This is a genomic window from Streptomyces doebereineriae (genome assembly GCF_031845645.1).
In the GTDB taxonomy this organism is placed as follows: Bacteria; Actinomycetota; Actinomycetes; order Streptomycetales; family Streptomycetaceae; genus Streptomyces; species Streptomyces canus.
Window position 1 is genome coordinate 510074 of the sequence record NZ_JAVREZ010000003.1, and the last position, 55602, is coordinate 565675.

The following is a 55602-nucleotide window of genomic DNA, read 5'->3' on the forward strand; positions in this document are numbered from 1 at the left end:
GCGCCGCCGCCCTCGCCGTCGCCGCCCGTCCGTCCCGGTCCGGTGAGCAGATACGCCGTCAGCCCGAGAGCCACCACGCCGATCGTGGCGGTCGCCGCCCACAGCGGGCGCAGCCGACCTCGGCGGCCCGGCGACGTGGCCGACCTCGGGTCCGGGGTCCCGGTGCCGGAAGGGTCCGGCAGGTCCCCGCGCAGTGTCACCGTCTGGGGGCCGTCCATCGCCTCCTCGGGCAGCACCCTCGCGAGTTCCCGGGCCACGTCGTCCAGTCCGGGCCGGTCGGCGGCCTTCTTGGCCAGACAGCTCTGCAGGACCGTCCGCAGCTGCGGTCGTACGCCGTCCAGGACGGGTTCGTCGTGCACCACCTGATACGCCGTGAGGTAGGGGCTGTCCGCGTCGAACGGACCCCGGCCCGTGAGGGTGTACACCAGCAGCGCGCCGAGCGCGAAGACGTCGGAGGCCGGGCCGACCGTGCGGGCGTCGGTGAGCTGTTCCGGGGACATGAAGGGCGGGGTGCCGATCATCTGGCCGGTCTCGGTGAGGGGGTTGTTCTCCGCCGCCCGGGAGATGCCGAAGTCGATGACGCGGGGACCGTCCTCGGCCATCAGGACGTTGGCGGGCTTGAGGTCGCGGTGCACGACGCCGGCGCGGTGGATGTCCCGCAGGGCCTCCACCAACCCCAGCGCCAGGCGCGGCAGTTCGGTCTCCCGCAGCGGGCCGCGCTCGGAGATCCGGTCGGCGAGCGAGCGGCCGGGGACGTACTGGGTCGCCATCCACGGCCGCGCCGCCTCCGGATCGGCGTCCACCACCGGTGCGGTGAAGGCGCCGCTCACCTTGCGTACGGCCTCTATTTCCTGGCGGAAGCGGGTGCGGAAGACCGGATCCTCGGCGTACTGGGCGTGCACCACCTTCACCGCGACCTCGCGCCCGGAGCGGGATCTGCCCCGGTAGACAATGCCCATTCCCCCGGACCCGAGCCGGTCGACCAGCTTGTACCCGCCGACCGATTTCGGGTCGTCCTTGTTCAGCGGCACGCCCGCATCCCCTTCCCCCGTGCGGCACTGCGAGCACCCAGCATAGGTAACGGGGTGTCCGGCCCCGCCTCATGAAGGTCCCGGGCCGCCCCGTCAGTGCCGCGTACGGGAGTTGAGCCCGGCCGCCCGGCGGGTCAGGTAGTCGCGTTCGGCGAGGTTGGGGGCCTTGCGGGCGGCCTCGGCGTACAGGCGGGCCGCGGTCGTCAGGTCGCCGGCGCGTTCGTGGAGATAGGCCGTGGCCGCGGTGTGGCGGGGCAGCGAGTCCTCGATCGCGGCCAGAGCGGCCAGGCCCGCGCGGGGGCCGTCCGCCTCACCCACGGCGACCGCCCGGTTGAGGCGGACGACGGGGCTGTCGGTGAGGCGGGCGAGTTCGTCGTACCACTCGACGATCTGCACCCAGTCGGTCTCCCCGGCGGTGGGTGCGTCCGCGTGCAGGGCGGCGATCGCGGCCTGGGCCTGGAACTCGCCCAGCCGGTCGCGGGCGAGGGCGGCCTGCAGGATCCGGACGCCCTCGGCGATCGCCGCGGTGTCCCAGCGGGTGCGGTCCTGTTCGGCGAGCGGCACCAGACTGCCGTCGGGGGCGGTGCGGGAGGCGCGGCGGGCGTGGTGGAGCAGCATGAGGGCGAGCAGCCCCGCGACCTCGGGGTGGTCGATGGCGGCGGCGAGCTGCCGGGTGAGCCGGACGGCCTCGGCGGCGAGGTCGACGTCGCCGGAGTAGCCCTCGTTGAAGACCAGGTAGAGGACGCGCAGCACGGTGGCCACGTCGCCGGGCTGGTCGAAGCGGACCCCGGAGACGGTGCGCTTGGCCCGGCTGATGCGCTGCGCCATGGTCGCCTCGGGCACGAGGTAGGCCTGGGCGATCTGGCGGGTGGTGAGTCCGCCGACGGCACGCAGGGTGAGCGCGACCGCGGAGGACGGGGTGAGCGAGGGGTGGGCGCACAGGAAGTAGAGCTGGAGCGTGTCGTCCACGGCGGGTGTGGGTCCGGGCGCCGGTTCCTCCTCGATACGGTCCTCACGCCGGCGGCGAGCGGTGTCCGAGCGGGTCGCGTCGAGGAACTTGCGCCAGGCCACGGTGACCAGCCAGCCCTTCGCGTCCCGCGGCGGGTCGGCCGGCCAGACCCGGACCGCCTCGACGAGCGCGTCCTGGACGGCGTCCTCGGCCGCCGCGAAGTCGGCTCCGCGGCGGACAAGGACGGTGAGCACGCTCGGCGTGAGGCTTCTGAGCAGCGCCTCATCCACCGGGGTGGCACTCCGGGTCGGTGGGCGACGCCGCGTAGAACGGGCGCAGCTCCAGCCACTCGTGGATCGGCTTCCCGCCGGCGCCGGGGGCAGCCGACAGTTCCCCGGCCAGTTCGAGGGCCCGCTCGTAGCTGTCGACGTCGATCACCATCCAGCCGGCGATGAGGTCCTTGGTCTCGGCGAACGGCCCGTCGGTGACGGGCGGGCGCCCCTCGCCGTCGTACCGCACCCACGTCCCCTCGGGAGCGAGCGCCTGCCCGTCGACGTACTCCCCGGTCTTCACCAGCTGGTCCGCGAAGTCCCGCATGTACTGCACGTGCGCCGAGATCTCCTCAGGCGTCCACTGCTCCATGGGCACGTCGTTGGCCGGAGCCGGAGCGCCACGGTAGTGCTTCAGCAGCAGGTACTTGGCCATGGTGTCTCTCCTCGGTCCCGATGCGACCCATTCTGGTCGCTCTCATCACGGGGACGGAGCGGGGCACGGGTTCTCGACATCACCGCGGGAATTGTTTTTTGCGGCCCACTCGACGGCCCTCGTCGGGTCATTCCACCCTCGGCCGTACCAGCCCCGACTCGTACGCGATCACCACGAGCTGGGCCCGGTCCCGGGCGCCCAGCTTGGCCATGGCCCGGTTGACGTGGGTCTTGACGGTGAGCGGGCTGACCTCGAGGCGCTCGGCGATCTCGTCGTTGGAGTGACCACCGGCGACCTGGACGAGGACCTCACGCTCGCGGACGGTGAGGGCTGCGAGGCGTTCGGAGCGCACCGGGTCGTTGTCGTCCCCGTCGCCCTGGGCGAGGAAGCGGGCGATCAGACCCTTGGTGGCGGCCGGGGAGAGCAGGGCCTCGCCGCCGGCCGCGACCCGGATGGCGCTGAGGAGTTCCTCGGGTTCGCTGCCCTTGCCGAGGAAACCGGAGGCACCGGCCCGCAGGGACTGCACGACGTAGTCGTCGACCTCGAAAGTGGTCAGGATGACCACGCGGACATGGGCGAGGGTGGGGTCCTCGCTGATCATGCGGGTGGCCGCGAGGCCGTCCGTGCCGGGCATCCGGATGTCCATGAGGACGACGTCGGCACGCTCCTGCCTGGTCAGCCGGACCGCCTCGGCGCCGTCGGACGCCTCGCCGACCACCTCCATGTCCGGCTCCGAGTCGACGAGCACACGGAACGCGCTGCGCAGCAGTGCCTGGTCGTCGGCGAGCAGGACACGGATCGTCATACGGGCTCTCCCGTGGCAGGGGTGGTGGTCATACGGTGCCGCCCGCGGCCGGGGTGCGGGTCTTGACCGGCAGGATCGCATGGACGCGGAAACCGCCGCCGTAGCGGGGACCGGTGGTGAGGGTGCCGCGCAGGGCGGTGACCCGCTCACGCATGCCGAGGAGTCCGTGGCCGCCGCCGCTGTCGGGGTCGTCGTCCTCGCCGGCGCCGTTGTCGAGGACGGTGATCTCCACGTTGGGGCCGACGCGTACGACGCTGACCTCGGCCTTGGCCTCCGTGCCGGCGTGCTTCTGGACGTTGGTGAGGGCTTCCTGGATGACCCGGTAGGCGGCCAGGTCGACGGCGGCAGGGAGGTTGGTGCCGTGGTCGGCGCGGGCGACCTCGACGTGGAGGCCCGCGCTGCGGAAGGTGCCGACGAGTTCGTCGAGGCGGGCGAGTCCGGGGGCGGGTTCGGTGGGGGCCTCGGGGTCGCCGGACTGTCTCAGCAGGCCGACGGTGGCGCGGAGTTCGTTGAGCGCGGAGCGGCTGGCCTCGCGGACGTGGGCGAGGGCTTCCTTGGCCTGGTCGGGGCGCTTGTCCATGACGTGCGCGGCGACTCCGGCCTGGACGTTGACCAGGGCGATGTGGTGGGCGACGACGTCGTGCAGGTCGCGGGCGATGCGCAGGCGTTCCTCGGCGACGCGGCGGCGGGCCTCCTCCTCGCGGGTGCGCTCGGCCTTCTCCGCGCGCTCTCTTATGGCCTGGACGAAGGCGCGGCGGCTGCGGACGGCGTCGCCCGCGGTGGCGCCGATACCGGTCCAGGCGAAGATGCCGAGATTCTCCTGGGCGTACCAGGGCAGCGGGCCTGCGAGCATCGCGGCGCCGGTGAGCACGGTCATGGTGAGCAGGCCGGCCCGCAAGGTGGTGGGGCGGTCGGTGGTGGAGGCGACCGTGAACAGGGCGATGACGGCGGCCATCGCGACAGGGGCCCGGGGATCGCCGGTGACGCACTCGATGATGGCGGCGGTGCCGGTGAGGGCGAGGACCGTGAGCGGGGCCCGGCGGCGGAAAACCAGGGCCAGAGCTGCGAGGACCATGAGCACGAGGCTGAGGGGGGCCGGGGTGCGCAGGCTCCAGCTGACGGCGTCCTTCTCATGGGGCTCCACGAAGGAGCCGGCCATCATGCAGCCGAGGACGCCCGCCGCGAGGACGGCGTCCAGGGCCAGGGGATGCGCCTTGAACTGCTGTCTGGCGCGCTGGAGAGTGCTCACGTCCGCAACGGTACGGGTGCCCTGGCAGGGGCGGAACGGAGGCTACCGGTACGTCCCCGGTGGCCGGGCCGGAGACGCGGTGACAGTCGTCCCCGGGAGCGCACCGTGCGCCCGGTCATCCCGGGATGAGGCCGTCGTCGCTGAGCAGGTCCCGGACCTCCTCCAGGGTGGCGTCCGGGGACGGGAGGATCAGTTCCGAGGGTTCCAGGGAGTCGTCCGGGAGCGGCTCGCCCAGTTCGCGGACCCTGGTGAGGAGGGCTTGGAGGGTGCGTCGGAAACCCGGGCCGTCGCCGTTCTCCATCTCGGTGAGCAGCTCGTCGTCCAGCTTGTTCAGGTCGGCGAGGTGGCTCTCGGCCAGCCTCACCTGACCCTCCCCCATGATCCGTACGATCATGTCGCCCTCCTCGGCGTGGGCCCTACTGCTTGTCGAAGCGTGGGGTGTCCTGCGGCTGCTGCTGGGACTGCGACTGGCCGGTGCCGCCCTCGATGGCCTGCTGCGACGACGAACCTCCCGCCAGCTCCGCCTTCATGCGCTGCAGTTCCAGCTCTACATCCGTACCACCGGAGAGCCGGTCCAGCTCGGCCTGGATGTCGTCCTTGTGCATGCCGGACTGGTCGTCCAGGACGCCGGAGGCGAGCAGTTCGTCGATCGCGCCGGCCCGGGCCTGGAGCTGTGCCGTCTTGTCCTCGGCCCGCTGAATCGCCAGGCCGACGTCGCCCATCTCCTCGGAGATGCCGGAGAACGCCTCACCGATACGGGTCTGGGCCTGGGCCGCGGTGTACGTCGCCTTGATGGTCTCCTTCTTGGTCCGGAAGGCGTCCACCTTGGCCTGGAGGCGCTGGGCCGCAAGGGTGAGCTTCTCCTCCTCGCCCTGGAGCGTGGAGTGCTGGGTCTCGAGGTCGGTCACCTGCTGCTGGAGGGCGGCCCGGCGCGAGAGCGCCTCGCGGGCCAGGTCCTCACGGCCCAGTGCGAGGGCCTTGCGGCCCTGGTCCTCCAGCTTGCCCGACTGGGACTGCAGCTGGTTGAGCTGGAGTTCCAGGCGCTTGCGGGAGGTGGCCACGTCGGCCACGCCCCGGCGCACCTTCTGGAGCAGCTCCAGCTGCTTCTGATACGAGTAATCGAGGGTTTCGCGCGGGTCCTCGGCCCGGTCAAGGGCCTTGTTCGCCTTCGCGCGGAAGATCATCCCCATACGCTTCATGACACCGCTCATGGGCTTCGCGCGCCCCCTTCTGACGGACTTCCAGCTCCAGCTCTGCGACAGAACCCACAGTACGGGCCCTGCATCCATTGACGCACTGTTCCGGGACGGATGCGCTCATCCCCAAGGACGACTGACCAATCCCCTGCTCCGGCGTAAGGAGTAGGTGACCTTCAGGGTGAGCAACCGATCACCGGACGTCCCCTCTGTCCCCCTACATGACGACTGGTGTTGCCGGATCGTTCCCCACCGGGCTGGGGTCCAACCCCGGACACCCCTTACCCTTGGGTTTTGTGTTCCGTAGCCGTGCCACCAAGGAAGAGAAGGCCGCCGTCGCCGACAAGGCGCAGCTGACCGACTCCAAGCAACCCCGCGACCCGCAGGCCCCCAAGGGCCGGCCCACGCCGAAGCGCAGTGAGGCCCAGTCCCAGCGCCGCAGCGTCGCCAATACGTCGCTGACGCGCAAGGACGCCTCCAAGCGCCAGCGCGAGGAGCGCCGCAGCGCGCTGGAGAGGCAGCGCCAGGCGCTGGCCGGCGGCGACGAGCGGTACCTGCCCGCCCGGGACAAGGGCCCGGTGCGCAAGTTCGCCCGCGACACCATCGACGCGCGGTTCAACGTGGCGGAGTTCTTCCTGCCGATGGCCGTGGTCATCCTCGTGCTGAGCCTGGTGCGGGTGGGTGCGCTGCAGAGCATCGCGCTGCTGCTGTGGCTCGTCGTGATCGTGCTCATCGTGCTCGACTCGATCCTCACCGGTTTCCGTCTGAAGAAGCGGCTCGCCGAGCGCTTCCCGGACCAGAACCGCAAGGGCGCGGTCGCCTACGCCCTGATGCGCTCCCTCCAGATGCGTCGCCTCCGGCTGCCGAAGCCGCAGGTCAAGCGCGGAGAGCGGCCCTGAGTACGACGTCTTTCTCCGGGGGCGCGGCGGATGCCTGGCTGAACAAGCTGGGCGGGCTGCGGAATGTCGTACGACAGGAGCTGGTGGCCCGGCAGCTCGACGAGCAGATAGTCGGGCGGTACCCCGTCGGGCAGCGGCTGCGGGTGCTCGACGTGGGCATGGGCCAGGGCACCCAGGCGCTGCGGCTGGCCCGGGCCGGGCATCAGGTGACCGGGCTCGAACAGGACTCCACGATGGTCGCGGCGGCCCGGGAGGCCCTGTCCGCCGAGCCCGAGGGCATCCGGGAGCGGATGCGGATCATAGAGGGCGACGGCCGGGACACCGGGGTGCACTTCCTGCCGGGCAGCTTCGACGTGGTGCTGTGCCACGGTGTGCTCATGTACGTCGAGGAGCCGGATCCGCTCCTCGCGGGGCTGGCGCGGATGCTGGCACCGGGCGGGCTGCTGTCGTTGCTCGTGCGCAACGGTGACGCGCTGGCGATGCGGCCGGGGCTCGCCGGGGACTGGGCCGGTGCGCTGGGTGCCTTCGACACCACCGCCTACCGCAACCGTCTCGGGCTCGATGTGCGGGCCGACCGGCTGAGCACGCTGACCGCGACGCTCGCCGGCATCGGGGCACCGCTCCAGGCCTGGTACGGGGTGCGGGTATTCACGGACACCGCGTCGGACGGCACCGAGGCGCCGGCCGATGTGGAGGCGCTGCTGGCCTGCGAGGAGCGGGCCGGGCGGACGGATCCGTATCGGGGCGTCGCCGCGCTGCTGCACCTGTGCGGAGTGCGGGGCTGAGCGCTCCGTCGCTTTGCGGAGGCGGGCGAGGGGGCCATGGCACCCTCGCCCGTCAGGGTCAGGCCTCCTCGGCCGCGCGCAGGCTCATCGGACCGTAGATCTCCGTGGCGTCCTCGAAAAGCCGTACCTGTTCCGCGCCGCCCGCGAGCAGGTCCTTCCAGTACTCGCCGAGCCAGGACTCGGCGTCTCCCTGGGTGGTGAACTCCTCCGGCTCCACGGCGGGCTGGGTCTCAGCGCCGTCGGCCTTCTCGAATCGCCAGGTCCATGTCGCCATGCGAGCCTCCCGTGTTTGATCCGTTACGAAGAGCACCCTAAGCGGTAGTTCGACGGCTGCGGGCCCGCGGGGGTTGCTCGCGCAAGATCAACGGGGACCGGCGAGAATCGTTTTCGTGGAACTCACTCTGCTCGGTACCGGTGCCCCCAACGGCCTTCCCCGCCCCGGCTGTCCCTGTGCCGCCTGTGCGGTCGCCGTCGGGGCGGACGCACGGGGAGCCACCGCCGTCCTCGTCGACGAGACCCTGCTGCTCGATCTCACCCCCGGTGCCGCCTTCGCGGCCGCCCGCGCCGGGCACTCGCTCGGTGGCGTACGGCAGGTTCTGCTGTCGCACCCCCACGACGGACCCCCCGTCGAGGTGCCCGCCGGGCTTCCGCAGCCGGGGCGGGTGCCGGACGGGCGGGAGTTGACGTTGCTGACGGGCCATCGGGTGCGGGCGGTGGCGATGGACGCGCCGGGGACCGGGTACGCCGTCACCGGGCCCGATGGGCAGCGGGCGCTGTATCTGCCGCCGGGGGGTTCGCCCGCCGGGCTGGAGGAGGGGGCCGTCGAGTCGTACGACATGGTGCTCGTCGATGTCGTACGGCGGCCGGACGCGCTGGCCCGGCTGCGGGCCGTGGGTGCTGTCGGGCCCACGACGGATGTCGTCGCCGTGCATATCGATCACGACGTGCCGCCGGGGGCCGAGTTGCGGCGGCGGCTGGCCGCGGCGGGGGCGCGGGCCGTGCCCGACGGGACGACTCTGGCCGTCGGGGTCTACGAGGACGTACCGGATGTGCCGCGGCGGACGCTGGTGCTGGGCGGGGCGCGGTCCGGGAAGTCGGTGGAGGCCGAGCGGCGGCTGGAGGCCTTCCCCGAGGTGCTGTACGTGGCGACGGGCGGCTCGCGGAACGGGGACACCGAGTGGGCCTCCCGGGTCTTTGCGCATCGGGAGCGGCGGCCCGGGTCGTGGCGTACAACCGAGACGTGCGATCTGGTGCCGCTGCTGAAGGACGACGGGGCGCCGCTGCTGATCGACTGTCTGTCGCTGTGGCTGACGGACGCGATGGACGCCGTGGGAGCGTGGGACGACGCGGAGTGGGCCGACGGCGGGGAGCGCGAACTGCGGGCGCGGGTGCGGGAGTTGACGGAGGCGATGCGGGGTGCGCGGCGGACCGTGGTGGCCGTGTCCAATGAGGTGGGGTCGGGGATCGTGCCCGCCACCGCGTCCGGGCGCCGGTACCGGGACGAGCTGGGGCGGCTGAACGCGGCGTTCGCGGGCGAGTGCGAGCAGGTGGTGCTGGTGGTGGCGGGGCAGGCGATGGTGCTACGGGGCTGAGGTGTCCGCGTGCTTGCGGGCGATCACCCGGTACGCCTTCGCGAAGCGGGTGCCGGAGAGGAGGAGGGCCAGGGTGTGGTCCAGCGCTCTCGCGGCGGAGGCCAGCGGTCCGGTCGCCCTCGGGGGCAGGCGGGTCGTCACGCGGCCCGGGATGTGCGCGGATCTGCGGGCCGTGGTGACGATCGTGCAGCCCTGGGACTCCAACTCGGCGCGGGGGTCGTCCGGGCATTCCACGAGGAGGTGGCCGCCGGGGCGCAGGACGGCGAGGGCGGCCTGGAAATCCCTGGTGCGGGGCCGCTGGTTCAGCAGGCTGACCACGTCGTAGCGGGCGCGGAGACGGGCGGTGATCTGCGGGTCCGTCAGCCGGCCGAGGTGGCCTTCCTCCAGGCGTTCGGCCGCCTGGGCCTGCAGGACGCGGTGGCTGAGGTCCAGACCGTCGAAGGCCGTGTAGGGGAAGAACGTTCTCGCCGCCTCCGGGAAGTCCGCGTCCCCCGTCTCCACGTCCAGCCAGCTCTCCGGTTCGGGGAAGGGCAGCATCGCGCGGGCGGTGGAGCGAAGACGCCGTACGGAAGGGGCGGTTGGTGCGAGCATGAGGCCTCCCGGGGACGTACGGCAATTCCCTGCAAATCGGAACGTATGGGATCACGATCTCGGGTGCAATGACGTCATGGCCACGTGGCGCCGCCGTGTTCGATCAGGGCCGGTACTGTTCGGCGAATGAGCTCGCTTAATCTCGACGACTTCACCGATCTGATCGAACGCCCCGACGGCGGGGTGCGTCGCGACGCCGAGGCGCGCCGGGAGCGTCAGATCGTGCCGCCCGGCGCGCTGGGCCGCCTCGACGCCCTGGGTGAGTGGCTGGCCGCGGCGCAGTCGGCGGTACCGGTACGGCCGGTCGAACGGCCGCGGGTCGTGCTGTTCGCCGGTGACCACGGGGTCGCCGAACTGGGCGTCTCGGGGCGGGCCGCGGGCAGCGCCTCGGAGTTGGTGCGGGAGGTCCTGGAGGGCGGCCGTCCGGTGTCGATCCTCGCGCGCCGGCTGGGTGTGCCGGTGCGGGTCGTCGACATGGCGCTGGACTGCGATCCGGCCGAGTTGCCGGAGGATGTCGTACGGCATCGGGTGCGGCGCGGGAGCGGTCGTATCGATGTCGAGGACGCGTTGACCCTCGAGGAGGCGGAGGCCGCCTTCCGGGCCGGGGTCGCGGTGGCGGACGAAGAGGCCGACTCCGGTACGGATCTCGTGGTGCTCGGCGATGTGAGCGTGGGCGGGACCACGGCGGCCGGGGTGCTGGTCGCGGCGCTGTGCGGGACCGACGCGTCCGTCGTGACCGGGCGGGGCGGGACCGGGATCGACGACCTGGCCTGGATGCGCAAGTGCGCGGCGATCCGGGACGCGCTGCGGCGGGCGCGGCCGGTCCTCGGGGACCAGTTGCAGTTGCTGGCGACCGTCGGCGGGGCCGACCTCGCCGCGATCACGGGCTTCCTCCTCCAGAGCGCGGTGCGCAAACTGCCCGTCGTGCTGGACGGGGTGGTCGTGGCCGCCTGTGCGCTGGTGGGTCAGCGGATCGCGTTCCGGGCGCCGGACTGGTGGCTGGCCGGGCAGAACAGCGGTGAGCCGGGACAGACGAAGGCGCTGGACCGGATGGCCCTGGAACCGCTGCTCGACCATGGCGTGACGGTCGGGGAGGGTGCGGGCGGACTGCTGGCGCTGCCGCTGGTGCAGGCCGCGGCGGCGCTGGCCGCTGAGCTGCCGGAGAAGCCCGCGGTTTCCGAGGAGGAGCCGGAGAAGGTGTCCGACGAGGAGTAGTCCAGGACAGGTGAGTGCCCTTGCGACGGAATCGCCGGCGCAACGGGCATGATCGCCCTTCATGGGAGATGTCCGAGTTGCACCTGTTCGGGATGTCCGCCGGTCCACCGGTGCCTCGCGGCGGGCCGCCGGGTTCGCCGTCTGGTACCTGCGGGTCGTCGCGTTCGTCAACTTCCTCAGCGCGGTGTGGGTCTCGCTGGGGCAGGACGTGCGGCGGCACAACCAGGAGGACTTCTTCACGCCGTATCTGCTGACGGCGGGCTTCGCCTCCGGGGTGTTCACGGCCTTCCTCGCCATCACCATGCGGCGGCGCAAGCGCGCGGCGTGGATCCTGAACCTGGTGCTGTCGGGGGCGTTCCTCGCGCTGTTCCTCTTCGCGATGGCGTTCCCGGAGATCCGTCGGTACGCGCAGAACTGGATCTCGCTCGGCCTCACGGCCGCGTTCGTCGCCGCGCTGCTCGTCGGCAGGCGGGAGTTCTACGCCAAGGGTGACCGGTCCAATCCGCGGCTCGCCGCCGCCGTGGCCGTGGGCGGACTGCTCGTGTGCTCGTTGCTGGCCGCGCTGCTGGTGACCGTCACCAACAAGGCCTCCAGGTCCTCGTCCTTCGGGGAACGGTGGTGGTACGGCACGCTGCGGTTGGTCTCCGTCGCCGCCGACGACTCCCGCTTCGACGGGATCCTGACGCCGAACTGGGTCAACGTCGTCATCAACGTGCTCAGCACGATCCTCGTCCTCGCCGTCTTCTACGCCGCTTTCCGCTCCCGGCGTGCGGTCGACGCGCTCACCGAGGACGACGAGCGGCGCCTGAGGGAGCTGCTGGAGCGGCACGGGGAGCGGGACTCGCTCGGGTACTTCGCATTGCGCAGGGAGAAGAGCGTCGTCTGGTCACCGACCGGGAAGGCGGCCGTGACCTACCGGGTCGTCAGCGGGGTCTCGCTGGCCTCCGGCGATCCGATCGGCGACCCGGAGGCCTGGCCGGGGGCGATCGAGCCGTGGCTCGCCGAGGCGCGGGCGCACGGGTGGCTGCCGGCGGTGATGGGCGCGGGTGAGGACGCGGGGACGGTGTACGCGCGGCACGGCCTGAACGCGCTGGAGCTGGGCGACGAGGCGATCGTCGAGGTCGCCGAGTTCACGCTGGAGGGGCGGGCGATGCGGACCGTCCGGCAGGCCTACAACCGGGTCGGACGGGCCGGGTACACGGTACGGGTCCGGCGCCACGAGGACATCCCCGCCGAGGAGATGGCGGCTCTCGTACGGCGTGCGGACGACTGGCGGGACGGTGCCACCGAGCGCGGGTTCAGCATGGCGCTGGGGCGGCTCGGGGACCCGGCGGACGGCCGGTGCGTCGCGCTGGAGTGCAGGGCCGGCGACGGTGAGCTGAAGGCGGTGCTCTCCTTCGTGCCGTGGGGGCCGCACGGGCTGTCCCTCGACCTCATGCGCCGGGACCGCGACGCGGACAACGGACTCATGGAGTTCATGGTCATCGAGCTGCTGAACCGCGCCCAGGAGATCCAGATCACCCAGGTTTCGCTCAACTTCGCCATGTTCCGTTCGGTCTTCGAACGTGGTGCACGTCTTGGTGCCGGGCCGGTGCTGCGGCTGTGGCGGTCGCTGCTCAGCTTCTTCTCGCGCTGGTGGCAGATCGAGTCCCTGTACCGGGCCAACGCCAAGTACCGGCCCATCTGGGAACCCCGGTTCCTGCTCTTCGAGAAGAGCGCGGACCTGCCCCGCATCGGCATCGCCTCGGCCCGCGCGGAGGGGTTCCTGGAGGTGCCGGGACTGCCGGGATGGCTACGGCGGCGGGAGCACCTGAGCACGCACAGATGAGGACCATGGGATGAAGGACCATGGGATGAGGACACTCGCCCGCTGGGCCCGCGCGGAGTGGGGGCCGCTGTACGCCACCGTGCGCGGACCGCTGCTGCGGCGGACGTGGCGGGCGGTCCCCCTGGCGTTGACGGCCGTCGGTCTGACGGCGGCCCTGCACGTCGTGCACAACCAGTCGTGGGGCTACGACGTCGTCCAGGACGTCGGTGCCGTACGCGCCGCGGACCCGCTGTGGCTCGCTCTGCTCCGCACTCCCCTCTCCCTGTTCGTGCCGGCCCTGGACCTGCCGGTGTGGGGCGCGCTGGCGCAGATCCTGTGCGTGTTCGGGATCGCCGAGATCTGTCTGGGCCGGTGGCGGACGCTCGCTCTGGCCTACGCGGCCACGCTCGCCGGCACGCTGTACGCACGCGTGGGCATCTGGCTGGGCCCCGACAGCCCACTCGGCCTGTCCCCCTCGGACGCGCACGTCGTCGACACCGGCCCGTCGGCGGCCGTGGTGGGCCTCGCCGTCTTCCTCGGCCTGCGCTACGGCGCCCGGGTCACCGCGGGTGCCGTCATCGCGTCGATGGTGGCGGAGGTGCTGGTGAAGGAGAACCTCGCCGGCAAGGAACACCTGGCGGCCATCGCGGCGATGCTGGTGCTGTGCGCAATCCCGGCTGCACGTCGGCGGCGTGCGAGGGAGGAGGTCTGACCAGGTTTCCCGCGCTGCGTCAGCGGCGTTCCAGCGACGGGGTCGGGTCCGGTTTGCCGCCGATCAGGTCCTGGAACCTCCGGCGGGGGCCCGACCAGCGCTTGTCGCGGTGGTAGGCGCGCAGGGTGGCCCGGGCGCGGGCGCGCGGGCGGCTGCGGTAGAAGCGCCGGGCCCAGGGTGAACCCGGGCGGGCCAGGCGGATGACACCGATCAGGCCGACGAGCGGGATGATCACGCTGAAGATCGCCATCCGGGTCTTGCCCTTGAGCAGGACGAGCATCGCGAAGAGAAAGTTGACCACCACGCTGCTGATCACGCCGCCGCGGTCCTGGGCCTCCTCCTGCGTCACGTCGTTGACACCGAACGGCGAGAACCCCGCGAGCATCAGGCCGACCAGCGCCGCGGTGAGGACGACGACCTCGACACTCTTGCGGCCCTCCTCGGTCCAGTAGACGTCGTCGAGATGCAGGATCAGCGCGAACTCGTCCAGCACCAGACCCGCGCCCATGCCGAAGACGACCGCGCACAGCCCCGCCACGAAACCGTGCCGCCCGCTCGCGACCGCGCCGAAACCGCCGACGACGGTGAGGACGACTCCGGGCACCACGTGGTGAATGTGCACCCCTCCGGTGCTGACGTTGCCGAAAGGGCCCTTGCCCGCCCGGATGAGCCGGGTGATGACCCGTGTGATCAGGAAGGTCAGTACGAACGCGGTCAGGGCGAGGAGCAGTGGCAGCTTGCCCGGTTCCACGATGTTGCGCTCCAGCCAGTGACCCATGTCCCCAGTCTCAGACCGGCGGGGGTGGGCCGCCCGGCGGCCACGGCGTCCGGGCTACCCTGCCGACGTGTCCATGACCCCACCCCCGCTCGACGGCCTCCGCTTCGCCTTCGGCACGCTCAGCGTGCTCCCCGTGAAGGTGACCCGCTGGGACCGGGAGGCGGCACGCGGCGGCATGCTGTGCGCTCCGCTGGTCGGGGTGGCACTGGGGTGCGGGTCGGCCGCGCTGGGCCTCCTGCTCCTGGCCCTGGGCTCCTCCGCACTGCTCGCCGCGGTCGCCACGGTCGCCGTACCGGCGGTCCTCACGCGGGGCCTGCACCTCGACGGCCTCGCGGACACCGCCGACGGCCTGGGCAGCGGCAAGCCCGCCGAGAACGCCCTGCGGATCATGAAGCAGTCGGACATCGGACCCTTCGGGGTGATCACCCTCGTCTTCGTGCTGCTCGCCCAAGTGGCCGCGCTGTCGCAGCTGTACGGCGACTCGTGGGCGCGGGGTGCGACGGCGGCGGTGGTCTCGGCGACGGCCGCGCGCCTGGTGCTGACGCTGGCGGCCCGCGCCGGGGTCCCGCCGGCCAGGCCGGAGGGACTGGGGGCCGCGGTGGCGGGGGTGGTCCCCGTACGGGGTGCGGTGCCGGTGGCCGTCGCGGTGACGCTGGGGGCGGCCGGAGCGGGGGCGCTCCTCGGGTCGTACGACATCGTCCGCACGGTCCTGGCGGTCGCCGCCGCCGTGGGAGCGGCCGAGCTTCTCCTGCGGCACTGCACGCGCCGCTTCGGCGGAGTGACCGGGGACGTGTTCGGAGGGCTGGCGGAGACGGCGGCGACGACGGCACTGGTGATCCTGTCGATGAACGTCTAACAGGCCTCGCGCCACACCCCGAGCTCGTACTTCTTCAGCATCGAACTCAGCTTCAGCCGCCGGGACTCGGCGCAGAAGCGGCTTGTGGGCAGTTCGTACTCGACGTGGAAGACCGCCTTGTCCGCCTTGACGAACGGCTCCATGTCCGCGCATTCGGCGTACTGCGCGCACTGCTCGTTGACCGCGAAGTCGAAGTCCCCCACCAGCTCCGGGATCTGGTCGAGGTCGTTCTTCAGGCCGACCGACAGTCCGCGGTCGTGGGCCATTTCGGCGATCAGACGGTTGTAGCGGAGCTGGTCCGCCGCCGTCAGTCCGAAGCCCGTGCGGTTCTTGTAGCCGTCCATGTTGTCCGGCTCCACCGCGTCGAAGCCCTTCTCGCGGCACATGTCGAGGCGGTCCGCCATCAGCGGTTCCAGGGCGTCCGTGGCGCGGATGTCGAGCCAGCGCTCCCCCTCCCAGCCGTTGCCGCGCCCTATCACCGACTTGGGGAACTTGTCGGCGTCGGGGCGCCAGTCCTCCCACGCGCCGGTGGAGAGGTAGCAGATGACCTTGCGGCCCTCGCGGTGCAGGGACGACACCACCGCCTTGGACTGGTCGAAGCCGTCGATGTCGTACACCGGCACGTCCACGGACGTGTCGACGCGGCCGGTCAGCTGCCACTGCCAGGCGACGCCCGGGCGGGGCCGCCAACGGGCGTCGCCGGACGCGGAGTCGGGGGTGGTCGAGCATCCCGTCACCAGGAGGAGCAGGGTGACGAGCAGGAGAGGGCGCTTCAACGGACGGGCTCCAGACAGTGCGACGGCTTACCCAGGGATGATCTCGTGTGCCGCAGCCGGAGGTACGCTCGGCCGACCCGAGCGTAGGCTCGTCCCGGGTGGTCGCCGACAGGGGTGAAGGCCCCGATCGGGGCCCGTGCTCGGACACGAAATAGGGTCGGCCGTCGGGCCCGGTCGACCCACCCGCTCGACCCCAGCAACTTCACATCGGAAGCGAGAATTCACCACCGTGACTGCTCTCACTCTCAGCACCTCCGCGGCGCCCGGCCTGCGGGCCGACGCGATCGTGATCGGTGTCGCCAAAGGCGCGAAGGGCCTGGTAGTGGCGCCGGGCGCCGAATCCGTGGACAAGGCCTACGACGGCACGCTCGCCGGCGTCCTGGAGACCCTCGGTGCCTCCGGCGCCGAGGGCGAGGTGACGAAGCTGCCGGCGCCCTCCGGCATCAAGTCGCCGCTCGTGGTGGCCGTGGGCCTGGGCGCCGAGCCCGAGAAGGACTCCTCCTTCGACCCGGAGGCGCTGCGCAAGGCCGCCGGTGTCGCCGCCCGCGCGCTGACCGGCGCGAAGAAGGCCGTGTTCGTACTGCCGCTCGGCGACGCCGCCGACCTCGGCGCGGTCGCCGAGGGCGTGCTGCTCGGGGCGTACTCCTTCACCACCTACAAGGAGAACGCCAAGGACGCCAAGGCGAAGAACGGCAAGGCTCCGCTGGCCGAGGCCGCGCTGCTGGGCGGCAAGCCGCGGGACGCCGCGTACAAGGCCGCGCTCGCCCGGGCCACCGCGGTCGCCGCGGAGCTCAACCGCGCGCGCGACCTCGTCAACATGCCGCCGAACGACCTGAACCCCGAGGTCTTCGCCTCGATCGTGCAGGCCGCGGGCAAGGAGCACGGCCTCAAGGTGCAGGTGCTCGACGTGAAGGCGCTGGAGAAGGGCGGCTACGGCGGCATCCTCGGCGTCGGCGCGGGGTCGGCGTCGGGGCCGCGGCTGGTGAAGCTGTCGTACACCTCGTCCAAGGCGAAGAAGCACCTCGCGCTGGTCGGCAAGGGGATCACGTACGACTCGGGCGGCATCTCGCTGAAGCCGGCGGGTCACAACGAGACGATGAAGTGCGACATGAGCGGGGCGGCGGCGGTGTTCGCGGCCGTGGTCTCGGCCGCGCGTCTGGGTCTCGAGGTCAATGTCACCGGGTGGCTGGCGCTCGCCGAGAACATGCCGTCGGGGTCGGCCACGCGCCCCGGCGACGTGCTGCGGATGTACAGCGGCAAGACCGTTGAGGTGCTCAACACCGACGCGGAGGGGCGGCTCGTCCTCGCGGACGCTCTGTGGGCGGCGTCCCAGGAGAAGCCGGACGCCATCGTGGATGTCGCGACCCTCACCGGCGCGATGATGCTGGCGCTCGGCAGCCGGACGTTCGGGATCATGGCCAACGACGACGCGTTCCGCTCCGCGGTGTACGAGGCCGCCGAGGAGGTCGGGGAGCCTGCCTGGCCGATGCCGCTGCCGGAGCACCTGCGCAAGGGCATGGACTCTCCCACCGCCGACATCGCGAACATGGGTGAGCGGATGGGCGGTGGGCTGGTCGCCGGGCTCTTCCTGCGGGAGTTCGTGGGTGAGGGGATCACCTGGGCGCACCTCGACATCGCGGGTCCCGCGTTCAACGACGGCGGTCCGTTCGGGTACACCCCGAAGGGCGGGACGGGGACGGCGGTGCGGACGCTGGTGCGGCTGGCGGAGTTGACTGCCTCGGGTGACCTGGGGTGATGTTCGCCCACTAGCTCGGTCCCTGAGGGGCGTGGGCGGCTGCGGGCCCGTTGTGGCTCGTCGCGCCCGCGCGGCGGAGCCGCATACCGATACAGCCCCGCGCCCCTTCAGGCGTCTCACCGCGGCCCTCGTTCTCATGTGAGCGTGTGGTGTCTCACACCCCGGCCCGGCGTCTCGTTCAGGGCTGACAAGTGCGAAGATGGGGCTCGGCAGGACAGGGCCCCCACCACAGGGCCGAAGAAAGAGCGGCCGGACACCAGCCGCCGCGCGGTCACTGGAGACCGGCGTACGGCGCACATGCATGGAGGACGTGACGTGGCGAACGACGCCAGCACCGTTTTCGACCTAGTGATCCTCGGCGGTGGTAGTGGCGGTTACGCCGCGGCCCTGCGCGGGGCTCAGCTGGGGCTTGACGTCGCCCTGATCGAGAAGGACAAGGTCGGCGGTACCTGCCTGCACCGGGGATGCATCCCCACCAAGGCCCTGCTGCACGCGGGCGAGATCGCCGACCAGGCCCGCGAGAGCGAGCAGTTCGGTGTGAAGGCCACCTTCGAGGGCATCGACATCGCCGGGGTGCACAAGTACAAGGACGGCGTGGTCGCCGGCCTGTACAAGGGCCTCCAGGGGCTTGTCGCCTCCCGGAAGGTCCACTACATCGAGGGTGAGGGCCGGCTCTCGTCGCCGACCTCCGTCGATGTCAACGGACAGCGCATCCAGGGCCGCCACGTGCTCCTCGCGACCGGCTCCGTGCCGAAGTCGCTGCCGGGCCTGGAGATCGACGGCAACCGGATCATCTCCTCGGACCACGCCCTCGTCCTGGACCGCGTGCCGAAGTCCGCGATCATCCTGGGCGGCGGTGTCATCGGCGTCGAGTTCGCCTCGGCGTGGAAGTCCTTCGGGTCGGACATCACGATCATCGAGGGTCTCAAGCACCTCGCCCCGCTCGAGGACGAGAACTCCTCCAAGCTGCTCGAGCGCGCGTTCCGCAAGCGCGGCATCAAGTTCAACCTGGGCACCTTCTTCCAGAAGGCCGAGTACACCCAGGACGGCGTCAAGGTCACCCTCGCCGACGGCAAGGAGTTCGAGGCCGAGGTGCTGCTGGTGGCCGTCGGCCGCGGGCCCGTCTCCGCCGGTCTCGGTTACGAGGAGCAGGGCGTCGCGATGGACCGCGGCTACGTCCTGGTCGACGAGTACATGCGCACCAACGTCCCGACCATCTCCGCCGTCGGTGACCTGGTTCCCACGCTCCAGCTCGCGCACGTCGGCTTCGCCGAGGGCATCCTGGTCGCGGAGCGTCTGGCCGGTCTGAAGACCGTTCCGCTCGACTACGACGGCGTCCCGCGGGTGACCTACTGCCACCCCGAGGTCGCCTCCGTGGGCATCACCGAGGCCAAGGCCAAGGAGATCTACGGCGCGGACAAGGTCGTCGCTCTGAAGTACAACCTCGCGGGCAACGGCAAGAGCAAGATCCTGGGCACCGCGGGCGAGATCAAGCTCGTCCAGGTGAAGGACGGTGCCGTGGTCGGCGTCCACATGGTCGGCGACCGCATGGGCGAGCAGGTCGGCGAGGCCCAGCTGATCTACAACTGGGAGGCGCTGCCGGCCGAGGTCGCCCAGCTCATCCACGCCCACCCGACGCAGAGCGAGGCGCTCGGCGAGGCGCACCTGGCCCTTGCGGGCAAGCCGCTGCACGCGCACGACTGATCCCTCGGTCGACGAAGCGACGATCACAGACTTCCGCAATTCGTAAGGAGCAACCGAAACCATGGCGGTTTCCGTAACCCTTCCGGCGCTCGGCGAGAGCGTCACCGAGGGCACCGTCACCCGCTGGCTGAAGGCCGAGGGTGAGCGTGTAGAGGCCGACGAGCCGCTGCTCGAGGTGTCGACCGACAAGGTCGACACCGAGATCCCCTCCCCCGCCGCCGGCATCCTGGCCTCCATCAAGGTCGCCGAGGACGAGACGGTCGAGGTCGGCGCCGAGCTGGCCGTGATCGACGACGGCACCGGCGCCCCCGCCGCTGCCCCGGCACCGGCCGCCGAGCCGGTCGCCGAGCCCGCCCCGGAGCCGGCTCAGGCGGCCCCGTCCACCGAGCAGGCCGCCCCCGCGCCCGCTCCCACCGCAGAGGCCGCTTCCGGCGGCGGCTCCGCCGAGGGCACGGACGTCGTCCTGCCCGCGCTGGGCGAGTCCGTCACCGAGGGCACCGTCACCCGGTGGCTGAAGGAGGTCGGCGAGGAGGTCGCGGAGGACGAGCCCCTGCTCGAGGTCTCCACGGACAAGGTCGACACCGAGATCCCGGCGCCGGTCGCCGGCGTCCTGCTGGAGATCGTGGTCGGCGAGGACGAGACGGCCGAGGTCGGCGCGAAGCTCGCCGTCATCGGCGCCCCCGGCGCGGCTCCGGCCGCTGCTCCGGCCCCCGCCGCTCCGGCCCCGGCTGCCGAGGCCCCCGCCCCGGCTCCGGCCCCCGCGGCTCCGGCTCCGGCTCCGGCTCCTGCTCCTGCCCCGCAGGCGCCCTCGGCTCCGGCCCCGCAGCAGCAGACGGCTCCGGCTCCCGACCCGGCGCCCGCCGCTCCGGCTCCGGCGCCCGCCCCGGTCACCCCGGCCCCGGCTCCCGCCGCGACCTCCGGTGACGACGGCGCCTACGTCACCCCGCTGGTGCGCAAGCTCGCCGCCGAGAACGGCGTCGACCTGGCAGCGGTCAAGGGCACCGGCGTCGGCGGCCGTGTCCGCAAGCAGGACGTCATCGCCGCCGCCGAGGCCGCGAAGGCCGCCGCCGCTGCTCCGGCTCCCGCCGCTGCCGCTCCGGCTGCCGCCGCCAAGAAGGCGCCGTCCCTGGAGGCCTCCCCCCTCCGTGGCCAGACCGTCAAGATGCCGCGCATCCGCAAGGTCATCGGCGACAACATGGTCAAGGCGCTGCACGAGCAGGCGCAGCTGTCCTCGGTCGTCGAGGTCGACGTCACGCGTCTGATGAAGCTCCGCGGCCGGGCGAAGGACTCCTTCGCGGCCCGTGAGGGCGTCAAGCTCTCCCCGATGCCGTTCTTCGTCAAGGCCGCGGCCCAGGCGCTGAAGGCGCACGCGCCCGTCAACGCCCGGATCAACGTGGACGAGGGCACGATCACCTACTTCGACACCGAGAACATCGGTATCGCGGTGGACTCCGAGAAGGGCCTGATGACCCCGGTCATCAAGCACGCGGGCGACCTCAACATCGCCGGCATCGCCAAGGCCACGGCGGAGCTCGCGGGCAAGGTCCGCGCGAACAAGATCACGCCCGACGAGCTGTCCGGCGCGACCTTCACCATCTCCAACACCGGTTCGCGCGGTGCGCTCTTCGACACGATCATCGTGCCGCCGGGCCAGGTCGCGATCCTCGGTATCGGTGCCACGGTCAAGCGTCCGGCGGTCATCGAGACCGAGGAGGGCACGGTCATCGGCATCCGCGACATGACCTACCTGACCCTCTCCTACGACCACCGTCTGGTGGACGGCGCCGACGCGGCCCGTTACCTGACCGCGGTCAAGGCGATCCTGGAGGCGGGCGAGTTCGAGGTCGAGCTCGGCCTGTAAGCCTCAGAAGTGCCTGCACGGTGCCCCGTCCGGAACTCTCCGGACGGGGCACCGTCGTCTCACCGGGGCGTCAGCGTCCTGTCCGACCAGCCCCACAGCTCCTCCACCCACACGTTGGGGACGGACAGCTTGGGCGCGGGCGTGAGCCGCTTCGTCCGGTACGCCTTCAGGACGTCGTAGGTGGCGTCCAGGCAGTCCCGCGAGGTGAGTTTCCCGTTCCTCGGGTCGACCCCGACGAGGAAGCCGCGGGCCTCGACCGTGCGGATCATGGCGCGGGCGTTGTTTACGTCGTGGGACGAGGACTTGGTGCAGCGGTAGCGGCTGTAGGGGTGTTCGGAGGTGCCGGGGTAGTGGGCGTCGGTGGACATGTCGCTGAGCATGCGGTTGTACGACCCCTCCGCGTGCCAGGCCCCGATGTCACCGCCCGGCGGGGTGTAGAGCTTCGCGCTGGGGTTCTCGACGGCGCCGTAGACCCAGCGTCCGGTGCCCGGGACCTTGAAGCCCCAGCCGACGTGACCGAACTTCTGTGCCCCGTCGGGCTTGACGAAGACGCAGGCGGCGCCGCTGCCCCGGGTCGCGCCCGCCATGCCGGTGATCGCTCCGGTCGCTCCGGTACTGCTCTGTGTCGCATCGGCCGTCGCCCGTGTGGCCGACTGGCCGCAGCCCGTCACGGCGACGATCGCGCCGATCACGGCCGCCAACGCCAGTCCGCGCTGTCCCCCGATGTTCATGCCGTCCCCCTGTGGTGCGAAGGGGCGCCCCGCGCGGGAACCCCTGACGAACGCGACACTTCTCGGAGCCGTGGGGTTCCGTGTCTTGACAGAAGTCGTGCGGCTGGGAGCGTGTAAGCCTCGTCTCACCTGCATGAAAGCGCCCCCGTGCGCCCCTCCCGGACGGGCACGCGGCCTTATTGTCTAAACGTCAAACGCCCTTAAGGAGCTCTCATGACCGCGCCCGTCGTCCACTCGCTGCGCGAACAGATCCGCGAGCACATCGTGGAGGGGATCGTCAGCGGGCGCTGGCAGCCGGGTGAGCGGATCGTGGAGCGCCGTATCGCGACCGAGCTGGAGGTCAGCCAGACGCCGGTGCGGGAGGCGCTGCGCGAGCTGGAGTCACTGCGGCTGATCGAGTCCGCGCCGAACAAGGGCGTACGGGTGCGGAATCTGACGGCGGCCGACCTGGAGGAGAGCTACCCCGTGCGGGCCGGTCTTGAGGCCATCGCGGCGGAGCTGGCGGCGGAGCGGCTGGCGCAGGACTGCTCGGCCCTGGAGCCGCATGTCGCCGCGCTCTACGAGGCCGACCGCGACTCGGACGGCACGGGGCAGGTGCGGCACACGGTGGGTTTCCACCGCGAGTTGGTGCGGGCGGCCGGCAACTCGGTGCTGCTGCACACCTGGGAGGGCCTGGGCATCGAGGTCTTCACCGCTCTGTCGATCCGCTGGCTGGGGACGGTCCAGCAGTCGTACGCGGAGGAGCACGAGGAGCTGGTGGCGGCGTTCAAGCGCCGGGACCCGCGGATCCCGGAGATCGTGAAGGCGCATGTCCTGGGGTGCGCGCCGAGGGCCTGACGCAGCCGAGCACACCTGCGCTCACCTGCGGAAACCCTTCGAAAACAAGGCACCCGGTGTCTCCGTCGGAGGCACCGGGTGCCTACTTTCTCGTCATCGAGAAGTTTTGCCTCTCAACCCTTTGATCGATCATCGATCAGCGAGTTAGAGTCCTCGACGGGCCCTTACCGGGGCCCTCCGCCCTGTCCTGCCAAAGACAAAGGGCACCCCCGAAACCCTGCCTGATTGAGGGAACCCCCTTCGACTGAGGAAGGCGGCGACATGACCGACCCCTACGCCATCCAGCCGAGCGAGCTCGACCAGCTCCCCGACCGGGACCCCGAGGAGACCGCCGAATGGCAGGCCTCGCTGGACGCGGTCGCCAAGGCGGCCGGCCCGCACCGTGCCGCGTACCTGATGCGCCGCACGCTGGAGAGGGCGGAGGGCAACGGCATCGCGCTGCCGAAGCTCCTCGAGACCGACTACGTCAACACCATCCCCACCCCCGCCGAGCCGTCCGCGCCCGGTGACGAGGAGATGGAGCGGAAGATCACCGCGTGGAACCGCTGGAACGCGGCCGCGATGGTCACCCGCGGCTCCAAATACGGCGTGGGCGGCCACATCGCCACCTTCGCCTCCGCGGCCTGGCTCTACGAGACCGGCTTCAACCACTTCTTCAAGGGCAAGGAGGCCGACGGGTCCGGCGACCAGCTCTACATCCAGGGCCACGCCTCCCCCGGCATCTACGCCCGCGCCTTCCTCGACGGCCGGCTGGACGAGCAGCAGCTCGACAACTTCCGCCGCGAGTCGGGCGGCAACGGCCTCCCGTCGTACCCGCACCCCCGCCGCCTGCCCTGGCTGTGGGAGTTCCCGACGGTGTCGATGGGCCTCGGCCCGCTCTCCGCGATCTACCAGGCGCGCTTCAACCGCTACCTGACGGCCCGCGGCATCAAGGACGTCTCGGACTCCCATGTCTGGGCCTTCCTCGGCGACGGCGAGATGGACGAGCCGGAGTCCACGGCGGCACTCGCGCTCGCGAGCCGCGAGGGCCTCGACAACCTCACCTTCGTCATCAACTGCAACCTGCAGCGCCTCGACGGCCCGGTCCGCGCGAACTTCAAGATCGTGCAGGAGCTGGAGGCCCAGTTCCGCGGCGCCGGCTGGAACGTCATCAAGTCGCTGTGGGGCAACGCCTGGGACGAGCTGTTCCGGCTCGACACCACGGGCGCGCTCGTGCGACGGCTCCGCGAGGTACCCGACGCGCAGGTGCAGACGTACCAGACGCGCGACGCCGCCTACATCCGCCAGGACTTCTTCGGCAAGGACCCGGCGCTGGTCGAGATGGCGAAGCTGCTGTCCGACGACAAGATCCTCGAGTGTTTCCACCTCTCCCGCGGTGGCCATGAGGCGCGCAAGGTGTACGCCGCCTACAAGGCCGCCGTCGAGTTCAAGGGCGCGCCGACGGTCATCCTGGCCCAGACGGTCAAGGGCCACACCCTCGGCGAGGGCTTCGCGTCGAAGAACGCCAACCACCAGATGAAGAAGCTGACGGTGGACGAGTTCAAGACCATGCGTGACCTGCTTGAACTGCCCATCAAGGACAGTGACTTCGTCGACGGCGTGGTCCCCTACGGCCACCCGGGCGCCGACTCCCCCGAGGTCCGCTACCTCCAGGAGCGCCGCGCGGCCCTCGGCGGTCCGGCCCCGGCCCGCCGGGTGCACCCGGTGGCCCCGCTGCCGGCCCCCGCCGAGAAGGCCTTCGCCTCCTTCGACAAGGGCTCGGGTTCGCAGAACGTGGCCACCACCATGGCCTTCGTCCGCCTGATCAAGGACCTGGTCCGCGACAAGGAGACGGGCAAGCGCTGGGTGCCGATCGTCCCCGACGAGGCGCGCACCTTCGGTATGGAGTCGCTGTTCCCGTCGCTCGGGATCTACTCCCCCAAGGGCCAGACGTACGAGCCGGTCGACCGCGACCAGCTGATGTACTACAAGGAGGCCCAGAACGGCCAGATCCTCAACGAGGGGATCACCGAGGCCGGTTCGATGGCCGACTTCATCGCCGCGTCCACCGCGTACGCGACGCACGGCGAGGCGATGATCCCGTTCTACATCTTCTACTCGATGTTCGGATGGCAGCGCACGGCCGACCAGATGTGGCAGCTCGGCGACCAGCTGGGCCGCGGCTTCCTCGTCGGCGCCACGGCGGGCCGTACCACGCTGACGGGCGAGGGCCTGCAGCACGCGGACGGTCACTCGCCGGTGATCGCGGCGACGAACCCGGCGGCGCTCACGTACGACCCGGCGTTCGCGTACGAGGTCGCCACGATCGTGCGCGACGGCATCCGCCGTATGTACGGCGAGGCGGCGCCCGGTGAGGACCCGAACGTCTTCTACTACCTGACGGTCTACAACGAGCCGCTTCCGCAGCCCGCCAAGCCGTCCGGTCCGGGCATCGACGAGGGCGTCGTCAAGGGTCTGTACCGCTTCAACACGGCGGAGTCCGCGGGCCTTTCCCCGGCCGCCAACGCCGCCCGCATCCAGCTGCTGGGCTCCGGCACGGCGATCCACTGGGTGCTGAAGGCGCAGCGGATGCTGGCCGAGGAGTGGGGCGTGGCGGCCGACGTGTGGTCCGCGACGTCCTGGACGGAACTCCGCCGCGACGCGCTGGAGGCCGACGCCGGTCTGCTGCGCGGCGAGGAGCGGGTCCCGTACGTCCGTCAGGCGCTGCACGGTGCCGAGGGCCCGGTCCTCGCGGTCTCCGACTACATGCGCCAGGTCCCGGACCAGATCGCGCAGTGGGTCGAGCAGGACTGGTCCTCGCTCGGCGCGGACGGCTTCGGCCTCTCCGACACCCGCGAGGGCGCCCGCCGCCACTTCGGCGTCGACGCGGAGTCCGTCGTGGTCGCGGCCCTGGCCCAGCTTGCCCGGCGCGGCGAGGTCAAGGCGACGGCAGTGAAGGAAGCACGGGAGAAGTACGGGCTGTAAGAGCCCGGGCTTCGATGAAGGGGTACGGCGGCCGCCGTACCCCTTCGCTGTCAGTGGCCCCCGGCATCATGAAGCCATGCGTGCTGCCCGTCTCATCAAAATGGTGCTGCTCCTCCAATCTCGTCCCTCCATGACCGCCGCCGAGCTGGCGCGGGAGTTGGAGGTGTCGGAGCGGACGGTCACCCGGGATGCGCAGGCGTTGTCGGAGGCCGGGGTCCCGGTGTATGCGGACCGGGGCAGGGCGGGCGGGTACCGCCTCATCGGCGGCTATCGCACCCGCCTCACCGGCCTGGCCCGCGGCGAGGCGGAGGCGCTGTTCCTGTCCGGTGTGCCGGGGGCGCTGCGCGAGATGGGGCTCGAGGACGCCGCCTCCGCCGCCCGGCTGAAGGTGTCGGCCGCGCTGCTCCCCTCCCTCAGCGACGCCTCCCGTACGGCCGCTCAGCGGTTCCATCTCGACGCGCCCAACTGGTTCACCGAGCCGAAGTCCCCCGAGCTGCTGCCCGCCGTCGCCGACGCCGTGTGGGACGACAGACGGGTCAGTGCGCGCTACAGCGGCCGTGAGCGCGAGGTGGAGCGGGAGCTGGAGCCGTACGGGCTCGTGCTCAAGGCGGGCGTCTGGTACCTGTGCGCGCGGATCCCGCGGGCCGGCTCCTTCCGGGTGTACCGCATCGACCGGTTCGCGGCGGTGACGGCCGCCGGGGAACGCTTCGAGCGCGACGAGGAGTTCGACCTGCCCGGGTTCTGGGAGGAGCGCGCCGAACAGTTCGCACGCTCGATCCTGCGGGCCGAGGTCGTCGTACGGCTGTCCGAAGCGGGGGCACGCAGGCTGCCGTACGCCGTCGATCCCGCCGGTCCCGCCCGGGAGGCACTGGCGGCCGCCGGGCCGCCGGACGACGACGGGTGGGTGACGGTGACCCTCCCGGTGGAGTCCGAGGAGGTCGCCCACGCGCAGCTCGCGTCGCTGGGGCCGGAGGCCGAGGTACTGGCCCCGGAGAGTCTGCGGGCGCGGTTCGCGAGGGACGCCGTACGTCTGGCGGGGCTGTACGCCAGGGACGGGATCCTGTTCGGGACATAACAATCCGCCGCACTCCACGTGCGCCCCACCCTTCCAGGCCCGATGCTGGACCCGTGATGGACGAGACGGAGTTCTGGGAGCTGGTGGACGCCACCCGCGAGGCCGCCGAGGGCGACCCCGAGGAGCAGGCCGACCTGCTGGTGGACCGACTCCTGGCGCTGGACCCGGACATGGTCCTCGACTTCGCCCGTCACTTCGAGGCCCGCTTCAACCGTGCCTACACCTGGGACCTGTGGGGCGCCGCCTGGATCCTGCTGGACGGGGTGAGCGACGACGCGTTCGACTCCTTCCGGTGCTGGCTGATCGGCCAGGGGCGCGAGGTCTACGAGGGTGGCGTGCACGACCCCGACTCGCTCGCCGACCTGCTGGCCGACTTCGACGAGGAGATCGACGGCGACGGCGAGGAACTGGGCTACGCGGCCGACGAGGCCTACGAGCAGCTCACCGGTACCGTCGCTCCCGACCTGGGCATCCCGCCGGGGGCCTCCGAGCCGCTCGGTGCGCCGGTCGACCTGGAGAGCGACCGGGTACTCGCGGAGCGGTATCCCAAGCTGTGGGACCGGTTCAGGGGCTGAGTCCCGGTCAGGCCGCTCGCACAGTGTTCAGGCCGCCGTCGTGGCCCTTCGCCGGGTCGTGTCCGTCGGGATGTACGCCTGGGTCTGGTCGGCCTTCACCGCGTGGTGCATCGGGGCCGCGTTGGCCTGGTCGAGCGCGGACGCGGTGACGGCGGCCGGGCCGAGGATCACGGCCGCGACGGCGCAGACGACCGCCCAGGGTCCGCGGGCGGTCCGGGTCCATCCGCCGGCCTTCTCCGTGGTGTTCGTGTGACTGCTGTTCATTTCTTCCCCACCTCCAGTCAGTGCGTGTGCATGACGATAGGGCGGCTGTTTCGGAGTGGTCCTTGAGTCGCCTACGAGAAAGCTGTGAGGGCTCGGGCTCTTGACCCCTGCCGTGACTCCCGGCTTACCGTGGCCGCCCCGAACAGGAGCACCCCGCCCATGACCAGCCCGTATGTGCGCGAGATCACGCGCGAGGAACATCTCGCCCACCTGCGGCTGCACCCCGACGCGAGCCATCTCCAGATCCCCGAGTGGGCCGACGTGAAGCCCGACTGGCTGGCGGAGAGCGTCGGCTGGTTCGAGGGCGAGGCGATGCTCGCGACGGCACTCGTCCTGTACCGGCCGCTGCCCGGCACCCGGCGCTGTCTCGCCTACCTCCCCGACGGGCCCGCGATCGACTGGCGCGACCCGCGACCGGAGCGCCTGCTGGATCCGCTGGTCGCCCACCTGGAGAAGCGGGGGGCGTTCTCGGTGCGGATCGGGCCACCCGTCGTCGTGCGGCACTGGGACCCCGAGACGGTGACGGCGGGCATCGCCGACCCCGACGTACGCCATGTGCGCGAGGTGCCCGCGGCCGGCGTCGACGGGTTCGCGCTGGACGCCGGGGAGCGGCTGCGCGGGCTGGGGTGGCGGCGGTGCGCGCAGGACGAGGACAGCGGCTTCGGGCTCGGGCAGCCGCGCTACGGCTGTCACATCCCGCTCACGGGCCGCTCGGTGGACGAGCTGCGCGAAGCCCTCGCACCGCACTTCGAGCAGTCCCTGCGCACGGCCGAGTCGGCGGGCGTCCGGGTCTCCTGGGGGACGGCCGCCGATCTGCCCGACTTCTATCGTCTCTATGCCGCGACCGCCGCCCACGACGGCTTCCGGGCCCGCCCGCCGGTCTACTTCCGGCGCATGTGGGAGGCCATGAACGCCGAGGACTCCGACCGGCTGCGGCTCTATCTCGCCGAGTACGACGGCGAGGTGCTCTCCGCCGCGCTGATGATCAACGTCGGTTCCCGCGTCTGGCACTCCTACGCCGCGTCCGGTCGCCGGGGGCGGGAACTGCGGCCCAGCAGCGCGCTGTTGTGGCGGATGCTGTGCGATGCGCGGGCGGCCGGTGCCGAGACGTACGACCTGCGTTCGGTGAACCCCTCCCTCGGCGAGGACCGCCTGCTGGGCCGGCTCCGCTTCAAGACGGGGGCGGGCGGCCGGGTCGTGGAGTACCTCGGCGAGTGGGAACGGCCGGTGGGGCTCCAGGGCAGGGTGTTGCAGCGGGCGTTGGGGGTCTATCTCGGGCGCAGGTGACCCGACAGTGGGGGCTCGGTGGGTCAGGTCCGGCCCTGGAGGCGGGCCGCCGTCTCCCTGATCTGCGGCAGCCGTGCCCTGAGGGCGGCGCCGGGACAGGTCGTCATGTAGCCGTCGCCGTGGCCGGCGAGGGCGGGCAGCTTCGCGGTGGTGCCGGCGGCGTAGCGGCTGAGGCTGTTGCTGGAGGTGAGACGGACGGTGGTGCGCGGGTCGATGCCGGTGAGGCCGAGTTTCCAGGCGGCCAGTGCGGCGATCGCGTCGGTCATCGCCCGCGGGACGTGGACGCCCGCGGTGAAGGTGCCGATGGCGGCGATGCCCGCCGTGCGGTGGTTGAAGCCCTGGGTGTGGGCACCGGTGACGGGTCGGTCGACGCCGCCCGCCCGGCCCTCGTAGATGGTGCCGCAGCGGTCGACGAGGAAGTTGTAGCCGATGTCGTCCCAGTCCCGGGCGCCGGTCTGGCCGGCGGCGAGGTAGCGGATGATGCGGGGTGTGTCGGCGCAGTCGTAGCCGTTGGGCGAGTCGGTGTGGTGCACGAAGACCGCGAGCACCTTGTCGTCGTAGTGCGGGGGCGGTGGGGTGCGGGCGGCGGAGTTCGCCTCACCGGTGCCGGAGGCCCACACCGACCGCGGCACGATGTGCGGCCTGGCCGCGTGGTGCGCGACGAGCCCGTGCCGGGCCACTTCGGCAGTAGGCCTGGCGTCCACCGCGCGCTCGACACCGTTGACACACAGCACAAGCCCGAGGACGGCACCGAGCCCGGGAACACACCCGAGCAACACCCGCACGGCGGCCGGAAGCACCCACGCGGACCGCGCCGCGGGGCCGCCGAGGGTCACGGGCCCGGCGGGGGCCGCCGACGGTACGGGACTCTCGGACCCCACGGGGGCCGCAGTCGGTACGGGACGCTCGGGCCTGGCGAGGGCCGCCGACCTGATGGGAGTCGCGGGACGGATGGGGGCCGTCGGCCGAACCGAAGCGGCAGCCCCAGAGGAGACCGCAGACCCGTCAGCAGCCTCCACCCTGTCCGGTCCGGCTGTCCCAGCAGAAACCACACGCCCGTCGGCGGCCGCCGGACGTGCGGGGACCGCAGGCCCGGCAGACGCCTCCACCCCTGCAGGGACCGTATGCCCGGCAGACGCCGTCGGACGGGCAGGAACGTCGGGCCCAGCGGAGGCCGAAGACCCGGCAGGAGCCGCAGGCGCGGGAGGAACCTCAGGCCCGGGGGAAGCAGTGGGGCTGACGGGATCGGCGGGCCCGGCAGACACCGCCGGGGCGACTGGACCGGTGAGCCCGGCCGACGCCACAGGCCCGACAGACCCCGTCGACCCGGCGGAAGCCGTAGGGCTGCCAGGATCGGCCGGCCCGGCACAAGCCCCCGCCCCAGCAGAAGCCGCAGGCCCCACCGGAACCGTAGACCCAGCAGACGCCGCCGGGGCGACTGGACCGGCGAGCCCGGCCGACGCCGCAGGTGCCGTCGACTCGGCGGAAGCCGTAGGGCTGGCAGGATCGGCGGGCCCAGCAGAAGCCGCAGGCCCCACCGGAACCTCAGGCCCAGCGGAAGGCGTCGGGCGGGAGGACGCTGCAGGATCAGCAGACGCCGTTGGGCCGACAGGAGCGGCGGGCCCGGTCGGCGCCGCAGGGCTGTCGGGAACCGTAGACCCGGCGGTGGCGGTCGCCGAGCGGTGTTTGTGGGGTAGTCGGCTTTGGAGCGCGAGGCCTATTCGGCTCGCGTCGCGTATTCGGGCCGCGAGTCCTGTACGGCTCGCGTCACGTATTCGGGCCGTCCGCCGACTTCGCATCCCCCGCGCTCTTCGGACACGCATGGCTCCACTCTCGGCCGGATCCGCTCCGTCCGCGATGTGTGCTGTGCCACCCGGTGGAACCATCGTCCTGGTCCGCGACGTTTTCCCAGGTGCACGCACGCGTGCCGCTGATCACTGGACGCCTCGCCTGCGTACTGAAGGTTCCGAGAGAGAAGGGCGGCTCCGTGGACGTGCTCGACATCCTGCTGTTGCTGGTGATCGCCGCCTATGCGGCCTCCGGCTACCGGCGCGGCCTGGTGGCCGGCTGTGTCTCGTTCGCCGGGTTCGTCGGCGGCGCGGTCGTGGGCGTGTGGGTGCTGCCGTGGATGATGGACCTGGTGGCACCGGGGAGCACGGCCGCGACGGTGACCGCGGTGCTGACCGTGCTGGTCCCGGCCGCGGTGGGCCACGAGCTGGCGGGCCGGCTGGCGCTCAGGCTGCGCCGGGAGCTGGACCAGGGGCCGCTGAGAGTCGCGGACGGGGTCGGCGGGGCCGCCGCCAACTCCGTGGCCGTGCTCATCGTGGCCTGGGTCGCCGCAAGCGTGCTCGGCGCGTCCTCGTCCCCGCTGGTCACCACCGCCATCCGGGACTCCGCCCTGCTCGGCGCCGTCCAGGACTCCATGCCGGAGACCACGCCGTCCTGGTTCTCCCGGGCCACCTCCGCGCTGACCGAGGCGGGCTTCCCGCAGGTCTTCAACCCGTTCGAGAACGAGTCGACGGCCGAGGTCGCCAAGCCCACCGGCGACAGCGTCACAGCCGCCGCCACCAACGCGGCCAAGCTCAGCACCGTCAAGATCGAGGGCGCCTCCGGCACCCAGGGCCGCGAGGGCAGCGGCTTCGTGTACGCCCCGCAGCACGTGATGACCAACGCCCACGTGGTGGCCGGCATCGACGAGCCGAGCGTCCGGGTCGGCGGGGTCGGGCAGCCGTACAAGGCACGGGTGGTGCTGTTCGATCCGAACAGGGACGTGGCCGTGCTGTACGTCCCGGACCTCCGGGCGCCGGTCCTGCGCTTCGACGACAGCGCCTCGCGGGGCGACTCCGCGGTGGTCGCGGGCTATCCGCAGGACGGTGACCTGAACCTCCAGGCGGCCACGGTGGCCAACCGGGTGAAGGCGACCGGCCAGAACATCTACAGCGACGCCACCGTCACCCGCGAGATCTACTCGATCCGCTCCACCGTCCGCCCCGGCAACTCCGGCGGCCCGCTGCTGACCGCCTCCGGCAAGGTCTACGGCGTGGTCTTCGCCCGCTCCACCTCCGACAACGAGACGGGCTATGTCCTGACGGTCGACGAGGTCGCCGGCGACGCCGAGAAGGCGGCGGACGCCACGTCGCCGGTGGACACGGGCGAGCTGGTCACGTCGTAACGCGCCGGCCTCCCGGATGATGGGACCACGGTCTCGCACGGCACCGGTCCCGCACCGGTCCCGCATGGCACCCCGGAGGCTCCCCCGTGCCCGTGTTCTTCCTGCTCTCGCTGCTCGTGGCGGGGGTCGCGCTCTGCCTCGTGGTGCGCAGACGCCGTACGACCGCCGCGGCCGACCAGGTCCTCAGAGACTGCGCCCCATGAGCACGTCGTCGACGTACTCCCCCGCCAGCAGGAACTCCTCGGGCAGCACGCCCTCGACCGCGAAGCCCTCGGACTCGTAGAGCCCCCGGGCGGGCGTGTTGTGCCCGAGGACGCGCAGGGTGAGGCGGCGGGCGCCCCGGCGCCGGGCCTCCTCGGTGATCGCGCGGATCAGCGCCCGGCCGACACCGCGGCCCCGGGCCCGGGCGCTGACGACGAAACCCTGGATCTGGCGCACATGCGCGCTCGCCTCGAGCCCGGTCGGGAAACCGAGACGGATGTACCCGAGGATGCGGCGGTCTGCCTCGGCGACCAGACAGTCGTCGGGGAGGTGCCGCTCGTCGAAGAACGGCCGGTAGGGCGGCTGCTGCTCGGGCAGGACGTCGTGCAGGGGCGACCATTCGGCACGTTCGAGGCGGGCCAGCTCCTCCTCGTCGTCGGGGAGGGCGAGGCGTATGGACAGCTGGGACATGACCGCCACCCTACGGTGGAGGTACCGGAACCAGACATCGCTCTTACGCACCCACCAGGCAGGATGAGGTCATGCAACTTTCAAGAATCGCGGTGGCCGGAGCATCCGGACTGATCGGCTCGGCGCTGACGCGGTCCCTGACCGCGGACGGGCACGAGGTGGTGCGGCTGGTGCGCCGAGAGCCCAAGGACGGGACCGAGGTCCGGTGGGACCCCGAGGCCGGGCGGGTCGACACGGCCGGGCTCGCCGGGTGCGACGCCGTGGTCAACCTCGCCGGGGCGGGGGTCGGTTCCCGCCGCTGGACGGACGCGTACAAGAAGCGGATCCACGACAGCCGGGTCAACGGCACGACCGCCCTCGCCAAGGCCGTCGCCGCCCTGGACGAGCCGCCGCGGGTCTTCGTGAACGGCAGCGCGATGGGGTACTACGGCGAGACCGGCGACCGGATCGTCGACGAGAACTCCCCCGCAGGCCAGGGCTTCCTGCCCGAGCTGTGCGTGGAGTGGGAGGGGGCGGCCGCGCCCGCGCAACAGGCCGGCGTACGGACCGCGTTCACCCGCACCGGGCTCGTCGTGGGCCGCGGGGGCGGGGCCTGGGGCAAGCTGTTCCCGCTGTTCCAGGCGGGGCTCGGCGGACGGATGGGCGACGGGCGGCAGTACTGGTCGTTCATCGCGCTGCACGACGAGGTGGCCGCGATCCGCCATCTCCTGGAGACCGACGGGCTGTCCGGACCCTTCAACCTCACCGCCCCGCAGCCCCTGACGAACCGTGAGATCACCGAGGCCATGGGCCGCGTGCTGCACCGGCCGACCCTCTTCACCGTCCCCGCGCCGGTCCTGCGGGCCGTGCTCGGCGAGATGGCCGGGGACGTGCTCGGCAGCGCACGGGTGCGGCCGACGCGGCTGCTGGAGTCGGGGTTCACGTTCGCGTTCCCGGACATCGAGGGGGCGATCCGGGCCGCGTGAGGGTTCCAGTGGCCGTCTGTGACGACATGCGACCGGTGTGCGACCGTGCCCTGTCGATGCGCGACTGTTCCTGACCGGTCACCGCCCTACCCTCGATCCGAACTCGGGTATCCCCGGAGCCTGTTGGGGGCATGACGTCCCCACCGGCCGCGCAACCTCGAGGAGGGGCACGTGCTTGAGCCCGCGTACCAGGCGGACGTCGTGATCGTGGGAGCCGGGGTCGCCGGACTCTCCGCGGCGCATCGGCTGACCAGTCAAGGAGTGACCGTCGCGGTATTGGAGGCCGCCCCGTGTGTGGGCGGCCGGATGTCGACGGAGAAGGTCGACGGCTTCCGGCTCGACCGGATCGGACAGCTGCTGTCCACGGCGTATCCCGAACTACGGCTCGCGCCCGGGCTCGACGGGCTCGTGCTGCGGCCCTTCGCGCCGGGCGTCCTGCTGCACGGCGACGGACGCCACCACCGCGTGGACGCTCCGGCGGGCGCCCGGAGCGCAAGGGGCGCACTGCATGCGGTGCGCGCCCTGGCGAGCGCCCCTCGGGGGATGCCGGGGCCGAGGTTGGTGGCCGCATCCCGGAGGGCCGCATCGCGGAGGGCCACGTTCCGGGTGCTGCCCGGTGCCGGTCAGGGGACCGCGTCCAGGGCCGCCCGCGCGGCCGCGCCGCTCGGCGGTGCCGTCGACCAGGCCCGGCTCGGTGCCGCGCTCACCCGGTTCTCCACCGTGCCCGTCGAACGCCTCCTCGCCCGGCCGGAGTTGCCCGCCGGGCAGTCGCTCGCGGCCCGGGGGCTGCCCGCGCGCACGATCGACGGCTTCCTGCGTCCCCTGCTCGCCGCCCTGCTGTGCGACCCCGCGCTGACGACGTCCAGCCGATGCGCCGACCTCGCGCTGCGGGCCTTCGCGGGTGGGCGGCTGTGCGTGCCCGAGGGCGGCGCGGAGACGCTTCCGGAACTGCTCGCGCAGACGCTGCCGACGGGAACCGTGCACACGGGGGTGCGGGTCACGTCCGTCGCGACGACGTCGGTGACCACGGCCGAGCACGGCGAGATCCGGTGCCGGGCGGTGCTGCTGGCAACGGACGCGCGGGCCGCGGCCGAGCTGCTGCCGGGGTTGCGGGTGCCGGACTTCCACCCGGTGACGGTCGTCCACCACACGACCGACGAACCGCCCCGCACGGGTTCCGCGCTGCTGCTCGACGCCGACCGCGGCGGCCCGGTGGCCCACACGGCGGTGATCAGCGAGGTCGACCCGAGCCGGGCCCCTTCGGGCCGGGCCCTGATCTCCTCGACGGTCCTGGGCACCCCTCCTCCGGACCTGGAGACGGCCGTACGCACCCACCTGGGCCGCCTGTACGGCACGCCGACTCACCGCTGGGAGACCCTGGCGGTCCACCACACCCGGGAGGCGGTCCCGGCCATGCCCGCCCCGCACGACCTGCGCCGCCCGGTACGCCTGCTGGCCGGCCTGTACGTGTGCGGCGACCACCGGGACACCAGCACGGTCCAGGGCGCCCTGCACTCGGCCCACCGCGCGGCCACGGCTATCGTGAGGGACCTGGGAGTGGCGGGCTCCATGCATAGGGCTGATCCGTTGCCAACGACGCGGGCCGCTTGAGACCGACGTGACACCCGCGCCCCCAAGGGGCGCGGGGAACTGCGCGACCAGCCACAACTCAGTCGCACACGGCATACAAACGGTCGGAGTTACGGCGAGCCTCCGTCGTCCTCACCCCAGTGCCGCGACCTTGTCGCGATAACTCCGCACCGGCGCCGCATCCTTGTACGGCTCCAACCGCCGCTCGAAGTCCCGCACATACTCCACCGCCCGCACCGACCGCATCTCCGCAGCCTGCCCAGCCGCCTCCGCCGCCAGCGCACATGCCTGGTCCAGTTCGCCCAGCCCCAGACGCGCGGAGGCAAGGACCACCCGGCAGAACAGCCGGCTCCGCGCATACGCGGGCGCACGCAACTGAAGCGAGCGCTCGGCGTGTTGCGCCGCCGCCCGGAACTGCTGCAGATCCCGGTGACAGTGCCCGAACTCGTCCGCCAGCTGCGCCTCGTCGAAGAACCGTGCCCAGTGCGGGACTTCGTCACCGGGACGGGCCGCCTCCAGGGCCCGTTCCGCGCGGGCCAGTGACGTCGTGCACGCCCGCACCTCCCCCAGCACCCCGTGCCCCCGCGCCTCGGCCGAGTGCAGCAGTGCCTGCACCACCGGCGGGGCCGTCGTACCGACGCCCTGCTGGGCCACCCGCGCGAGCTGGATCGCCTCCCGCCCGTGCCCCAGATACACGGCCTGACGGCTCATCGTGACCAGCACATACGCCCCGTACGCCCGGTCCCCCGCCGCCTGCGCGAGCCGCAGCGCCTGGACGAAGTACCGCTGTGCGAGACCGTGCGCCGCGATGTCGTACGACGTCCAGCCCGCGAGCCGGGTCAGGTCCGCCGCCGCGGCGAACAGCCTGCGGCCGGTCGTCTCGCCGTAGGTGCCGCGCAGCATCGGTTCGCACTCGTGCTCCAGATAGCGCACCAGTGCCTGCCGGGCGTGGCCGCCGCCGTACTGGTCGTCGAGGGTGCGGAAGAGGTCGCCGACCGAACCGAGCGCGGCGATGTCGCCCCCGGTGACCTTCTGACCGGGCGCGCGCTCGGCCTGGCCGCGCTGCCGTGGCACCACCGGGCGCCCCTGGGGAGGGATCCGGACCGGCTCGCCGCGGGCGACCCTGTCGTCGGGGCGGCCGATCAGCCAGTCACGGCTCGGCACGACCAGTCCGGCGGGTGTGAAGGCGATCTTGCGCAGTTCGGCGTGGCTGCCGGAGTCCTTGCGCCACAGCCCGCTGACGATGTCGACGGCCTCCTCGGGGCCCGCGGCGAACTCCAGGCCGGCGTAGACGGGCGCGCAGGCGTCCAGGCCCAGGTCCTGTGCGGAGAGCCGGCGGCCCAGACGCCGGGTGAAGACCTCGGCGATGAGGGCGGGCGTGGTGCCCCGGGGCTGTTGTCCGCGCAGCCACCGGGTCACGGACGTCTTGTCGTATCTGAGATCCAGCCCGTGTTCGAGACCGAGCTGGTCCACGCGTCGGGCGAGACCCGCGTTGGAGAACCCCGCTTCTGCGATGAGCGCGGCGAGCTGTCGATTGGGAGTGCGCTGCGCGGGTCGTTCCGTCATCTGCGGTGCGGTCTCCTGCCTTTCGGGCTGTCACGTGGTCACGTGGTGCCCGGATTGCCTGTGAGCAGCCCTTATGGCCTGTGCGAACGGCGAATGTAGCGGAGAGTGAGCAGACGATCGCACGCTTCGACGTTCGTTCATCCGATCGTGTGAGGATTGGCCCCGGAGCTGACGCCCGCGGGCCGGACGTACAGTGGCGTGGGCACCCTTCGTGCCTTACGACCTTCTAGGGAGGCGCTTGCCGTGAGTGGGTTGCGGTTCGTCCGTATGGGCTTCGGTGCGGACGCGGTCGAGTACCAGGAGGCGTGGGACGAGCAGCGCCGGGTGCACGCGGCGCGGTTCGAGGACGAGATCCCCGACACCGTCCTGCTGCTCGAACACCCCCCTGTGTATACGGCGGGCCGGCGCACCGCGGACAACGAGCGGCCGCTCGACGGCACCCCGGTCATCGACGTGGACCGCGGCGGCAAGATCACCTGGCACGGTCCGGGCCAGCTGGTGGGCTACCCGATCCAGAAGCTCCCGCGTCCGGTGGACGTGGTGGCGCACGTACGGCGCCTGGAGGAGGCCCTGATCCGCACGTGCGCGGAGTACGGGCTCGAGACGAGCCGGGTCGAGGGCCGCAGTGGCGTATGGGTGCTCGGCGACCCGGTCGAGACGCGTCCGGCGATCGGCGGGCTCTCCCTGGACTTCGACCCCCGGCTGACGGACGAGGAGTTCGACCCGCGCCTGAACGGCCCGGAGTACGCCCCGTCCAACGCCGGCCAGCGCCGCGAGGACCGCAAGATCGCGGCGATCGGCATCCGCGTCGCCAAGGGCGTCACCATGCACGGCTTCTCGTTCAACGTGAACCCGGACAACAAGTGGTTCGACCGGATCATCCCCTGCGGGATCCGTGACGCGGGGGTCGCCTCCCTCGCGGGCGAGCTCGGCCGGGACGTGACCATCGGCGAGGTGCTCCCGGTCGTCGAGCGGCACCTGAGGGACGTACTGGAGAACGCGGAACTGAAGCCGAGAGTGATCGAGAAGACACCGGCGGCCTGAACACCGCCGCTGACTTTCAAATCAACGGGCGTACCCTGAACAACGCCGAAGAATCAATCGCTAGGGAGCCGGTCGTGTCCGCAGTCGCACCCGACGGACGCAAGATGCTGCGCCTGGAGGTCCGTAACGCCCAGACCCCCATCGAGCGCAAGCCCGAGTGGATCAAGACCCGGGCGAAAATGGGTCCCGAGTACACCGCGATGCAGAAGCTCGTGAAGAGCGAGGGCCTGCACACGGTCTGCCAGGAAGCCGGCTGTCCCAACATCTACGAGTGCTGGGAGGACCGCGAGGCGACCTTCCTCATCGGCGGTGACCAGTGCACCCGGCGTTGCGACTTCTGCCAGATCGACACCGGCAAGCCCGAGGCGCTGGACCGTGACGAGCCGCGCCGTGTCGGCGAGTCCGTGGTCACGATGGACCTGAACTACGCCACCATCACCGGCGTCGCCCGCGACGACCTGGAGGACGGCGGCGCGTGGCTGTACGCCGAGACGGTCCGGCAGATCCACGAGCAGACCGCGGGCCGTGAGGCCGGCCGTACCAAGGTCGAGCTGCTGGCCCCCGACTTCAACGCCGTGCCGGAGCTGCTCCAGCAGGTCTTCGAGTCCCGCCCCGAGGTCTTCGCGCACAACGTCGAGACGGTGCCCCGGATCTTCAAGCGCATCCGCCCCGGCTTCCGCTACGAGCGCTCCCTGAAGGTCATCACCGAGGCCCGCGACTTCGGCCTGGTGACCAAGTCCAACCTGATCCTCGGCATGGGCGAGACCCGCGAGGAGGTCAGCGAGGCGCTCCAGCAGCTGCACGACGCCGGCTGCGAGCTCGTCACCATCACCCAGTACCTGCGCCCGTCCGTGCGCCACCACCCCGTGGAGCGCTGGGTCAAGCCGCAGGAGTTCGTGGAGCTGAAGGACGAGGCCGAGCAGATCGGCTTCTCCGGTGTGATGTCCGGACCCCTCGTCCGGTCCTCCTACCGGGCGGGCCGGCTCTACCAGATGGCCGTCGAGAAGCGTGGTTCCTACGTCGCTTCGCAGGCCGTCTGAGCAGTGCCTGAGCACCATCCGAGCATCTTCGGATGGCACGGAGTGCCACTCCAAACGTGTGAATCCGAGCACAAGCAACTACCGCTCGGTAGTGGCCGATTGACGCGGTCCCGGACATCCCCGCAGATAGGGGGGTCATCGGGGCCGCGTCTGTGTTTTCGGGCGGCACATCCAGGCTTCATGGGTGTTTGACCGGTCGGTCACGCCCTGGTAACACCATTCAGTGACCCTGGTTGTACAGCCCGTGCACCACACCAGAGCCGCCCACTCCCGAGGGGGACCCCCATCATGCAGGCCGCGCCGGTTCGCGCCACCGCCATCCCGTCCTTCACCGATGCACTCCGTGCCGTCGAGTCCGTGCTCATGAGCAGCGGTCAGCGGACCGCCCGCCGCAACGCCTGGACGTCGGTCCTGGAGGACCGCCGCCGCGCCAAGGACAGGGTCGAGGCGCAGCGTGTCGTGGAGCGGACCCTCGCCGAGACGGTCACCGCCCGCTCCTGAATCGTCCCCTTCGACGGTGGACACTGCCGTCGTCGGCGCCTGCGGGGCCACGTAGACTTCGGGGCATGGCGAGAAGTGACAGTGCGGCCGATGCCGCGAACCCCGGGCGACTGAAGCAGATCGCCCTGACGTACAAGATGACCCGCAAGGCCGACAAGAAGATCGGTCTGGTACTCGCGGGTGTCTTCATCCTCATCCTCGGTGTCTTTCTCGCGATCGGTTTCCTGATCGGGCATCCGGTCTACCTCGGCATCCTGGGCTTCCTGCTCGCCTTCCTCGGGACGGCGATCATCTTCGGACGCCGGGCCGAGCGGGCCGCGTTCGGGCAGATGGAGGGTCAGCCGGGCGCCGCGGCGGCCGTGCTGGACAACATCGGCCGGGGCTGGACGACGACCCCCGCGGTGGCGATGAACCGCAGCCAGGACGTGGTGCACCGGGCCGTCGGCAAGGCCGGCATCGTCCTGGTCGCCGAGGGCAACCCGAACCGGGTCAAGGGCCTGCTGGCCGCCGAGAAGAAGAAGATGAACCGTATCGTCGCCGATGTACCGGTGCACGACATCCTCGTCGGCACGGGCGAGGGCCAGGTCCCGCTCAAGAAGGTGCGGACCACCATGCTCAAGCTGCCGCGCGTGCTGACCGGCCCCCAGGTGACGGCCACGAACGACCGCTTGCGGGCGCTGGGCGACCTGATGAGCAACATGCCGTTGCCGAAGGGCCCCATGCCCAAGGGCATGAAGCTCCCGAAGGGTGGGCCCAAGGCCCGCTGAATCCTCTCGTACGACGATGGGGGCGCCCGGTGTGACACCGGGCGCCCCCATCGTCGCTCGTCAGATACGTACTTCCACGGTCTTCGCCAGCCGGTCGTGCAGGCCCCTGCCGTCGCGGTCCCAGATCAGGGCCGGGAGGGCGAGACAGAGCAGGACCGTGCGCAGGAGGGCGCGCGCCGGGTTCACACGACCGGTGTCGAGGGCGATCACCCGCAGGCCGAAGAGGCGCTTGCCGGGGGTGAAGCCGATGGTGGCGACGGTGAGGACGCCCATCGCGAAGAAGACCAGCAGCGCCCAGTTCGAGGTCGCCGGACCGCCGTAGCTCTGAGTGATCAACTGGGATGCAATCAGGACGCTCATCGCCCAGTCCACGGCGAGTGCGCCCAGCCGCCGTCCGGGGCGGGCGATCGAGCCAGGCCCCTCCTCCGGCAGGCCGAGCTGCTGTCCGCGGTATCCGAAGTCGACACCGGCATCCTCGGCGGCCGCGCGGGGGCCCGAGAGCCACGATCCGATTGCATCCCTCTTGTCCACGCGTCCACGGTACTGCCAGCGTTTCGGGATACGGACAGGTGGGGCGGGACCCACGATGTCCGGTTAACTTGTGCGAAACAAATGGGTCACGCCCGAGAAACCACCCGTCCCTAGGGTCGTGGACAGCGTGTGCCACCGCACTGGCCGCACGAACGAACTACCACCCCGGCACGGAACGGGCCGGGAGTAGGAGGAGCTGGATGTTCCAGAACGCCGACGAGGCCAAGAAGTTCATCGCGGACGAGGACGTCAAGTTCGTCGACGTCCGCTTCTGCGACCTGCCGGGCGTCATGCAGCACTTCACGCTGCCCGTCGAGGCGTTCGACCCGGACGAGGAGCTCGCGTTCGACGGCTCGTCGATCCGTGGCTTCCAGGCCATCCACGAGTCCGACATGGCGCTGCGCGCGGACCTGTCGACCGCCCGGGTCGACTCCTTCCGCCGCGACAAGACGCTGAACATCAACTTCTTCATCCACGACCCGATCACCGGCGAGCAGTACAGCCGTGACCCGCGGAACGTGGCGAAGAAGGCCGAGGCCTACCTCGCCTCCACCGGTATCGCCGACACCGCGTACTTCGGCCCCGAGGCCGAGTTCTACGTGTTCGACAGCGTGCGCTTCGCCACCTCGTCGAACGAGTCCTTCTACCACATCGACTCCGAGGCGGGCGCCTGGAACACCGGTGCGGTGGAGAACAACCGCGGCTACAAGGTCCGCTACAAGGGCGGCTACTTCCCGACCCCGCCGGTCGACCACTTCGCCGACCTGCGTGCCGAGATCTCCCTGGAACTGGCCAAGTCCGGCCTCCAGGTCGAGCGCCAGCACCACGAGGTGGGCACCGCCGGCCAGGCCGAGATCAACTACAAGTTCAACACGCTGCTCGCCGCGGCCGACGACCTGCAGCTCTTCAAGTACATCGTGAAGAACGTCGCCTGGCGCAACGGCAAGACCGCGACCTTCATGCCGAAGCCGATCTTCGGTGACAACGGCTCGGGCATGCACATCCACTCGTCGTTGTGGACCGGCGGCCAGCCGCTCTTCTACGACGAGGCCGGTTACGCGGGCCTGTCGGACACCGCCCGCTACTACATCGGCGGCATCCTCAAGCACGCCCCGTCGCTGCTGGCCTTCACCAACCCGACGGTGAACTCCTACCACCGCCTGGTCCCGGGCTTCGAGGCGCCGATCAACCTGGTGTACTCGCAGCGCAACCGCTCCGCGGCCATGCGTATCCCGATCACGGGCTCCAACCCGAAGGCCAAGCGCGTCGAGTTCCGTGCGCCCGACTCCTCCGGCAACCCGTACCTGGCCTTCTCGGCGCTGCTGCTCGCGGGCCTCGACGGCATCAAGAACAAGATCGAGCCGGCCGAGCCGATCGACAAGGACCTGTACGAGCTGGCTCCCGAGGAGCACGCGGGCGTCGCCCAGGTCCCGACCTCCCTCCCGGCCGTCCTCGACCGCCTCGAGGCCGACCACGAGTTCCTCCTCCAGGGCGACGTCTTCACGCCGGACCTGATCGAGACGTGGATCGACTTCAAGCGGACGAACGAGATCGCCCCGCTCCAGCTGCGCCCGCACCCGCACGAGTTCGAGCTGTACTTCGACGTGTGATCGACGCGTAGGCCAGTCCTACGGCGGCTTTACGGCGCCCCCGTTCCCGTTTCCCGGGACGGGGGCGCCGTCGTATCGTTTGCTGCACAGCTGTTCGACAGGAGACGACGGGGGATACGGGGATGTCCGCGCAGGACGAGAACGGCGAGCGGGAGTTCGACATCAAGTGGGCCGACGGGGCCGAGCTCAAGGAGCCCTCTGCCCGGGCCCGGATGCTCGCCGCCCGCTGGAAGGAGAACCCGCCGAAGCCCCAGCCGTTCCGTGCCGACCCGGAACCGAGGGCACCGAGCCGCTCGTCCTGGAGGTCGACGGCCATCGTCCTCGGGACCGTGGCAGTGATCATCCTGGTGCTGGGGTATGCGGACTTCCGTCCGTTCTAGCGCGCTGAGCGGGTAAGGGGCGCACGTGCGCAGCAGTATCTGGAACGGGGCGCAGGCGGCGGTACGCCTCGCGAAGGGGGCCGTACTGCGGCAGGCCATGTTCGACGTGGCCGACCCGGCTGTCTGGGTCGCGCTGGACGAAGCGGTGCGGCACAGTGCCCGGTCCTCGGCCGACGGCACCTGGCTGCCGGCCCGGCAGCGGACCGAACAGGGGCGGACGCCGACCGACGCGCAGCTCGCGCTCGCCCTGTGCCACCGGGACGGGAGGGTCCGCGAGTGGGCGCTGGGAGAGGTCGCGGGGCGGCCGGAGCTGTTGCCGTTGGTCGTGATCCGGTGCGCGGACTGGGCCGAACCGGTGCGGGACCGGGCCCGGACGCGGTGGGCCGAGGCGGTCACCGTGGAGACCGCGACCGCGCTGGCCCCGCTCGCCCTGCGGATCGGCGTCCGGTACCGGGGTGACTTCGCCGTCGGCCTGATCGACAAGGTGCTGCGCTCGGCGGACCGCGAGGCGTTGCTTCCGCTCCTCACCCATGCCGACCGCACCGTGTGCCGCTTCACCCACCGGCTCGCCGTCGAGGAGGGCATCCTCTCCCCCGCCGACCTGGCCCGTAGCGCCGCCCGGGACGAGGACACCGTCGTCCAGGGCCTCTGCGCGGAGGCCGCCCTGGCCGCCGTGGCGGAGGGCGACGCGGACGACGACGTACTCGAACCGCTGCTCGCCGCCCGCAATCCGCGGGCGCGGTCGGCCGGGGTGACCGCGTTGCGGCGGGCCGGGCTCGGGGAGCGGGCCGTCGGGTTTCTCGGCGACCGGGCAGCGGTGGTGCGGGCCTGTGCGCGGTATGTCGTACGGCAGTCCGGGGGTGATCCGGTGGAGTGGTACCGGCGGCGGTGTGCCGAGGCCGGTGATGCCGCGCTGTCGGCGGGCGTGGTGAGCGGGCTCGCGGAGTGCGGGGACCGGCGTGACGCCGAGGTGCTGTGGGCGTTGACCTCGTATCCGGATCCGGTGGTCAGGGCGCGCGCCGTGGGCGGGTTGCGGGCGCTGGACGTGCTGGACGTACGGCGGCTGCGGGCGCTGCTCGACGATCCCGCGCCCGGTGTGGTGCGGGAGGCGACCCTGGCTCTGATGCCGTCCGCGCGGATGCTGGACGACGGGTGGCTGCTGGAGCGGCTGGCGGCGGAGCGGGCCCGGGAGACGCGGGTCTCCGCGTTCCGGCTGCTCAACGCGTACGGCGGGCTCGTACGGCTGCGGGCCGCCGTCGCACTGGTCGACGATCCGGACGACAAGCTGCGGGACTGGGCCCGGCAGTCCGTGCTGCGCTGGCATCCGACGGCGGAGGTGCCGCACGGGTCGGCGGAGGTGGGTGAGCTGCTGGAACGGGCAGGTCTGTTCAACGCGTCCACGTTGCACAGGCTCAAGTGGGAGGCCGGTCTCAAGGCCTGAGCCTTTGCCGGCCCCAGGGCTGATCGCGACCTCTTCATGGGCAGGGCCAGGTGCACACTGGACGGTGGGACGAGTGCCTGACTGCGGGGTGGTGCAGATGCGGAGTCGTTTCCGGAGCGACCGGCGGCTGACCGTGCGGATGACGGTCACCATGTTCCTGCTCGGACTGCTGTACGTGGCCTTCTTCGCCGCGTTGATCGTGTTGCTGAAGTCCTGGCTGCTGGTCGTGGCCCTGATCGCCGTGATGTTCGTGGCGCAGTTCTGGTTCTCCGACAGGATCGCGATGTTCGCGATGCGCGGGAAGGTCGTGGGACGGGAGGAGTATCCCGAGCTGCATGCGGTGGTCGACCGGCTGTGTGCCATCGCGGACATGCCCAAGCCCGTGATCGCGGTGTCCACGATGGACATGCCCAACGCGTTCGCCACCGGACGGAACCCGGACAACGCCGTGGTGTGTGTGACCACGGGGTTGCTGCGACGGCTGGATCCCGCCGAGCTGGAGGGCGTGCTCGCGCACGAGCTGTCGCACGTGGCGCACAAGGACGTCGCCGTGATCACCATCGCCTCGTTCCTGGGCGTGATCGCCGGGCTGATCGTGCGGTTCGCCTTCTACAGCCAGCTGTTCGGCGGGCGGAAGGACCAGAACACCGCCGTGATCTTCGCCGCCGTGATGGGTGTCTCGGCGGCCGTGTACGCGCTCAGCTTCCTGCTGATCAGGGCGCTGTCGCGGTACCGGGAGCTGGCGGCGGACCGGGCCGCGGCCCACCTCACCGGCCGGCCCTCGGCACTCGCCTCCGCGCTCACCAAGGTCTCCGGCGAGCTCGCCCGCATCCCCACCAAGGACCTGCGCACCGCGCAGGCCTTCAACGCCTTCTACTTCACTCCCGCCACCGGCAAGGAGCCCGGTATCGAGCGGATCTTCTCGACCCACCCGTCCCTGGAACAGCGGCTGGAGCAACTGGGCCGGATCTCGGCGGAGTTGGGTGAGGCGGCGACGCCCGGGAAAGGTGAGGCGGGCTGAGGATGGGGCTGCTGGACATCCTGCTCGGGCGCACGAAGCCCGTCGCACCCGATCTCGACCAGCTCTTCGCGCTGCCGTCGGCGGCCGTCACGTTGGAGGCGGCCGCCTCCTTCACGCCGACCGGACGCGGGGCGGTGTGCTTCGCCACGGTCGAGGGGGCCGCCTTCGAGCAGACGCACCGGGAGGTCCAGGCCCTGCTGGACGCGGACGCCGACCGGGACGGTCCCCCGGTGGAACTGCGGCGGGACGACTTCGGATACTCCTGGCTGGTCTCCGCGCGCACCCCGGACCAGCTGCCGCAGCTGGTCAACGACCTGCACGCGGTGAACAGTTCGATGGAGGTCAACGGCTTCGGGCCGCAACTACTGTGCTCGCTCGCCGGGTTCCAGGACAGCGAGGGCCGCTCCCTCGCGCTGGTGTACCTCTACAAGCGCGGCAGCTTCTACCCCTTCGCGCCGCTCTCCGGCGAGGGACAGCGGCGCGACAACCCGCTGGAGCTGCGGGTGAAGGCCGCGCTCACGAACGATCTGCGGATCGAGCCGGACCTGAACCGCTGGTTCCCCCTGTGGGGCGCCCCCGGATTCTGAGGCCCTAGCCCTTTCTCTCGCGCGACTGCCGACGGGACTCCAGGGGGCGCTCGCGGCGGTAACGGCGGTCCCACCTGGCCTGCTTGTCACGGCGGTCGCGGTACGCCCGGTAGTTGCCGGGCGTGCCCCCCGAAGCGCCGCCGGACGGGCCGCCCGGCGAGGACGCCGAGGTACCGCCCCGGCCGTACTGCATGTACACAAAGAGCAGGGCGACGGCGACGAGCCACCAGGTGTGGTTCCCGAAGCCCAGGATGACCAGGACGACGGTCCCGGAAATGACCATGGTGCCCATGACGGGCCTCCGTGTGCGTGGGTGTGGTGTAGAAGAGTAGCCCCGCAGGGGCGGGGTGATGCCTGCCCTGCGCGAAGCTCTTTCCCCGCACTCCGGAGTTGACGGCATGCCCGAGTCCTTCACCCAGGAACACGCCGGTGAGCGCCTGTGCGGCGTCCACGGCGGCAGCGTTGACAGTGGCCCCACCGCTGTCACCGCCGTACTGCTGCACGGGGCCGGCCGCGGCAGCAAGGAGCGACTCCTGCCGCTGCTCGACGAGTTCGTGGCGCACGGCTGCCGCGCGCTCGCCTTCGACTTCTCGGGGCACGGCGAAAGCTCGGGTGAACTCGGCGAGTTGAGTCTGCGCCGCCGGTTCGAGCAGGCGGTCGCCGTGATCGACGCGCACGCCCCGGCGGACGGGCCGCTGGTTCTGGTCGGGTTCAGCATGAGCGGTCAGACGGTGGCGGACCTGACCCGCCACTACGGCGAGCGGGTGGCGGCGCTGGGGCTGTGCGCGCCCGCCGTGTACGCGGCCGAGGCCTGGGACGTGCCGTTCGGGCACGGTGACGGGAGGTTCAGCGAGACCATCCGGCGGCCGGACAGCTGGCGGCCGTCTCCGGCGCTGGAGGCGTTGCGGGCGTACGAGGGGCGGGCGGTGCTCGCCGTGCCGGGCACGGACGCGGTGATCCCGCCGGAGGTGACCGAGGCCGTGCAGGAGGCACTGGCCTTCCGGGCCCAGTTCACGCGCCTCGAACTGCCGGAGGCCGATCACCAGTTGGGCCGGTGGCTGCGCGATCACACGGACGACCGGCGGGAGTTGGTGGCCGCGCTGCTGACCGGGCTCGGGGACCGGGGCTGGACGGCGACACGGGGCTGGGTGGCCAAGCAGCTCCCCGAGGGCCGTTCGGTCGTCGACTCGGGCTTTCTGTCGGGAGGTTGGAGCTCCCAGATGCGGCGGCTCACCCTCGACGACGACACAGAGCTGGTCCTGCGGTCGTTCGTGAAGCCGTTCTTCCGGCACCACGCCCCCGGTCTGCTGAGCCGCGAGGCCTCGGTCCTGGCGCTGCTCGCCGACGCCGACGGTGTTCGGGCCCCCGAGCCCGTCGCGGTCGACGCGACGGCCGAACACTGCGACCATCCCTCGCTGTTGATGTCCCGGCTGCCGGGGCGGGTGCGCGTCGACGAAGAGGATCTCGAACGGCGGCTGGACCTGCTGGCGGCCCAACTCGTACGGATCCACCGGGTCGTTCCCGAGGAGCGGCCGCGCACCTACCAGGCGTGGACCCGGCCGGAGAAGGTACAGGGGGTGCGGGGCCCGCTGTGGGAACGGGCCGTGGACGTGATCCGCCAGGACCCGCCGCCGTACGAAGGATGCTTCCTGCACCGGGACTTCCACCCCGGCAACGTGCTGTTCACCGGGGCGGGCGCCGACCTGCGGATCAGCGGGGTGGTCGACTGGGTGGAGACCTCCTGGGGACCCGCCGACCTGGACGTCGCCCACTGTTCGACGGCCCTCGCCCTGCTCCACGGCCCGGAACACGGCCTCGCCTTCCGGCAGCGGTACGAGGCACACGGCGGACACCGACTCGCTGACGGACCCGACCACTTGTACTGGCGGCTCCTCGACGCCCTCGCCTACTGCCCCGACGCGGCGAAGCTCGCCGGACCGTGGCGCGAACTCGGGCGGACCGAACTGACACCCCAGGTGCTGGGCGGGCGGCTGGAGGCGTATGTGCGGGGGGTGGTGGAGCTGTACGGGTGAGCGGGCGGGCGAGGGTCACTCGCCCGGGGCCGCCGTGACGACACCTGCCGCGATGGCGGCGGACAGCGTCGCGTGGTCGGTCGTGGTCTGTGCGGCGTAGGTCAGCGCGAAGTCGGCGACCGACTGGTCGAAGGTGTCGGCGGTGCCCAGATACGCGGCGATGGCGATGCGGTCGCCGGAGCGGGCGTGGGCGCGGGCCAGGGTGGCGCCGCACAGACGGGCGTAGGCCCTGAGGTCGGCCGGGGGCATGCCGGCGACGTCCGCGGAGCCCTTCATGTCACGCAGTCGGCGCCAGTAGAAGGCGCGCCCCTGCGGTCCGCTCATCCAGCCCAGGAAGATGTCGCCCGCCGCCTGCAGCAGACGCTGGCCCACGACCACACGGCGGCCGGGATGGACGTACGGGCCATGCGGCAGATGTTCCTCCAGTACGGATTCCCGCGCCTCCTTGAGCTGCAGGAACAGCGGGTCGTCGACGTCCCGCCCCTCCAGCAGCACGATGAAGCAGCGCATGCCGACGCTCCCGACGCCGACGACCTTGCGGGCCGCGTCGACGAAGCGGTAGCGGTCCAGGAGCAGTCGGCGTTCCTCGGAGAGCGTGGAGCGGTAGTCGCTGAAGATCTTGCGCAGGCTGGCCATGTCGGACGCGCCGGCCGGTTCGAGGAGCGGCGGGTCGTGGACGATGCGGCGGCGGCCGTCGACGACCTCCGTGAGCTTGCCGAGGGCCTGGATGCTGGTACGGCGGCGGGCCCGGGTGAGGCTGGACTGCCCGTGTCGGCGGTGACGGGCGGAACGCACGAGGGGCAGCAGGCTGTCGGCGTCGGCGCTCGCGTACCAGACCTCCAGCTCGCCCATGCGGGCCAGCCGGCGCATGCCCGTGCGGTACGCGGTGACGGCCTCCCCCGCCGCCCGGTGGGCCTTGGCCTCGCCGTGCCCGTTCTCGCGGCCGGCCATGGCGACGCTCGCGGCGAGCCGTTTGACGTCCCACTCGAAGGGGCCGGGGAAGGTCTCGTCGAAGTCGTTGATGTCGAAGAGCAGGGAGCGTTCCGGGGAGGCGTACAGACCGAAGTTGAGCAGGTGGGCGTCGCCACAGAGCTGCACGGTGAGGCCGGTGTGGGGCTGGGCGGCGAGATCGGCGGCCATCACGGCGGCCGCACCGCGCAGGAACGCGAAGGGGGAGGCCGACATCCTGCCATAGCGGATCGGCAGCAGCTCCGGGAGCCGGTCGCGGCCCTGCCGTTCCAGTACGGCGACGGGGTCGGGGCGGTCCACGGACGGTATCCAGAGGGCGTGGGCGGAACGGGGGACGCGTTTGCGGGCGGTGCGGCCGCGCTCCGCGCGGGTGGCGGGGGTGTTCATGTGCCCTGTCTCTGGGTCACGCTCGCCTCCTGGTCGCCGTGCCTTCACCTCCTCATCGCAGTGAAGGGCCGGAGGGGGAGGGTGCGCATGCGGGGTACGGCGATCGGGTGACGTATGCATCGGGGGTGCGGTGTGTCGTCGTGTGTCTGCCGCGCCATTGTGGCTGGTCGCGCAGTTCCCCGCGCCCCTTTGGGGCGCGTTGTCAGTGCCCTGGGTCAGGATGGGCCGTATGGGCTTGGATGATGGAGTGCGGTACATCGGGGTGGGCGAGCGGCGGGTTCGGCTGGCGTTGCGGCAGCAGCTTGCCGGGGCGGCTCGGGTGGGGAGTCCCGAGGAGGTGGCGGAGGCTCTGGTCGCGTTGCACGGGTCCGACCCCGCGACCGTGTATCTGGCGGTCGGCGCGCGGCTCGTGGATCCCTCGGGGACCGTCGCCGAGACCGAGCGGGCGTTGTACGAGGACCGGTCGTTGGTGCGGATGCACGGGATGCGGCACACCGTGTTCGCGTTCCCGACCGAGCTCACCGCGGTCGTGCACGCCTCGACCGGCCTCACGGTCGCCGCGCGGGAACGGGCCAAGCTCCTCAAGGACATGGCGAAGGCCGGTGCTCCGGACGCGACCTGGCTGAAGGAGGTCGAGGAGGCGGCGCTGGCCGCGCTCGCCCGGCGCGGCCAGGCGACGGCGGCGGAGCTCACCGAGGACGAGCCGCGGCTGCGGGAGCAGTTCGTGTACGCGGCCGGGAAGAGCTACGAGGGCGTCCACTCCGTCTCGAGCCGCCTGCTGAAGGTGCTCGGCGTGGAGGGCAAGGTGGTCCGCGGCCGGCCGCTCGGCTCCTGGATCTCCACGCAGTTCCGCTGGGCGGTGGCACCCCCGCATCCCGAACTCGACGTGGCCGAGGCCCAGGCCGCGTTGCTACGGCGCTGGCTCACCGTGTGCGGCCCCGCCACCGAGGCCGACCTGAAGTGGTGGACGGGCTGGAAGGTGACCGACGTCCGCCGCGCGCTCACGGCGATCCGCGCGGTCCGGGTGTCCGTCGACGAGGGCCCGGCGTACGTCGTCGACGGCGACGCCGGCCCGGTCGAGGGACCCGTGGAGCCCTGGGCGGCGTTGCTGCCCGGCCTCGATCCGACGGCGATGGGCTGGCAGCAGCGGGACTGGTACCTGGCGCCGGCGCTGCGGCCCGCCCTGTTCGACCGCAGCGGCAACGTGGGACCGACGGTGTGGTGGAACGGGCGGGTGGTGGGGGGTTGGGGACAGCGGCCCGACGGGGAGATCGTCTGGCGGTTGCTGGACACGGAGGGCGCGGGGAGCGAGGCCGAGGCGGCCATCGCGGTGGAGGCGGAGCGACTGCGGGGGTGGGTGGGGGCGACGCGTGTGACACCACGGTTCCGGGTGCCGTTGGAGAAGGAGTTGGCCGGGGCCGCCGGCTGACGGGAACGCCGGGCGCCCAGGAGAGCAGGAGGGCGCCCGGCGTCACGGCTACCGTGAGTAGCGCATCAGCGCCCGCACCATGTGGCACGTCGTGTCCGACGGTGGGTGGACGCCGATCATCTCCGCCGTGTCCCGGATCGTCTCGTTGCGGGCCTGGTTCGGCACATAGACGCCGGAGTCGAGCAGGGCGATCGCGAGCCGCATCGCCTTCAGGCGGCGGTTGTGGGTGACATACCACTCGCGGGGACGGCCCGGCGGCAACGGGCGCTTCTCCACGGGGGTGTACGGCAGTTCGAGCAGCACGGGGTGCTTCGCGGTGGACTGGGTCGGGAACGGCTTCTGCTTCAGTGCGGCAGCGGGCACAGGCATCCTCCTGTCGCGGTAAGGGCGGCCACCGGGGAACCCGGCGACGCCCTCGAACACTGGTTTTATTCTACCGTCCGCCACTGACAAAAGCCCCTGGCCACAAGGGCTTTCGGGGGTGCTGTGACGCAGGTGGAAGACGGGTTTTCGCGTACCGTGGACACCATGGAGATCTGGATCAATCCGGCCTGTTCGAAGTGCCGCAGCGCGATCAGCCTGCTCGACGCGGAGGGCGCCGAGTACACCGTCCGCCGCTATCTGGAGGACGTCCCGAGCGAGGACGAGATCCGCGAGGTGCTCGACCGGCTCGGGCTCGAACCGTGGGACATCACCCGCACCCAGGAGGCCGCCGCCAAGGAACTCGGCCTCAAGGAGTGGGCCCGGGACGACAGTTCGCGCGACCGCTGGATCGCCGCGCTCGCCGGACACCCGAAGCTGATCCAACGGCCCATCATCACGGCGGACGACGGCTCCGCGGTGGTCGGGCGCACCGAGGACGCCGTACGGGACGCCCTGGCCAGGAAATAGCGGAGTGTGACGCAGGTTACGCCTGATGACTCCTGTAACCACTGAGTAACCTCGTTCGGTATCTCGTACATAGCGGCGTACGCTCCCCTAGCTCTCAGGAGGCGCGGATGTCGCGCAGGAGAACACTCGGTACGAAGAAGAAGGTCGCGCTGCTGGTGAGCGCGGCGGCGGTGGCGGGTGGTGGGGCCTTTGTGATGGCCAGCACCTCGAACGCCGCGCAGAGTCCGCAGACGGCGGCGGAATCCACGGTCTGCCAGGGGCTCGCCACCGCGCTCGGCAACAACCAGCGGTTCATCGAGGGGCAACGCTCCGCTCCCGACGCCCAGTCGGCGGCCCGGATCGCCAACCGGGAAGCGGTGATCGCGCAGATCAAGGTGCAGCAGGAAGCGTCCGGTTGTGCGGTCGGGGAGTCGGCTCAGGGCTCCCAGGCCGCCGCGGGGCAGCCCTCACAGGCCGCGTCCGCGCCCGCGCCCGCTTCTCAGGCTCCCCCCGCGGGGAACACCGCCTCCGGGCAGCAGGTGTGCAACGGCTCGACCGTCACGCTCTCGGGTGAGGCCGGTGCGCCCGCCGCGTCCAGCAACCAGTTCCCGGCCGGCACGAAGCTGAAGGTCACCAACCTGGACAACAACAAGTCCACGACGGTGGAGGTCACTTCGGTCTCCGGAAGCTGTGCCCTGCTCAACAACGCGGCCTTCGAACAGGTGCGGGAGCCGGGCAAGTTCCTCATCCGCCGGGCTCTGATCGAGAAGGTGGGGTGAGGTCATTCGGGACGTTCACGTAGGAACTCACTGAGGCGGCGGGCCAGTTCGGGAGGTGCGGACTGCGGCAGCGCGTGGTGGGAGACGCCGGGGACGACGTCGACCTCCGCCCGCTGCAGCAGTTCGCCGGCCTGGGCCGTCACCGCGTAGGGGATGGGGGTCCCCCCGCTCGAGCGAAGCCGAGAGTGGGGGAGGGCCCTGCCGTTCGCGGCCACGAGCAGCAGGACCGGCGTGTTCAGGTCGCGCAGTGCGTCCGGGGCGGGGCGGGGGCCGGTGACCGGTCTGACGGTGGGGAATCCCGCGGCGGCCTCCTGGAGGCGGAGCCAGTCGGGGTCCAGGGTGGCCGCTCCCCCGGTCTCCCAGTCCAGGAAGGCGCGGACCCGGGCCGGCGTGGGGCGCAGCAGCATCGGCAGGGCGTGCAGCAGATACGCCGCCTTGAACCCGGCGAAGCACTGGGTCGGGTCCAGGAGGAACAGGCGGCGCATCCGGTGGGGGGCGTGCACGGCGTAGTGCAGGGCGATCCAGGCGCCGTACGAGTGTCCGCCGAAGTCGGCCTCCGTGATGCCGAGTCCGTCGAGGAGGGCGTCCAGCCAGGCGGCCAGGTCGGCGACCGTACGGGGGTGACGGTCGGCGGCCGGTTCGCTGCGGCCCGGGGCTCCGATCAGGTCGACGGCGAGGACCCGGCGGGTGCGGGCGAGGTGGGCGGCCTGGGCGTACCAGGACGTGGAGGTCGCTCCCCCGCCGCCCGGCAGCAGGACGAGCGGAGGTGCGTCGGCCGGGCCGCACGCGTTGACGTGGGTGGTGCCGAACGGGGTGGGCACCCGTAGCGCCTCCCGGTCGGCGGGCCACTTGTCCAGCACCTTGTCATAGGCGGCCTGGAACGCGTCGCCGTCGTACCTGCCCATCGATCCCTCCCGTATTATCTCGCTCAGCAAGATACTCGATGAGCGAGATAATACTGGAGGGTGCGTATGCCGTCCCCGGGACCGGAGATGGAGATCGTTCATCTCCTGCGCGCGGTGACCGTCGAACTCGGCCTGCACAGTGCCCGGTTCGCCCAGCGCAACGCCATGCATCCAACGGACGTCCGCGCCCTGATCGCCCTGATGGACGCCTCCCGCGCGGGCGAGGAGATGGCGGCGGGGCGGCTCGGCGCGGAGCTCGGGCTCAACTCGGCGGGGACGACCTCGCTGCTCGACCGGCTGGAGCGGGCCGGTCATGTGCGGCGGGTACGGGGGCGGGAGGACCGGCGCAAGGTGGTCGTCGAGGTGGACGAACGCGCGGTGGAGCTGGGGCAGGCCTTCTTCGGACCGCTGATCGGGCGGGCGGTGGAGCTGCTCCAGGGGTACGACGAGGGGGAACGTTCGGCGATCCGGGGGTTCTTGGCGGGGGTGCGGGACGCGGCGGCCGAGGAGGCCTGACCTCGCGCCGACCGACCGCTGCACTCAGTCGCGTTCGCCGGCCGCGAGTGCCTTGGCCTCCGTCTCCTCGTCGATACCCAGTACCGGCCGGTCCGGGCGCTGCGGCGCCACCCCGCCGATCTCCCGCAGCCAGTGCCAGGTGTCGTTCACCGTCTCGGTGACCGGACGGCAGCGCAGGCCCGCCTCGGCGGCCCGCGAAGTGTCCCCGCGATGGAGGGTGTCGTGGAGGTCGGAGCCCGGCGGTACCCACACCGGGAGGCCGGTCCACGGGGCGATGCCCGCGGCGAGGACGGTGTCCGGATCGGTCCAGCGCAGCTCCGCGTTCGAGCCGGTCACGGCCACGCAGGCGTCGAGGAGTTCGGCCATGGTGGTGTGGCCGCGCGGGCTGACCAGGTTGTACGGGCCGTTCAGCTCCGCCTCGGCGGCGCCCAGCGTCCACTGCGCCAGGTCGCGGACGTCGACGTACTGGAGAGGAAGGTCCCGTGGCCCCGGTGCGAGGACCGGCCCGCCGCGGGCGACTCGGCCCAGCCACCACGGGAGCCGGCCGATGTTCTCGTACGGGCCGAGGATCAGCCCGGCCCGTACGAGCAGGGAGCGGTCCATGCCGAACGCGTCGACGGCGGCCAGTTCACCGCCCCGTTTGTCCCGGGCGTAGTCGGTCTGCTCCGCGTCGGCCGCGGCGCCCTCGACCACGGGCGCGTCCTCGGTGTATCCGGCCGGCTGCGGCCAGGCGTACACCGAGCGACTCGACACGTACGCATACCGGCCGGCGCGGCCCCGCAGCAGCCGCGCCGCGTCCCGGACCGCGCGGGGCGCCGCCGACCAGGTGTCGACGACCAGGTCCCAGGGGCCCCCTTCGGCCAGGGCCGTGAGACCGCCGGGCGCGGTGCGGTCGCCGTGCAGCGACCGCACCCCGGCCACGGGCGCGTGCCGTCCCCGGTGGAAGACGGTCACGTCCCAGCCGCGTTCCAGGGCCGCCTCGGCGACGGCCCGGCCGACGAACTCCGTACCACCCAGCAGAAGAAGTCTCATGCCGGTGACTGTGCCCGCCGGAGCGCCGCGAGGGAACCCGGATCTGCCCTGGGCAGACGGTCAGCCGCCGGTCGGCGGGGTGTACTTGTAGCCGACCCGGCGCACGGTCTGGATCGCGCCCCGGAATTCCGCGCCCAGCTTGCGGCGCAGCCGGGCGATGTGGACGTCGACGGTACGGCCGTCGCCCACGTGGCCGTAGCCCCAGACCGTGGTGACCAACTGGTCGCGGGTGTGCACCCGGTGGGGGTTCTGGACGAGGTGGGCGAGGAGCTCGAACTCCAGGTAGGTGAGGTCGAGTTGTTTGCCGTTCACCTCGGCGGTGCGCTGCACGGTGTCGATCCGTACGAGGGGGGCGCCGGCGTCCGCGTCCGTGACCGTCGGTTCCGGACGGAAGGGCTGGTGCTGGTCGGCCGGGACGAGCACCAGGTAGCCGATCATCGGGGGCTGGCCCGGCAGGATGGGCAGGGTGTGCTGGGGAGCGGGCAGCCAGGTGGCGCCCGGGGGAAGGAACTCCGGCGCTTCGGGAACCTCGTCGGGGCGGACGGCTCGGAGTCGGTGCCGTGCGCCGTTCTCGGACGGGGTGGTGAGGGGGGCGGTGGAGAGAGAACGAGTGGTCGCCATGAGGTCAGCTCTTTCGCGCGAGAAGGTCGTCGGGGGACGTACGTCTGCGCGCTGGCCGAAGGCCGGGGTATACGGCTTTAGAGGGCCTGCGCGTTCGTCGCGCGGCAACACACCCGGTCGAAGTCGTGGTGCTGACGGGAAGGCCAGAAGGGCTCGAGGTCATGGCGACCCGTC

55 protein-coding genes (1 of these 55 running past the window's edge) are annotated in these 55602 nt (G+C 71.6%); 32 read left to right on the forward strand and 23 right to left on the reverse strand.

Annotated features, from left to right (window positions below; all coding sequences use genetic code 11):
- The 7 genes from RNB18_RS11910 to RNB18_RS11940 all read right to left on the reverse strand — a co-directional run.
- Positions 1-1031, reverse strand: the beginning of a protein-coding gene (locus RNB18_RS11910; RefSeq protein ID WP_311714074.1) for a protein kinase domain-containing protein. 1198 nt of this gene lie to the left of the window's left edge; the window shows 1031 of its 2229 coding nt (coding positions 1-1031); the start codon lies at positions 1029-1031; its stop codon lies beyond the left edge, outside the window.
- 93 nt (positions 1032-1124) lie between these two features.
- A complete protein-coding gene (locus tag RNB18_RS11915) occupies positions 1125-2270 on the reverse strand; it encodes an RNA polymerase sigma factor (RefSeq protein WP_311714075.1) in 1146 nt (381 codons plus the stop codon).
- Positions 2263-2685, reverse strand: coding sequence for a YciI family protein (locus tag RNB18_RS11920; RefSeq protein ID WP_311714076.1), 423 nt, complete (start codon positions 2683-2685; stop codon positions 2263-2265). Before RNB18_RS11920 ends, RNB18_RS11915 begins: the two co-directional genes overlap by 8 nt.
- Before the next feature lie 127 nt (positions 2686-2812).
- Positions 2813-3490, reverse strand: a complete 678-nt coding sequence (locus RNB18_RS11925; RefSeq protein ID WP_311714077.1) for a response regulator transcription factor — start codon at positions 3488-3490, stop codon at positions 2813-2815.
- Between the two features lie 28 nt (positions 3491-3518).
- Positions 3519-4739: a sensor histidine kinase gene (locus RNB18_RS11930; RefSeq protein WP_311714078.1), complete on the reverse strand. Its 1221-nt coding sequence runs from the start codon at positions 4737-4739 to the stop codon at positions 3519-3521.
- Between the two features lie 115 nt (positions 4740-4854).
- The gene (gene pspAA, locus RNB18_RS11935; RefSeq protein WP_057611772.1) at positions 4855-5133 is read right to left on the reverse strand and encodes a PspA-associated protein PspAA; all 279 of its coding nucleotides are present in this window, start codon (positions 5131-5133) and stop codon (positions 4855-4857) included.
- Positions 5134-5155: 22 nt separating this feature from the next.
- Positions 5156-5938, reverse strand: a complete 783-nt coding sequence (locus RNB18_RS11940; RefSeq protein ID WP_242435893.1) for a PspA/IM30 family protein — start codon at positions 5936-5938, stop codon at positions 5156-5158.
- A gap of 218 nt (positions 5939-6156) precedes the next feature.
- On the opposite strand from RNB18_RS11940, the gene RNB18_RS11945 reads away from it, so the two are divergent.
- Complete coding sequence (locus RNB18_RS11945) at positions 6157-6834, forward strand: DUF3043 domain-containing protein (protein ID WP_107104848.1); 678 nt, start codon at positions 6157-6159, stop codon at positions 6832-6834.
- An 83-nt stretch (positions 6835-6917) separates the two neighbouring features.
- Positions 6918-7619 carry a class I SAM-dependent methyltransferase gene (locus RNB18_RS11950; RefSeq protein ID WP_311714079.1) on the forward strand — a complete coding sequence of 234 codons (702 nt, stop codon included), beginning with the start codon at positions 6918-6920 and terminating at the stop codon, positions 7617-7619.
- Positions 7620-7677: 58 nt separating this feature from the next.
- Here the strand turns inward: RNB18_RS11950 and RNB18_RS11955 are convergent, their stop codons facing one another.
- Positions 7678-7893, reverse strand: coding sequence for a hypothetical protein (locus tag RNB18_RS11955; RefSeq protein ID WP_266525765.1), 216 nt, complete (start codon positions 7891-7893; stop codon positions 7678-7680).
- 115 nt (positions 7894-8008) lie between these two features.
- Here RNB18_RS11955 and RNB18_RS11960 point away from each other — a divergent pair, with 115 nt between their 5' ends.
- Positions 8009-9211: a bifunctional adenosylcobinamide kinase/adenosylcobinamide-phosphate guanylyltransferase gene (locus tag RNB18_RS11960; protein ID WP_311714080.1), complete on the forward strand. Its 1203-nt coding sequence runs from the start codon at positions 8009-8011 to the stop codon at positions 9209-9211.
- Here RNB18_RS11960 and RNB18_RS11965 read toward each other — a convergent pair.
- Positions 9200-9802 carry a class I SAM-dependent methyltransferase gene (locus tag RNB18_RS11965; protein ID WP_311714081.1) on the reverse strand — a complete coding sequence of 201 codons (603 nt, stop codon included), beginning with the start codon at positions 9800-9802 and terminating at the stop codon, positions 9200-9202. The genes RNB18_RS11960 and RNB18_RS11965 overlap by 12 nt on opposite strands.
- 126 nt (positions 9803-9928) lie before the next feature.
- Here RNB18_RS11965 and cobT point away from each other — a divergent pair, with 126 nt between their 5' ends.
- The 3 genes from cobT (at position 9929) to RNB18_RS11980 (ending at position 13536) form a co-directional block, all read left to right on the forward strand.
- Positions 9929-11017 carry a nicotinate-nucleotide--dimethylbenzimidazole phosphoribosyltransferase gene (gene cobT / locus RNB18_RS11970; RefSeq protein ID WP_311714082.1) on the forward strand — a complete coding sequence of 363 codons (1089 nt, stop codon included), beginning with the start codon at positions 9929-9931 and terminating at the stop codon, positions 11015-11017.
- A 61-nt stretch (positions 11018-11078) separates the two neighbouring features.
- Entirely contained in the window at positions 11079-12845 is a 1767-nt protein-coding gene (locus RNB18_RS11975; protein ID WP_311714083.1) for a phosphatidylglycerol lysyltransferase domain-containing protein, read from the forward strand.
- A 25-nt stretch (positions 12846-12870) separates the two neighbouring features.
- Positions 12871-13536: a hypothetical protein gene (locus RNB18_RS11980; RefSeq protein WP_311714084.1), complete on the forward strand. Its 666-nt coding sequence runs from the start codon at positions 12871-12873 to the stop codon at positions 13534-13536.
- A 19-nt stretch (positions 13537-13555) separates the two neighbouring features.
- Here RNB18_RS11980 and RNB18_RS11985 read toward each other — a convergent pair whose 3' ends face one another.
- The gene (locus RNB18_RS11985) at positions 13556-14314 is read right to left on the reverse strand and encodes a hypothetical protein (RefSeq protein ID WP_311714085.1); all 759 of its coding nucleotides are present in this window, start codon (positions 14312-14314) and stop codon (positions 13556-13558) included.
- A 73-nt stretch (positions 14315-14387) separates the two neighbouring features.
- Between RNB18_RS11985 and RNB18_RS11990 the strand changes: the two genes are divergently transcribed.
- The gene (locus RNB18_RS11990) at positions 14388-15170 is read left to right on the forward strand and encodes an adenosylcobinamide-GDP ribazoletransferase (protein ID WP_311714259.1); all 783 of its coding nucleotides are present in this window, start codon (positions 14388-14390) and stop codon (positions 15168-15170) included.
- On the opposite strand, the gene RNB18_RS11995 is transcribed toward RNB18_RS11990, so the two are convergent.
- A complete protein-coding gene (locus RNB18_RS11995; protein WP_311714086.1) occupies positions 15167-15946 on the reverse strand; it encodes an endo alpha-1,4 polygalactosaminidase in 780 nt (259 codons plus the stop codon). The genes RNB18_RS11990 and RNB18_RS11995 overlap by 4 nt on opposite strands.
- Before the next feature lie 229 nt (positions 15947-16175).
- Here RNB18_RS11995 and RNB18_RS12000 point away from each other — a divergent pair, with 229 nt between their 5' ends.
- From RNB18_RS12000 to sucB, 3 genes are all read left to right on the forward strand, one after another.
- Positions 16176-17702, forward strand: a complete 1527-nt coding sequence (locus tag RNB18_RS12000) for a leucyl aminopeptidase (protein WP_311714087.1) — start codon at positions 16176-16178, stop codon at positions 17700-17702.
- Positions 17703-18017: 315 nt separating this feature from the next.
- Complete coding sequence (gene lpdA, locus RNB18_RS12005) at positions 18018-19406, forward strand: dihydrolipoyl dehydrogenase (RefSeq protein ID WP_311714088.1); 1389 nt, start codon at positions 18018-18020, stop codon at positions 19404-19406.
- A gap of 61 nt (positions 19407-19467) precedes the next feature.
- Positions 19468-21267 (forward strand): 2-oxoglutarate dehydrogenase, E2 component, dihydrolipoamide succinyltransferase, encoded by a 1800-nt coding sequence (gene sucB / locus RNB18_RS12010; protein ID WP_311714089.1) that lies wholly within the window; start codon positions 19468-19470, stop codon positions 21265-21267.
- Between the two features lie 59 nt (positions 21268-21326).
- On the opposite strand, the gene RNB18_RS12015 is transcribed toward sucB, so the two are convergent.
- The gene (locus RNB18_RS12015) at positions 21327-21998 is read right to left on the reverse strand and encodes a hypothetical protein (RefSeq protein WP_311714090.1); all 672 of its coding nucleotides are present in this window, start codon (positions 21996-21998) and stop codon (positions 21327-21329) included.
- Positions 21999-22211: 213 nt separating this feature from the next.
- Between RNB18_RS12015 and RNB18_RS12020 the strand changes: the two genes are divergently transcribed.
- The 4 genes from RNB18_RS12020 to RNB18_RS12035 all read left to right on the forward strand — a co-directional run bounded on the left by RNB18_RS12020 (position 22212) and on the right by RNB18_RS12035 (position 27449).
- Positions 22212-22835 (forward strand): GntR family transcriptional regulator, encoded by a 624-nt coding sequence (locus RNB18_RS12020; RefSeq protein WP_020115869.1) that lies wholly within the window; start codon positions 22212-22214, stop codon positions 22833-22835.
- A 261-nt stretch (positions 22836-23096) separates the two neighbouring features.
- Positions 23097-25799, forward strand: a complete 2703-nt coding sequence (aceE, locus tag RNB18_RS12025) for a pyruvate dehydrogenase (acetyl-transferring), homodimeric type (RefSeq protein ID WP_311714091.1) — start codon at positions 23097-23099, stop codon at positions 25797-25799.
- A 76-nt stretch (positions 25800-25875) separates the two neighbouring features.
- Positions 25876-26874 (forward strand): helix-turn-helix transcriptional regulator, encoded by a 999-nt coding sequence (locus RNB18_RS12030; protein WP_311714092.1) that lies wholly within the window; start codon positions 25876-25878, stop codon positions 26872-26874.
- Between the two features lie 56 nt (positions 26875-26930).
- Entirely contained in the window at positions 26931-27449 is a 519-nt protein-coding gene (locus RNB18_RS12035; RefSeq protein WP_266394061.1) for a DUF4240 domain-containing protein, read from the forward strand.
- A 27-nt stretch (positions 27450-27476) separates the two neighbouring features.
- Here the strand turns inward: RNB18_RS12035 and RNB18_RS12040 are convergent, their stop codons facing one another.
- Positions 27477-27713, reverse strand: coding sequence for a hypothetical protein (locus RNB18_RS12040; RefSeq protein ID WP_280857097.1), 237 nt, complete (start codon positions 27711-27713; stop codon positions 27477-27479).
- 159 nt (positions 27714-27872) lie between these two features.
- On the opposite strand from RNB18_RS12040, the gene RNB18_RS12045 reads away from it, so the two are divergent.
- The gene (locus RNB18_RS12045) at positions 27873-29000 is read left to right on the forward strand and encodes a lipid II:glycine glycyltransferase FemX (RefSeq protein ID WP_311714093.1); all 1128 of its coding nucleotides are present in this window, start codon (positions 27873-27875) and stop codon (positions 28998-29000) included.
- Positions 29001-29023: 23 nt separating this feature from the next.
- Here the strand turns inward: RNB18_RS12045 and RNB18_RS12050 are convergent, their stop codons facing one another.
- The gene (locus tag RNB18_RS12050) at positions 29024-29785 is read right to left on the reverse strand and encodes a peptidoglycan recognition protein family protein (protein ID WP_311714260.1); all 762 of its coding nucleotides are present in this window, start codon (positions 29783-29785) and stop codon (positions 29024-29026) included.
- A 1202-nt stretch (positions 29786-30987) separates the two neighbouring features.
- On the opposite strand from RNB18_RS12050, the gene RNB18_RS12055 reads away from it, so the two are divergent.
- Positions 30988-32172, forward strand: a complete 1185-nt coding sequence (locus RNB18_RS12055) for a MarP family serine protease (RefSeq protein ID WP_311714261.1) — start codon at positions 30988-30990, stop codon at positions 32170-32172.
- A gap of 183 nt (positions 32173-32355) precedes the next feature.
- Here the strand turns inward: RNB18_RS12055 and RNB18_RS12060 are convergent, their stop codons facing one another.
- Positions 32356-32844 carry a GNAT family N-acetyltransferase gene (locus tag RNB18_RS12060; RefSeq protein WP_311714094.1) on the reverse strand — a complete coding sequence of 163 codons (489 nt, stop codon included), beginning with the start codon at positions 32842-32844 and terminating at the stop codon, positions 32356-32358.
- Positions 32845-32915: 71 nt separating this feature from the next.
- Here RNB18_RS12060 and RNB18_RS12065 point away from each other — a divergent pair, with 71 nt between their 5' ends.
- Positions 32916-33809 (forward strand): TIGR01777 family oxidoreductase, encoded by an 894-nt coding sequence (locus RNB18_RS12065; protein WP_311714095.1) that lies wholly within the window; start codon positions 32916-32918, stop codon positions 33807-33809.
- Positions 33810-33980: 171 nt separating this feature from the next.
- The gene (locus RNB18_RS12070; protein WP_311714096.1) at positions 33981-35420 is read left to right on the forward strand and encodes an NAD(P)/FAD-dependent oxidoreductase; all 1440 of its coding nucleotides are present in this window, start codon (positions 33981-33983) and stop codon (positions 35418-35420) included.
- A gap of 111 nt (positions 35421-35531) precedes the next feature.
- Here the strand turns inward: RNB18_RS12070 and RNB18_RS12075 are convergent, their stop codons facing one another.
- Entirely contained in the window at positions 35532-36965 is a 1434-nt protein-coding gene (locus tag RNB18_RS12075; RefSeq protein WP_311714097.1) for a regulator, read from the reverse strand.
- A 243-nt stretch (positions 36966-37208) separates the two neighbouring features.
- On the opposite strand from RNB18_RS12075, the gene lipB reads away from it, so the two are divergent.
- The 4 genes from lipB (at position 37209) to RNB18_RS12095 (ending at position 40317) form a co-directional block, all read left to right on the forward strand.
- The gene (gene lipB, locus RNB18_RS12080; RefSeq protein ID WP_057611747.1) at positions 37209-38009 is read left to right on the forward strand and encodes a lipoyl(octanoyl) transferase LipB; all 801 of its coding nucleotides are present in this window, start codon (positions 37209-37211) and stop codon (positions 38007-38009) included.
- Between the two features lie 74 nt (positions 38010-38083).
- Positions 38084-39049 (forward strand): lipoyl synthase, encoded by a 966-nt coding sequence (lipA, locus tag RNB18_RS12085; RefSeq protein ID WP_266525806.1) that lies wholly within the window; start codon positions 38084-38086, stop codon positions 39047-39049.
- Between the two features lie 288 nt (positions 39050-39337).
- Positions 39338-39550 carry an SCO2195 family GlnR-regulated protein gene (locus tag RNB18_RS12090; RefSeq protein ID WP_311714098.1) on the forward strand — a complete coding sequence of 71 codons (213 nt, stop codon included), beginning with the start codon at positions 39338-39340 and terminating at the stop codon, positions 39548-39550.
- Positions 39551-39615: 65 nt separating this feature from the next.
- Complete coding sequence (locus tag RNB18_RS12095; RefSeq protein WP_057611744.1) at positions 39616-40317, forward strand: DUF4191 domain-containing protein; 702 nt, start codon at positions 39616-39618, stop codon at positions 40315-40317.
- Positions 40318-40377: 60 nt separating this feature from the next.
- Here RNB18_RS12095 and RNB18_RS12100 read toward each other — a convergent pair whose 3' ends face one another.
- Positions 40378-40848 (reverse strand): RDD family protein, encoded by a 471-nt coding sequence (locus RNB18_RS12100; RefSeq protein ID WP_311714099.1) that lies wholly within the window; start codon positions 40846-40848, stop codon positions 40378-40380.
- A gap of 200 nt (positions 40849-41048) precedes the next feature.
- On the opposite strand from RNB18_RS12100, the gene glnA reads away from it, so the two are divergent.
- The 5 genes from glnA to pspAB all read left to right on the forward strand — a co-directional run bounded on the left by glnA (position 41049) and on the right by pspAB (position 45887).
- Positions 41049-42458 (forward strand): type I glutamate--ammonia ligase, encoded by a 1410-nt coding sequence (gene glnA / locus RNB18_RS12105; protein WP_311714100.1) that lies wholly within the window; start codon positions 41049-41051, stop codon positions 42456-42458.
- A gap of 122 nt (positions 42459-42580) precedes the next feature.
- The gene (locus tag RNB18_RS12110; protein ID WP_311714102.1) at positions 42581-42838 is read left to right on the forward strand and encodes an SCO2583/SCO2584 N-terminal domain-containing protein; all 258 of its coding nucleotides are present in this window, start codon (positions 42581-42583) and stop codon (positions 42836-42838) included.
- 25 nt (positions 42839-42863) lie between these two features.
- The gene (locus tag RNB18_RS12115) at positions 42864-44279 is read left to right on the forward strand and encodes a hypothetical protein (protein ID WP_311714103.1); all 1416 of its coding nucleotides are present in this window, start codon (positions 42864-42866) and stop codon (positions 44277-44279) included.
- Between the two features lie 97 nt (positions 44280-44376).
- Positions 44377-45300 carry a zinc metalloprotease HtpX gene (htpX, locus tag RNB18_RS12120; protein WP_266530223.1) on the forward strand — a complete coding sequence of 308 codons (924 nt, stop codon included), beginning with the start codon at positions 44377-44379 and terminating at the stop codon, positions 45298-45300.
- 2 nt (positions 45301-45302) lie between these two features.
- Positions 45303-45887 (forward strand): PspA-associated protein PspAB, encoded by a 585-nt coding sequence (gene pspAB / locus RNB18_RS12125; protein WP_311714104.1) that lies wholly within the window; start codon positions 45303-45305, stop codon positions 45885-45887.
- Between the two features lie 4 nt (positions 45888-45891).
- On the opposite strand, the gene RNB18_RS12130 is transcribed toward pspAB, so the two are convergent.
- The gene (locus RNB18_RS12130) at positions 45892-46179 is read right to left on the reverse strand and encodes a hypothetical protein (RefSeq protein ID WP_311714105.1); all 288 of its coding nucleotides are present in this window, start codon (positions 46177-46179) and stop codon (positions 45892-45894) included.
- A gap of 106 nt (positions 46180-46285) precedes the next feature.
- Here RNB18_RS12130 and RNB18_RS12135 point away from each other — a divergent pair, with 106 nt between their 5' ends.
- Positions 46286-47920, forward strand: coding sequence for an alpha/beta fold hydrolase (locus RNB18_RS12135; RefSeq protein WP_311714106.1), 1635 nt, complete (start codon positions 46286-46288; stop codon positions 47918-47920).
- A 15-nt stretch (positions 47921-47935) separates the two neighbouring features.
- On the opposite strand, the gene RNB18_RS12140 is transcribed toward RNB18_RS12135, so the two are convergent.
- On the reverse strand, positions 47936-49276 hold the full coding sequence (locus tag RNB18_RS12140; protein ID WP_311714107.1) for a DUF2252 domain-containing protein: 1341 nt from the start codon (positions 49274-49276) through the stop codon (positions 47936-47938).
- Positions 49277-49505: 229 nt separating this feature from the next.
- Between RNB18_RS12140 and RNB18_RS12145 the strand changes: the two genes are divergently transcribed.
- Positions 49506-50705, forward strand: a complete 1200-nt coding sequence (locus RNB18_RS12145) for a winged helix DNA-binding domain-containing protein (protein WP_311714108.1) — start codon at positions 49506-49508, stop codon at positions 50703-50705.
- A 48-nt stretch (positions 50706-50753) separates the two neighbouring features.
- Here RNB18_RS12145 and RNB18_RS12150 read toward each other — a convergent pair whose 3' ends face one another.
- Positions 50754-51068, reverse strand: a complete 315-nt coding sequence (locus tag RNB18_RS12150; RefSeq protein WP_311714109.1) for a hypothetical protein — start codon at positions 51066-51068, stop codon at positions 50754-50756.
- Positions 51069-51233: 165 nt separating this feature from the next.
- Between RNB18_RS12150 and RNB18_RS12155 the strand changes: the two genes are divergently transcribed.
- Complete coding sequence (locus RNB18_RS12155) at positions 51234-51596, forward strand: arsenate reductase family protein (RefSeq protein WP_311714110.1); 363 nt, start codon at positions 51234-51236, stop codon at positions 51594-51596.
- 107 nt (positions 51597-51703) lie between these two features.
- Entirely contained in the window at positions 51704-52354 is a 651-nt protein-coding gene (locus tag RNB18_RS12160; protein WP_311714111.1) for an RlpA-like double-psi beta-barrel domain-containing protein, read from the forward strand.
- Between the two features lie 2 nt (positions 52355-52356).
- Here the strand turns inward: RNB18_RS12160 and RNB18_RS12165 are convergent, their stop codons facing one another.
- The gene (locus tag RNB18_RS12165) at positions 52357-53259 is read right to left on the reverse strand and encodes an alpha/beta fold hydrolase (protein ID WP_311714112.1); all 903 of its coding nucleotides are present in this window, start codon (positions 53257-53259) and stop codon (positions 52357-52359) included.
- A 66-nt stretch (positions 53260-53325) separates the two neighbouring features.
- Here RNB18_RS12165 and RNB18_RS12170 point away from each other — a divergent pair, with 66 nt between their 5' ends.
- Positions 53326-53775 carry a MarR family transcriptional regulator gene (locus RNB18_RS12170; protein WP_311714113.1) on the forward strand — a complete coding sequence of 150 codons (450 nt, stop codon included), beginning with the start codon at positions 53326-53328 and terminating at the stop codon, positions 53773-53775.
- Between the two features lie 24 nt (positions 53776-53799).
- Here RNB18_RS12170 and RNB18_RS12175 read toward each other — a convergent pair whose 3' ends face one another.
- Both RNB18_RS12175 and RNB18_RS12180 read right to left on the reverse strand, forming a co-directional pair.
- Entirely contained in the window at positions 53800-54807 is a 1008-nt protein-coding gene (locus RNB18_RS12175; RefSeq protein ID WP_311714114.1) for an SDR family oxidoreductase, read from the reverse strand.
- A gap of 60 nt (positions 54808-54867) precedes the next feature.
- Positions 54868-55428, reverse strand: a complete 561-nt coding sequence (locus RNB18_RS12180) for a winged helix-turn-helix domain-containing protein (protein ID WP_311714115.1) — start codon at positions 55426-55428, stop codon at positions 54868-54870.
- Positions 55429-55602 lie beyond the last annotated feature (174 nt).

Coding starts and splice junctions, on each gene's coding strand:
- RNB18_RS11920 (WP_311714076.1), bottom strand. CDS start 2,685: ATGGCCAAGTACCTGCTGCTGAAGCACTACCGTGGCGCTCCGGCTCCG.
- RNB18_RS11925 (WP_311714077.1), bottom strand. CDS start 3,490: ATGACGATCCGTGTCCTGCTCGCCGACGACCAGGCACTGCTGCGCAGC.
- pspAA (WP_057611772.1), bottom strand. CDS start 5,133: ATGATCGTACGGATCATGGGGGAGGGTCAGGTGAGGCTGGCCGAGAGC.
- RNB18_RS11940 (WP_242435893.1), bottom strand. CDS start 5,938: ATGAAGCGTATGGGGATGATCTTCCGCGCGAAGGCGAACAAGGCCCTT.
- RNB18_RS11945 (WP_107104848.1), top strand. CDS start 6,157: ATGACGACTGGTGTTGCCGGATCGTTCCCCACCGGGCTGGGGTCCAAC.
- RNB18_RS11955 (WP_266525765.1), bottom strand. CDS start 7,893: ATGGCGACATGGACCTGGCGATTCGAGAAGGCCGACGGCGCTGAGACC.
- RNB18_RS11965 (WP_311714081.1), bottom strand. CDS start 9,802: ATGCTCGCACCAACCGCCCCTTCCGTACGGCGTCTTCGCTCCACCGCC.
- cobT (WP_311714082.1), top strand. CDS start 9,929: ATGAGCTCGCTTAATCTCGACGACTTCACCGATCTGATCGAACGCCCC.
- RNB18_RS11975 (WP_311714083.1), top strand. CDS start 11,079: ATGGGAGATGTCCGAGTTGCACCTGTTCGGGATGTCCGCCGGTCCACC.
- RNB18_RS11980 (WP_311714084.1), top strand. CDS start 12,871: ATGAGGACACTCGCCCGCTGGGCCCGCGCGGAGTGGGGGCCGCTGTAC.
- RNB18_RS11985 (WP_311714085.1), bottom strand. CDS start 14,314: ATGGGTCACTGGCTGGAGCGCAACATCGTGGAACCGGGCAAGCTGCCA.
- RNB18_RS11990 (WP_311714259.1), top strand. CDS start 14,388: ATGACCCCACCCCCGCTCGACGGCCTCCGCTTCGCCTTCGGCACGCTC.
- sucB (WP_311714089.1), top strand. CDS start 19,468: ATGGCGGTTTCCGTAACCCTTCCGGCGCTCGGCGAGAGCGTCACCGAG.
- RNB18_RS12015 (WP_311714090.1), bottom strand. CDS start 21,998: ATGAACATCGGGGGACAGCGCGGACTGGCGTTGGCGGCCGTGATCGGC.
- RNB18_RS12020 (WP_020115869.1), top strand. CDS start 22,212: ATGACCGCGCCCGTCGTCCACTCGCTGCGCGAACAGATCCGCGAGCAC.
- aceE (WP_311714091.1), top strand. CDS start 23,097: ATGACCGACCCCTACGCCATCCAGCCGAGCGAGCTCGACCAGCTCCCC.
- RNB18_RS12030 (WP_311714092.1), top strand. CDS start 25,876: ATGCGTGCTGCCCGTCTCATCAAAATGGTGCTGCTCCTCCAATCTCGT.
- RNB18_RS12035 (WP_266394061.1), top strand. CDS start 26,931: ATGGACGAGACGGAGTTCTGGGAGCTGGTGGACGCCACCCGCGAGGCC.
- RNB18_RS12040 (WP_280857097.1), bottom strand. CDS start 27,713: ATGAACAGCAGTCACACGAACACCACGGAGAAGGCCGGCGGATGGACC.
- RNB18_RS12045 (WP_311714093.1), top strand. CDS start 27,873: ATGACCAGCCCGTATGTGCGCGAGATCACGCGCGAGGAACATCTCGCC.
- RNB18_RS12060 (WP_311714094.1), bottom strand. CDS start 32,844: ATGTCCCAGCTGTCCATACGCCTCGCCCTCCCCGACGACGAGGAGGAG.
- RNB18_RS12065 (WP_311714095.1), top strand. CDS start 32,916: ATGCAACTTTCAAGAATCGCGGTGGCCGGAGCATCCGGACTGATCGGC.
- RNB18_RS12075 (WP_311714097.1), bottom strand. CDS start 36,965: ATGACGGAACGACCCGCGCAGCGCACTCCCAATCGACAGCTCGCCGCG.
- RNB18_RS12090 (WP_311714098.1), top strand. CDS start 39,338: ATGCAGGCCGCGCCGGTTCGCGCCACCGCCATCCCGTCCTTCACCGAT.
- RNB18_RS12095 (WP_057611744.1), top strand. CDS start 39,616: ATGGCGAGAAGTGACAGTGCGGCCGATGCCGCGAACCCCGGGCGACTG.
- glnA (WP_311714100.1), top strand. CDS start 41,049: ATGTTCCAGAACGCCGACGAGGCCAAGAAGTTCATCGCGGACGAGGAC.
- RNB18_RS12110 (WP_311714102.1), top strand. CDS start 42,581: ATGTCCGCGCAGGACGAGAACGGCGAGCGGGAGTTCGACATCAAGTGG.
- htpX (WP_266530223.1), top strand. CDS start 44,377: ATGCGGAGTCGTTTCCGGAGCGACCGGCGGCTGACCGTGCGGATGACG.
- pspAB (WP_311714104.1), top strand. CDS start 45,303: ATGGGGCTGCTGGACATCCTGCTCGGGCGCACGAAGCCCGTCGCACCC.
- RNB18_RS12130 (WP_311714105.1), bottom strand. CDS start 46,179: ATGGGCACCATGGTCATTTCCGGGACCGTCGTCCTGGTCATCCTGGGC.
- RNB18_RS12135 (WP_311714106.1), top strand. CDS start 46,286: ATGCCCGAGTCCTTCACCCAGGAACACGCCGGTGAGCGCCTGTGCGGC.
- RNB18_RS12140 (WP_311714107.1), bottom strand. CDS start 49,276: ATGAACACCCCCGCCACCCGCGCGGAGCGCGGCCGCACCGCCCGCAAA.
- RNB18_RS12145 (WP_311714108.1), top strand. CDS start 49,506: ATGGGCTTGGATGATGGAGTGCGGTACATCGGGGTGGGCGAGCGGCGG.
- RNB18_RS12155 (WP_311714110.1), top strand. CDS start 51,234: ATGGAGATCTGGATCAATCCGGCCTGTTCGAAGTGCCGCAGCGCGATC.
- RNB18_RS12160 (WP_311714111.1), top strand. CDS start 51,704: ATGTCGCGCAGGAGAACACTCGGTACGAAGAAGAAGGTCGCGCTGCTG.
- RNB18_RS12165 (WP_311714112.1), bottom strand. CDS start 53,259: ATGGGCAGGTACGACGGCGACGCGTTCCAGGCCGCCTATGACAAGGTG.
- RNB18_RS12170 (WP_311714113.1), top strand. CDS start 53,326: ATGCCGTCCCCGGGACCGGAGATGGAGATCGTTCATCTCCTGCGCGCG.
- RNB18_RS12175 (WP_311714114.1), bottom strand. CDS start 54,807: ATGAGACTTCTTCTGCTGGGTGGTACGGAGTTCGTCGGCCGGGCCGTC.
- RNB18_RS12180 (WP_311714115.1), bottom strand. CDS start 55,428: ATGGCGACCACTCGTTCTCTCTCCACCGCCCCCCTCACCACCCCGTCC.